At 70.2% G+C, this 55,087-nt stretch carries 67 protein-coding genes, 4 tRNA genes and 1 riboswitch (1 of these 72 cut by a window edge); of the genes, 69 read left to right on the top strand and 2 right to left on the bottom strand.

Going from position 1 to position 55,087, the window contains the following annotated elements:
• Nucleotides 1-32: 32 nt before the first annotated feature.
• The 58 genes from O7622_RS00880 (at nt 33) to truA (ending at nt 43,970) form a co-directional block, all read left to right on the top strand.
• A tRNA-Tyr gene (locus tag O7622_RS00880) sits at nt 33-116 on the top strand.
• Between the two features lie 685 nt (nt 117-801).
• A complete protein-coding gene (locus O7622_RS00875; protein WP_282311381.1) occupies nt 802-939 on the top strand; it encodes a hypothetical protein in 138 nt (45 codons plus the stop codon).
• A gap of 50 nt (nt 940-989) precedes the next feature.
• A complete protein-coding gene (locus tag O7622_RS00870) occupies nt 990-3,512 on the top strand; it encodes a bifunctional diguanylate cyclase/phosphodiesterase (protein WP_282311379.1) in 2,523 nt (840 codons plus the stop codon).
• A gap of 96 nt (nt 3,513-3,608) precedes the next feature.
• Nucleotides 3,609-3,681: transfer RNA gene (locus tag O7622_RS00865), tRNA-Thr, on the top strand.
• 25 nt (nt 3,682-3,706) lie between these two features.
• Nucleotides 3,707-3,779, top strand: a tRNA-Met gene (locus O7622_RS00860).
• Between the two features lie 132 nt (nt 3,780-3,911).
• Nucleotides 3,912-4,079 (top strand): 50S ribosomal protein L33, encoded by a 168-nt coding sequence (gene rpmG, locus O7622_RS00855; RefSeq protein ID WP_013288652.1) that lies wholly within the window; start codon nt 3,912-3,914, stop codon nt 4,077-4,079.
• Between the two features lie 119 nt (nt 4,080-4,198).
• Complete coding sequence (locus O7622_RS00850) at nt 4,199-4,645, top strand: MaoC family dehydratase N-terminal domain-containing protein (protein ID WP_282311378.1); 447 nt, start codon at nt 4,199-4,201, stop codon at nt 4,643-4,645.
• Nucleotides 4,646-4,649: 4 nt separating this feature from the next.
• Nucleotides 4,650-5,042, top strand: coding sequence for a MaoC family dehydratase (locus O7622_RS00845; protein WP_282311377.1), 393 nt, complete (start codon nt 4,650-4,652; stop codon nt 5,040-5,042).
• Nucleotides 5,043-5,169: 127 nt separating this feature from the next.
• Nucleotides 5,170-5,242 (top strand) — tRNA-Trp (locus tag O7622_RS00840).
• A gap of 213 nt (nt 5,243-5,455) precedes the next feature.
• Nucleotides 5,456-5,848, top strand: a complete 393-nt coding sequence (gene secE / locus O7622_RS00835; protein ID WP_282311376.1) for a preprotein translocase subunit SecE — start codon at nt 5,456-5,458, stop codon at nt 5,846-5,848.
• Between the two features lie 35 nt (nt 5,849-5,883).
• Nucleotides 5,884-6,606 (top strand): transcription termination/antitermination protein NusG, encoded by a 723-nt coding sequence (nusG, locus tag O7622_RS00830; RefSeq protein WP_073828961.1) that lies wholly within the window; start codon nt 5,884-5,886, stop codon nt 6,604-6,606.
• 188 nt (nt 6,607-6,794) lie between these two features.
• A complete protein-coding gene (gene rplK, locus O7622_RS00825) occupies nt 6,795-7,226 on the top strand; it encodes a 50S ribosomal protein L11 (protein WP_013288647.1) in 432 nt (143 codons plus the stop codon).
• A gap of 88 nt (nt 7,227-7,314) precedes the next feature.
• Entirely contained in the window at nt 7,315-8,031 is a 717-nt protein-coding gene (rplA, locus tag O7622_RS00820) for a 50S ribosomal protein L1 (protein WP_282311375.1), read from the top strand.
• An 82-nt stretch (nt 8,032-8,113) separates the two neighbouring features.
• On the top strand, nt 8,114-8,989 hold the full coding sequence (locus O7622_RS00815; RefSeq protein ID WP_282311374.1) for an ABC transporter ATP-binding protein: 876 nt from the start codon (nt 8,114-8,116) through the stop codon (nt 8,987-8,989).
• The gene (locus tag O7622_RS00810; protein ID WP_282311373.1) at nt 8,986-9,675 is read left to right on the top strand and encodes a hypothetical protein; all 690 of its coding nucleotides are present in this window, start codon (nt 8,986-8,988) and stop codon (nt 9,673-9,675) included. The genes O7622_RS00815 and O7622_RS00810 overlap by 4 nt, the downstream gene beginning before the upstream one ends.
• Nucleotides 9,676-9,991: 316 nt before the next feature.
• Complete coding sequence (rplJ, locus tag O7622_RS00805; RefSeq protein WP_216929841.1) at nt 9,992-10,537, top strand: 50S ribosomal protein L10; 546 nt, start codon at nt 9,992-9,994, stop codon at nt 10,535-10,537.
• Nucleotides 10,538-10,591: 54 nt separating this feature from the next.
• Nucleotides 10,592-10,978 (top strand): 50S ribosomal protein L7/L12, encoded by a 387-nt coding sequence (gene rplL, locus O7622_RS00800; RefSeq protein WP_282311372.1) that lies wholly within the window; start codon nt 10,592-10,594, stop codon nt 10,976-10,978.
• A gap of 577 nt (nt 10,979-11,555) precedes the next feature.
• The gene (locus O7622_RS00795) at nt 11,556-14,987 is read left to right on the top strand and encodes a DNA-directed RNA polymerase subunit beta (protein WP_013288641.1); all 3,432 of its coding nucleotides are present in this window, start codon (nt 11,556-11,558) and stop codon (nt 14,985-14,987) included.
• Nucleotides 14,988-15,067: 80 nt separating this feature from the next.
• Complete coding sequence (locus tag O7622_RS00790; protein WP_282311371.1) at nt 15,068-18,955, top strand: DNA-directed RNA polymerase subunit beta'; 3,888 nt, start codon at nt 15,068-15,070, stop codon at nt 18,953-18,955.
• A 114-nt stretch (nt 18,956-19,069) separates the two neighbouring features.
• A complete protein-coding gene (locus O7622_RS00785) occupies nt 19,070-19,438 on the top strand; it encodes a hypothetical protein (RefSeq protein ID WP_282311370.1) in 369 nt (122 codons plus the stop codon).
• A gap of 350 nt (nt 19,439-19,788) precedes the next feature.
• Nucleotides 19,789-20,160: a hypothetical protein gene (locus tag O7622_RS00780; protein ID WP_282313997.1), complete on the top strand. Its 372-nt coding sequence runs from the start codon at nt 19,789-19,791 to the stop codon at nt 20,158-20,160.
• Between the two features lie 498 nt (nt 20,161-20,658).
• On the top strand, nt 20,659-21,033 hold the full coding sequence (gene rpsL, locus O7622_RS00775; protein WP_007465318.1) for a 30S ribosomal protein S12: 375 nt from the start codon (nt 20,659-20,661) through the stop codon (nt 21,031-21,033).
• Between the two features lies 1 nt (nt 21,034).
• The gene (gene rpsG, locus O7622_RS00770) at nt 21,035-21,505 is read left to right on the top strand and encodes a 30S ribosomal protein S7 (protein ID WP_013288637.1); all 471 of its coding nucleotides are present in this window, start codon (nt 21,035-21,037) and stop codon (nt 21,503-21,505) included.
• Nucleotides 21,506-21,580: 75 nt separating this feature from the next.
• Nucleotides 21,581-23,677 (top strand): elongation factor G, encoded by a 2,097-nt coding sequence (gene fusA / locus O7622_RS00765; RefSeq protein WP_282311369.1) that lies wholly within the window; start codon nt 21,581-21,583, stop codon nt 23,675-23,677.
• A gap of 222 nt (nt 23,678-23,899) precedes the next feature.
• Nucleotides 23,900-25,093, top strand: a complete 1,194-nt coding sequence (tuf, locus tag O7622_RS00760; RefSeq protein WP_282311368.1) for an elongation factor Tu — start codon at nt 23,900-23,902, stop codon at nt 25,091-25,093.
• A gap of 355 nt (nt 25,094-25,448) precedes the next feature.
• Nucleotides 25,449-25,757: a 30S ribosomal protein S10 gene (gene rpsJ / locus O7622_RS00755; protein WP_007073037.1), complete on the top strand. Its 309-nt coding sequence runs from the start codon at nt 25,449-25,451 to the stop codon at nt 25,755-25,757.
• An 11-nt stretch (nt 25,758-25,768) separates the two neighbouring features.
• Nucleotides 25,769-26,434, top strand: coding sequence for a 50S ribosomal protein L3 (gene rplC, locus O7622_RS00750; protein ID WP_013288634.1), 666 nt, complete (start codon nt 25,769-25,771; stop codon nt 26,432-26,434).
• Entirely contained in the window at nt 26,431-27,123 is a 693-nt protein-coding gene (gene rplD / locus O7622_RS00745) for a 50S ribosomal protein L4 (RefSeq protein ID WP_282311367.1), read from the top strand. The genes rplC and rplD overlap by 4 nt, the downstream gene beginning before the upstream one ends.
• A complete protein-coding gene (gene rplW, locus O7622_RS00740) occupies nt 27,120-27,422 on the top strand; it encodes a 50S ribosomal protein L23 (protein ID WP_013288632.1) in 303 nt (100 codons plus the stop codon). Before rplD ends, rplW begins: the two co-directional genes overlap by 4 nt.
• Nucleotides 27,423-27,434: 12 nt before the next feature.
• Complete coding sequence (gene rplB, locus O7622_RS00735; protein WP_013288631.1) at nt 27,435-28,274, top strand: 50S ribosomal protein L2; 840 nt, start codon at nt 27,435-27,437, stop codon at nt 28,272-28,274.
• 12 nt (nt 28,275-28,286) lie between these two features.
• Nucleotides 28,287-28,568 (top strand): 30S ribosomal protein S19, encoded by a 282-nt coding sequence (rpsS, locus tag O7622_RS00730; protein WP_007073032.1) that lies wholly within the window; start codon nt 28,287-28,289, stop codon nt 28,566-28,568.
• Nucleotides 28,569-28,608: 40 nt separating this feature from the next.
• Nucleotides 28,609-29,058 (top strand): 50S ribosomal protein L22, encoded by a 450-nt coding sequence (gene rplV / locus O7622_RS00725; protein WP_282311366.1) that lies wholly within the window; start codon nt 28,609-28,611, stop codon nt 29,056-29,058.
• Complete coding sequence (gene rpsC, locus O7622_RS00720) at nt 29,058-29,945, top strand: 30S ribosomal protein S3 (protein WP_013473694.1); 888 nt, start codon at nt 29,058-29,060, stop codon at nt 29,943-29,945. Before rplV ends, rpsC begins: the two co-directional genes overlap by 1 nt.
• A gap of 3 nt (nt 29,946-29,948) precedes the next feature.
• Nucleotides 29,949-30,374, top strand: coding sequence for a 50S ribosomal protein L16 (rplP, locus tag O7622_RS00715; RefSeq protein WP_007465292.1), 426 nt, complete (start codon nt 29,949-29,951; stop codon nt 30,372-30,374).
• On the top strand, nt 30,374-30,607 hold the full coding sequence (gene rpmC / locus O7622_RS00710) for a 50S ribosomal protein L29 (protein WP_123240581.1): 234 nt from the start codon (nt 30,374-30,376) through the stop codon (nt 30,605-30,607). The genes rplP and rpmC overlap by 1 nt, the downstream gene beginning before the upstream one ends.
• Nucleotides 30,608-30,638: 31 nt before the next feature.
• Nucleotides 30,639-30,917 (top strand): 30S ribosomal protein S17, encoded by a 279-nt coding sequence (gene rpsQ, locus O7622_RS00705; RefSeq protein ID WP_018784555.1) that lies wholly within the window; start codon nt 30,639-30,641, stop codon nt 30,915-30,917.
• Between the two features lie 97 nt (nt 30,918-31,014).
• Nucleotides 31,015-31,383: a 50S ribosomal protein L14 gene (rplN, locus tag O7622_RS00700; RefSeq protein WP_007073026.1), complete on the top strand. Its 369-nt coding sequence runs from the start codon at nt 31,015-31,017 to the stop codon at nt 31,381-31,383.
• On the top strand, nt 31,380-31,700 hold the full coding sequence (gene rplX / locus O7622_RS00695) for a 50S ribosomal protein L24 (protein WP_013288626.1): 321 nt from the start codon (nt 31,380-31,382) through the stop codon (nt 31,698-31,700). Before rplN ends, rplX begins: the two co-directional genes overlap by 4 nt.
• Entirely contained in the window at nt 31,700-32,269 is a 570-nt protein-coding gene (rplE, locus tag O7622_RS00690) for a 50S ribosomal protein L5 (RefSeq protein ID WP_013288625.1), read from the top strand. Before rplX ends, rplE begins: the two co-directional genes overlap by 1 nt.
• Before the next feature lies 1 nt (nt 32,270).
• A complete protein-coding gene (locus O7622_RS00685; RefSeq protein ID WP_007073023.1) occupies nt 32,271-32,456 on the top strand; it encodes a type Z 30S ribosomal protein S14 in 186 nt (61 codons plus the stop codon).
• A 98-nt stretch (nt 32,457-32,554) separates the two neighbouring features.
• On the top strand, nt 32,555-32,962 hold the full coding sequence (rpsH, locus tag O7622_RS00680) for a 30S ribosomal protein S8 (protein ID WP_013288624.1): 408 nt from the start codon (nt 32,555-32,557) through the stop codon (nt 32,960-32,962).
• Nucleotides 32,963-32,978: 16 nt separating this feature from the next.
• Nucleotides 32,979-33,521 carry a 50S ribosomal protein L6 gene (rplF, locus tag O7622_RS00675; protein WP_018784558.1) on the top strand — a complete coding sequence of 181 codons (543 nt, stop codon included), beginning with the start codon at nt 32,979-32,981 and terminating at the stop codon, nt 33,519-33,521.
• Nucleotides 33,522-33,588: 67 nt separating this feature from the next.
• The gene (rplR, locus tag O7622_RS00670; RefSeq protein WP_013288622.1) at nt 33,589-33,978 is read left to right on the top strand and encodes a 50S ribosomal protein L18; all 390 of its coding nucleotides are present in this window, start codon (nt 33,589-33,591) and stop codon (nt 33,976-33,978) included.
• A gap of 33 nt (nt 33,979-34,011) precedes the next feature.
• Nucleotides 34,012-34,626 (top strand): 30S ribosomal protein S5, encoded by a 615-nt coding sequence (rpsE, locus tag O7622_RS00665; protein WP_088987583.1) that lies wholly within the window; start codon nt 34,012-34,014, stop codon nt 34,624-34,626.
• Nucleotides 34,626-34,808 (top strand): 50S ribosomal protein L30, encoded by a 183-nt coding sequence (gene rpmD, locus O7622_RS00660; protein WP_013473693.1) that lies wholly within the window; start codon nt 34,626-34,628, stop codon nt 34,806-34,808. The genes rpsE and rpmD overlap by 1 nt, the downstream gene beginning before the upstream one ends.
• Complete coding sequence (gene rplO / locus O7622_RS00655; RefSeq protein ID WP_013288620.1) at nt 34,808-35,251, top strand: 50S ribosomal protein L15; 444 nt, start codon at nt 34,808-34,810, stop codon at nt 35,249-35,251. The genes rpmD and rplO overlap by 1 nt, the downstream gene beginning before the upstream one ends.
• A 238-nt stretch (nt 35,252-35,489) precedes the next feature.
• Nucleotides 35,490-36,818 (top strand): preprotein translocase subunit SecY, encoded by a 1,329-nt coding sequence (gene secY, locus O7622_RS00650; RefSeq protein ID WP_282311365.1) that lies wholly within the window; start codon nt 35,490-35,492, stop codon nt 36,816-36,818.
• Nucleotides 36,819-37,472 (top strand): adenylate kinase, encoded by a 654-nt coding sequence (locus tag O7622_RS00645; RefSeq protein ID WP_128137052.1) that lies wholly within the window; start codon nt 36,819-36,821, stop codon nt 37,470-37,472. It abuts the gene before it with no gap.
• 97 nt (nt 37,473-37,569) lie between these two features.
• The gene (gene map, locus O7622_RS00640) at nt 37,570-38,421 is read left to right on the top strand and encodes a type I methionyl aminopeptidase (RefSeq protein WP_282311364.1); all 852 of its coding nucleotides are present in this window, start codon (nt 37,570-37,572) and stop codon (nt 38,419-38,421) included.
• Between the two features lie 91 nt (nt 38,422-38,512).
• Complete coding sequence (locus O7622_RS00635) at nt 38,513-39,034, top strand: DUF1707 domain-containing protein (RefSeq protein ID WP_282313996.1); 522 nt, start codon at nt 38,513-38,515, stop codon at nt 39,032-39,034.
• Nucleotides 39,035-39,266: 232 nt separating this feature from the next.
• On the top strand, nt 39,267-39,488 hold the full coding sequence (gene infA, locus O7622_RS00630; RefSeq protein WP_007073013.1) for a translation initiation factor IF-1: 222 nt from the start codon (nt 39,267-39,269) through the stop codon (nt 39,486-39,488).
• A 92-nt stretch (nt 39,489-39,580) separates the two neighbouring features.
• A complete protein-coding gene (rpmJ, locus tag O7622_RS00625; RefSeq protein WP_012184307.1) occupies nt 39,581-39,694 on the top strand; it encodes a 50S ribosomal protein L36 in 114 nt (37 codons plus the stop codon).
• Between the two features lie 211 nt (nt 39,695-39,905).
• Nucleotides 39,906-40,286: a 30S ribosomal protein S13 gene (gene rpsM, locus O7622_RS00620; RefSeq protein ID WP_013288614.1), complete on the top strand. Its 381-nt coding sequence runs from the start codon at nt 39,906-39,908 to the stop codon at nt 40,284-40,286.
• Between the two features lie 18 nt (nt 40,287-40,304).
• Nucleotides 40,305-40,712: a 30S ribosomal protein S11 gene (gene rpsK, locus O7622_RS00615; RefSeq protein ID WP_013288613.1), complete on the top strand. Its 408-nt coding sequence runs from the start codon at nt 40,305-40,307 to the stop codon at nt 40,710-40,712.
• 14 nt (nt 40,713-40,726) lie between these two features.
• The gene (gene rpsD, locus O7622_RS00610; protein WP_282311363.1) at nt 40,727-41,353 is read left to right on the top strand and encodes a 30S ribosomal protein S4; all 627 of its coding nucleotides are present in this window, start codon (nt 40,727-40,729) and stop codon (nt 41,351-41,353) included.
• A gap of 95 nt (nt 41,354-41,448) precedes the next feature.
• Nucleotides 41,449-42,471 carry a DNA-directed RNA polymerase subunit alpha gene (locus tag O7622_RS00605; protein ID WP_007073009.1) on the top strand — a complete coding sequence of 341 codons (1,023 nt, stop codon included), beginning with the start codon at nt 41,449-41,451 and terminating at the stop codon, nt 42,469-42,471.
• 34 nt (nt 42,472-42,505) lie between these two features.
• Nucleotides 42,506-43,066 carry a 50S ribosomal protein L17 gene (gene rplQ, locus O7622_RS00600; RefSeq protein ID WP_013288611.1) on the top strand — a complete coding sequence of 187 codons (561 nt, stop codon included), beginning with the start codon at nt 42,506-42,508 and terminating at the stop codon, nt 43,064-43,066.
• Between the two features lie 70 nt (nt 43,067-43,136).
• Nucleotides 43,137-43,970: a tRNA pseudouridine(38-40) synthase TruA gene (gene truA, locus O7622_RS00595; RefSeq protein WP_282311362.1), complete on the top strand. Its 834-nt coding sequence runs from the start codon at nt 43,137-43,139 to the stop codon at nt 43,968-43,970.
• A gap of 7 nt (nt 43,971-43,977) precedes the next feature.
• Here truA and O7622_RS00590 read toward each other — a convergent pair whose 3' ends face one another.
• Nucleotides 43,978-45,186, bottom strand: coding sequence for a hypothetical protein (locus O7622_RS00590; RefSeq protein ID WP_282311361.1), 1,209 nt, complete (start codon nt 45,184-45,186; stop codon nt 43,978-43,980).
• A 125-nt stretch (nt 45,187-45,311) separates the two neighbouring features.
• Between O7622_RS00590 and O7622_RS00585 the strand changes: the two genes are divergently transcribed.
• From O7622_RS00585 to thiC, 11 genes are all read left to right on the top strand, one after another.
• Nucleotides 45,312-45,917, top strand: coding sequence for a methyltransferase (locus tag O7622_RS00585; RefSeq protein WP_282311360.1), 606 nt, complete (start codon nt 45,312-45,314; stop codon nt 45,915-45,917).
• Between the two features lie 41 nt (nt 45,918-45,958).
• A complete protein-coding gene (locus O7622_RS00580) occupies nt 45,959-47,638 on the top strand; it encodes an ATP-binding cassette domain-containing protein (protein ID WP_282311359.1) in 1,680 nt (559 codons plus the stop codon).
• A complete protein-coding gene (locus O7622_RS00575) occupies nt 47,635-47,781 on the top strand; it encodes a hypothetical protein (RefSeq protein WP_282311358.1) in 147 nt (48 codons plus the stop codon). The genes O7622_RS00580 and O7622_RS00575 overlap by 4 nt, the downstream gene beginning before the upstream one ends.
• 21 nt (nt 47,782-47,802) lie before the next feature.
• Nucleotides 47,803-48,765, top strand: a complete 963-nt coding sequence (locus O7622_RS00570; RefSeq protein WP_282311357.1) for an aldo/keto reductase — start codon at nt 47,803-47,805, stop codon at nt 48,763-48,765.
• 80 nt (nt 48,766-48,845) lie between these two features.
• A riboswitch (TPP riboswitch) is annotated at nt 48,846-48,957 on the top strand.
• A complete protein-coding gene (thiE, locus tag O7622_RS00565) occupies nt 48,952-49,578 on the top strand; it encodes a thiamine phosphate synthase (protein WP_282311356.1) in 627 nt (208 codons plus the stop codon). Its footprint overlaps the riboswitch before it by 6 nt.
• Entirely contained in the window at nt 49,572-50,702 is a 1,131-nt protein-coding gene (gene thiO, locus O7622_RS00560; RefSeq protein ID WP_282311355.1) for a glycine oxidase ThiO, read from the top strand. The genes thiE and thiO overlap by 7 nt, the downstream gene beginning before the upstream one ends.
• Nucleotides 50,693-50,893, top strand: coding sequence for a sulfur carrier protein ThiS (thiS, locus tag O7622_RS00555; RefSeq protein WP_282311354.1), 201 nt, complete (start codon nt 50,693-50,695; stop codon nt 50,891-50,893). The genes thiO and thiS overlap by 10 nt, the downstream gene beginning before the upstream one ends.
• Nucleotides 50,890-51,672, top strand: a complete 783-nt coding sequence (locus O7622_RS00550) for a thiazole synthase (RefSeq protein ID WP_282311353.1) — start codon at nt 50,890-50,892, stop codon at nt 51,670-51,672. Before thiS ends, O7622_RS00550 begins: the two co-directional genes overlap by 4 nt.
• A gap of 38 nt (nt 51,673-51,710) precedes the next feature.
• A complete protein-coding gene (locus O7622_RS00545) occupies nt 51,711-52,361 on the top strand; it encodes a thiamine phosphate synthase (protein ID WP_282311352.1) in 651 nt (216 codons plus the stop codon).
• Nucleotides 52,358-53,146 (top strand): bifunctional hydroxymethylpyrimidine kinase/phosphomethylpyrimidine kinase, encoded by a 789-nt coding sequence (gene thiD, locus O7622_RS00540; RefSeq protein ID WP_282311351.1) that lies wholly within the window; start codon nt 52,358-52,360, stop codon nt 53,144-53,146. The genes O7622_RS00545 and thiD overlap by 4 nt, the downstream gene beginning before the upstream one ends.
• A 17-nt stretch (nt 53,147-53,163) precedes the next feature.
• Nucleotides 53,164-54,756 carry a phosphomethylpyrimidine synthase ThiC gene (gene thiC / locus O7622_RS00535; protein ID WP_282314270.1) on the top strand — a complete coding sequence of 531 codons (1,593 nt, stop codon included), beginning with the start codon at nt 53,164-53,166 and terminating at the stop codon, nt 54,754-54,756.
• Between the two features lie 44 nt (nt 54,757-54,800).
• Here thiC and O7622_RS00530 read toward each other — a convergent pair whose 3' ends face one another.
• A protein-coding gene (locus tag O7622_RS00530; RefSeq protein ID WP_282311350.1) for a hypothetical protein crosses the window boundary here: on the bottom strand, nt 54,801-55,087 show its end. It continues 2,296 nt past the right edge of the window; 287 of the gene's 2,583 nt are visible here — the last part of the coding sequence; the start codon falls outside the window, past its right edge; the stop codon is at nt 54,801-54,803.

Below are 55,087 nucleotides of genomic sequence, written 5' to 3'. Positions count from 1 at the left end.
CGCCGCCGCGTTGCGACGCGGTGGTGTGCCCTGGCGGGTTGCCCGAGCGGCCAATGGGAGCGGACTGTAAATCCGTCGCGAAAGCTACAGAGGTTCGAATCCTCTACCCGCCACCAGGTGCACCAACGGCCCCTGCCAGCAGGAATGCTGATCGGGGGCCGTTGTCGTTCGTCCGGCCAGCTCCAGCTGAGTCCGGCGTTGACGACTGGTTGTGGGCAGAGCCGAGCCGTCCGCGTCGTGCGATCACGAGAAGATCGAATACCGCTGGGCCGCCTGGTGCTTCGCCGGTCATCGACACATGGTCGGTGTGCGAGTCGCAGATGTCGCGGAGATTTCGGGCGTCGGACGGGCGGCGGGGGCGGATCCGTGGGGCGGGAGCGGTCGGCGGGCGCATCCGAAAGGCGGCCTCGTGCACCCTGAGCGGTTCCGGCATGAATGAGGGAATCATCCTCTGGCGTTCATGACAGGGGCAGGTATGGTGGTCAATGCCCGCGGGTCCGGTGGCGGTCCACCGGGCCGATCGGCCAGGTCGAGCCGGCCGGGCGACCCGGGGTTGGTGGTGTGTGGTTTCGCGTGACTTGATCCCCTTCGTGGGTGAAGGTGGGAATCCGCAGTGGACGAACCGGCTGACGTCCCTTCACGCCCGTGACCTGGCTGCGTGTCGCGGGTGGCCAAGCCGAACGGCGGAACCTGACAGCTACTCGGGCTGGGCGGGCCCTCTCCGCTTTTCTGCCTCTCAGGCTTGTGGCACGATCGGGAAACCTTCACCACCCCCGTGGCAATCTCCCGACAGGAGCAATCATGTCTGGTCGAACGCTGGGCCGGCTGCTTGGCCCGCTCCTCGTGCTCGCCGCCGTCGCAGGTGCCTTCGGCATCATCCCCGGCACCGGTAGCGCGCAACTCGCCGACATCGTCTGGACGATGGACGCCCCGCGCTGAATCATCGAGTCGTCCGCCAGCCGGCGGACGACGTTTCGGGTAGGAGGGGCATGGTAGGCCAGGGCCGACCTCGTAGGTCGACGGAACGTGCCTGGCTCGTCACCGCCCCTCTGGCGCTGCTGGCGGTGGTCTTCAGCACGTGCATCGCCCTGGTGGCGGACCACCCGTTCGGCAAGTGGCCGCTCGCCTTCGTGTTCTTCGTCGTCATGGCGGGGATCAGCTTCGCGGTGCTGAACGTGTACGTCCGGCGCCAGTCGGTGGGCGTGACGCTCACCGAGGTGCCACTGATCGTGGGGCTCTTCTTCCTGCCCCCGTTGAGTCTCGTCCTGATCTACACGCTCTCGGTGCTGATCTGGAGCGCCTCGCACCGTTTCGGTGCGGCGAAGCTCTGGTTCAACGTCGCCAAGGCCGCCGCCGCCACCTCACTGGCCAGCCTCGTGCTCCTGGCGCTGCCGCCGCTGCGCGGTGTCGGGCCGGGGACCTGGGGCTCCCTGCTCCTCGCCGTCTGCGTTGTCACGCTGGTCAGTCTCGTGAGCGTGGTCGGCGTGCACGTGCTGCTCCAGGGCTGGCAGGCCGGGCGGGACGCGCTGCGCAGCATGCCGAACGCGCTGCTCACCGCCGCCATCAACGTGGCGATCGGCCTGCTCGTCCTGATCGCCCTGAAGACGACGTGGTGGTCGGCCCTGCTGATCGCCGCTCTCTTCAGCGGGCTGGTCCTGGTCTACCGCTCCTATTCCCAGTTCTTCCGCCAGCACCGGACGCTGGCCGGGATGTACGAGCTCACCCGCCTTCTCGCCTCCGGTACCGAGCGGTCGCTCGCCGACATCCTGCTCGACCGGGTGCGGGCGCTGATGCAGGCCGAGTACGCGACGCTCTGGCTCCCCGCCCAGGGGCGGCATCCCGAGGTGCTGCTCACCGCCCGGGTGGACACGCCCGGCCTGCTGGACCTGGCGCCCACCCCGGCGAGCCTGCGTCAGCAGGTGCACAAGAAGGGTCGTACCCTCTCGATCGGCCGCTGGCTCGGCGGCGATCCGGCGTTGCGGCAGGCGGCTGGGGAGGAACGGGTCAAGGACGCCATCGTGGTGCCGCTGCGCTCCGGCCAGGCCGTGATCGGCACGCTGGAGGTGACCAACCGGCTCAGCGACATCGGCCACTTCGCTCCCGGCGACATCCCCGTCTTCGAGACGGTCGCCGCGCACGCCGCTGTGGCGCTGGAGAACTCCCGCCTGGTCGACCGGCTGCGGCACGACGCCGACCACGACGCGCTCACCGGCCTGCCCAACCGGCGGCGCCTTACCTCGTCGGTGGCGGAGGCGGTCAAGATCCGCGCCCCGGGTGAGGTGGTGGCGCTGCTGCTCTTCGACGTGGACCGGCTCCGCCAGGTGAACGAGTCGCTGGGTCACGCCGCCGGCGACAAGGTGCTCATGGAGGTGGCCCAGCGGCTGCGCTCCTGCGCGCCCTCCTCGGCGCTCGTCGGCCGGGCCGGTGGTGACGAGTTCCTGGTGACGCTCCGGCTGGAGAGCACCGAGGCGGCCCTGGAGCTGGCGGCCCAGCTGCGGGAGCAGATCCGCGACGAGATGGTCTTCGACGCGCTCACCCTGGACGTGGACACGGTCGTCGGGGTGGCCGTCCACCCGGACCACGGCAGCGACGCGGTGGCGCTGCTGCAACGCGTCGACTTGGCCGCCACCGCGGCCAAGTCGGTACCGGGCAGCGTGCAGCTCTACAGCCCGGCGCTGGAGTCGCGGTCGCTGCGCCGGCTCGGCCTCGCCGGCGACCTGCAACGGGCGCTGGACGAGGGCGAGCTGGAGGTCTACTTCCAGCCCAAGGTCACGCTGCGGGACCGCCGCCTGGTGGGCGTGGAGTGCCTGGCCCGGTGGGAGCACCCGGCGCACGGCAGTGTCGCCCCGGACGACTTCGTGGCGGTCGCCGAGCACACCGGCCAGCTCGGCCGGCTCACCGAGTTCGTGCTCCGGGAGAGCCTGCGGCGCAGCCGCGACTGGAGCCACGGCGAACAGCCGCTGTCCGTCGCGGTCAACCTCGCCGCGCGTACGCTCACCGACCAGCACTTCCCGGCGCTGGTACGCGACCTGCTGGCCGAGTACGGAGTGCCGCCGCAGCGGCTGACCCTGGAGGTCACCGAGGCGGGTGTCCTGGACGGCACCGAACGTCCCATACCCACCCTGCGCAGCCTGCGTGACCTCGGTGTCCGCCTCTCGGTGGACGACTTCGGCACCGGGAACTCGTCGCTGGCGCAACTGCGCCGGCTACCGGTGCACGAGGTGAAGGTGGACCGGTCGTTCGTGCAGGGCATGGCGACCGATCCGGGCGACCTGGCGATCGTCAACGCGGTGGTGACGCTGTCCCAGCAGTTCGGCCTGGCGGTGGTGGCCGAGGGCGTGGAGAGCGAGCTGACGCTGGAGCTGCTCCAGGACATCGGCTGTGAGATCGGCCAGGGCTTCCTGTTCAGCCGCCCTCTGCCGTACGAGCGGCTGGAGGCATGGTTCGGTGCCCAGGTCGACCCGGAGACGGTTGTCGCGGGGGAGCTGCCGCGCCTGCGAGTGGTGCCCTGACCAGTGCGGACACGCACCTGGGGGATCCGATTTCACCTGCGCGACGCGGTCGTGTACTGTTTCCCCTGCGCGACACCCCCCGGGGTGATCGAGCAGGCCCCCTTAGCTCAGTCGGCAGAGCGTCTCCATGGTAAGGAGAAGGTCTACGGTTCGATTCCGTAAGGGGGCTCAGAGGGTCCGGCTGGACCCGTCACGGCGGTGTAGCTCAGATGGCAGAGCAAGCGGCTCATAATCGCTGTGTCGCCGGTTCAAGTCCGGCCACCGCTACTCTCGTCCTCCGGGCCCAGCCCGGTGGCCGGTGGGATGGGCGCCGCAGGCGCCCACTTTGTATGTCCGCGTCGTCAGCGCGTACGCTGACACGCCGCAGTTGTTATCCGTGAGCGAGGAAGGCACTCCGCCGTGGCGAAGGCGACCGATGTCCGGCCGAAGATCACTTTGGCGTGTGTGGAGTGCAAGGAGCGCAACTACATCACGCGCAAGAACCGCCGTAACGACCCGGACCGCATCGAGCTGAAGAAGTTCTGCCCCCGGGACGGCAAGCACACCGTCCACCGCGAGACCCGCTGATCGCGGTCGGCGCAGCCGGCTCGCAGCAGCTTCACGAACGCCGATCCACCTGTCGGGTGGCCTCCGGGCCGCCCGACCGGGCGGATCGGCGTTCGTGTTTTCCGTGTAGGTTCGGCGGCATGTCCCTGGACCCGTCCTTCGTCGGCCGGACGTACCCGCCGACCGCCCCCTACCAGGTGGGCCGAGAAAAGATCCGCGAGTTCGCCACCGCCGTCGGCGCCACCGACCCGGCCCACCACGACCCGGAGGCGGCCCGGGCGCTCGGCCACCCGGACGTGGTGGCGCCGCCGACGTTCCCCGTGGTCGTCACCATGTCGGCCAGCCGGCAGATCGTCGAGGACCCGGCGCTCGGCGTCGACTACAGCCGTGTGGTGCACGGCGACCAGCGGTTCGCGTACACCCGTCCGGTGGTGGCCGGGGACGAGCTGGTGTGCGTGAACACCATCGAGGAGGTCACCACCCGGGGCGGGCACGGCTTCCTGACCACCCGCACGGACGTGAGCACCGTGGACGGTGAGCCGGTGGTCGCCGTGTGGTCCAAGATCGTCGTACGCGGGGAGGCCTGAGGACATGGAGCTGCCCACCCAGACGTACCGGGTTACCCGCGCGGACCTGGTCCGCTACGCAGGCGCCTCGGGCGACTTCAACCCGATCCACTGGAGCGACCGCACCGCCACCGGCGTCGGGCTGCCGGGCGTCATCGCCCACGGCATGTTCACCATGGCGCTGGTCGGCCGGGCGGTGGCCGGCTGGGCCGGCGCGCCGGACGCGGTGGTCGACTTCGGCGTCCGGTTCACCCGCCCGGTGGTCGTCCCGGACACCGACGAGGGCACCGAGGTCGAGGTGTCAGCTGTGGTCAAGGAGGTCACCGAAGAGGGCCTGACCAGGCTCGACGTCACCGCAACCTGCCAGGGTGAGAAGGTGCTGTCGCAGGCTCGGGCACTGATCCGCACGACGCGCTGAGGGTCCGCCCGACGCGCGAGGGGCAGACCGGTTGGGAAAGTCGCACGACTACCCGTACACTGGTCCGCCGTGGGGCAAGTGACCCCCGCTCGGCACAGCGTGTCCGGGCGGAGGTGAGTTGCCGCACAGGGGTGTAGCTCAATTGGCAGAGCAGCGGTCTCCAAAACCGCAGGCTGCAGGTTCAAGTCCTGTCACCCCTGCGCCTCAGGCCTGACCGTTCCGTGGGTCGCGCCGCCCTCACCGGTGGCGTCCGGCCCGTGGTGGTGGCATCGGTGGGGTGGTTCCGAGGCGTTCGGGCCCTCCCGGCCGGTCCGCCGGCCGCGGCCCGTCGCGGGACGGTTGGTCCGGCCGGCGTGACCAACACGCCGCGCACGCCGCCCGGCGTGCGACCCCATACCCGCACGGAGGGCGAAGTGGCCGAGAGCAAGCGCCGCGGCGAGGACGACGGCGACGAGCGTCTGAACGACGACGCGACCGTCGACGACGTGGCCGACGACGACGCCACCGACGCGGACGACCCGGTCTCCCGGGGTGGCACCGCGACCCGTAAGCGGGCGCAGGCCGAGCCGGCCGAGGGCCGGAAGACCCGCAAGGACACCGAGCGGATCGGGCTGTTCGCCCGCATCGCGCGGTTCTTCCGCGAGGTCGTGGCAGAGCTGCGTAAGGTCATCTGGCCGACCCGCAAGGAGCTGCTGACCTACACGGCCGTGGTGGTCACCTTCGTCGCGGTGATGCTGGCGATCGTGGCCGGCCTGGACTACGGCTTCGCCAAGGTGGTGCTGTGGGTCTTCGGCGAGTCCAGCTGACCTGCGGACAGCGATACTGACGGAAGTGAGCGAGCGTGCCTGAGTACGACGAGACCGCCGGAACCCCGGACGAGCAGTCCACGGTGGCGACGGCGGCCAACAACGAGTCGGTCGAGGCCGCCAGCGAGCCGGAGTTCCCGACCACCGAGCCGGCCCCGGACGAGGACTTCGACCCGGTCGCCGAGCTGCGCCAGAAGCTGCGCTACGCGCCCGGCGACTGGTACGTGGTGCACTCGTACGCCGGCTACGAGAACAAGGTCAAGACCAACCTCGAGACCCGGATCACGTCCCTCGACATGGAGGACTTCATCTACCAGGTCGAGGTGCCGACCCGGGAAGAGGTCGAGGTCAAGAACGGCAAGCGGTCGCAGGTCCAGGCGAAGGTCTTCCCGGGCTACATCCTGGTCCGGATGGAGCTGACCGCCGAGTCCTACTCCTGCGTCCGGAACACCCCGGGGGTCACCGGCTTCGTCGGCGCGACCGACCGGGCCGACCGGCCGGCGCCGCTGAGCCTCGACGAGGTGCTCAAGTGGCTGGCCCCGGCGGTCGAGACCGAGCAGAAGAAGGCCAAGCCCGAGGTCAAGGTCCTCGACTTCGAGGTCGGCGACTCGGTCACCGTCACCGACGGCGCGTTCGCGTCGCTGCCGGCGACGATCAGCGAGATCAACGCCGACCAGCAGAAGCTCAAGGTGCTGGTGTCGATCTTCGGCCGGGAGACGCCGGTCGAGCTGAACTTCAACCAGGTCGCCAAGATCTGACGTACGTCGGCACCGGCGGCCCGCCCCTTCCCGGGGTGGCCGCCGGTGCGCCGTTTCGCCATCCGCCGACCTCGGCGCGGAGGGTGGCCGACGGCTGCGCTACCCTAGAACGTCGGCTGTCCGCACCGCGCTGACCGTGCGCGCCCGCGGACCGGCGAGAATCCCAGTTCCAAGCCCCAGGAAGAGACATGCCTCCGAAGAAGAAGCTCGTCAAGACGTTCACGCTTCAGCTCCCGGCGGGCCAGGCCACCCCGGCGCCGCCGGTCGGCCCCGCGCTCGGCCAGCACGGCGTGAACATCATGGAGTTCTGCAAGTCCTACAACGCGCAGACCGAGTCCCAGCGGGGCGACATCGTCCCCGCCGAGATCAGCGTCTACGAGGACCGCACGTTCACCTTCGTGCTTAAGACCCCGCCCGCCGCCCGGCTGCTGATCAAGGCCGCCGGTGTGCAGAAGGGCTCGGGCGTCCCGCACAAGGAGAAGGTCGGCTCGGTCACCCGCGCCCAGCTGCGCGAGATCGCCGAGAAGAAGATGGCCGACCTCAACGCCAACGACATCGACCAGGCCGAGAAGATCATCGCCGGCACCGCCCGGTCGATGGGCCTGACCGTCGCCGACTGATCTCGCTCCACCGCTCCACCCGATCTTTCTGTTCGTGGGAGGGCCGCGTACGCCGCGCGCCCGCCAGAGACCACAGGAGTCACCAGAAATGCAGCGCAGCAAGAGCTACCGCAAGGCCGCCGATGTCATCGACCGGTCGAAGCTCTACACCCCCGTCGAGGCCGTCAAGCTGGCCAAGGACACCACCAACACCAAGTTCGACGCCACGGTCGAGGTCGCGATGCGCCTCGGCGTCGACCCCCGCAAGGCGGACCAGATGGTCCGCGGCACGGTCAACCTGCCGCACGGCACCGGTAAGACCGCCCGCGTGATCGTCTTCGCCGCCGGCGCGAAGGCCGAGGAGGCCGTCGCCGCGGGTGCGGACGAGGTGGGCACCGACGAGCTGGTCGCCCGTATCCAGGGCGGTTGGCTGGACTTCGACGCGGCGATCGCCACGCCCGACCAGATGGCCAAGATCGGCCGGATCGCGCGGATCCTGGGCCCGCGCGGTCTGATGCCGAACCCGAAGACCGGCACCGTGACCATGGACGTCACCAAGGCCGTCTCGGACATCAAGGGCGGCAAGATCACCTTCCGGGTGGACAAGCACTCCAACCTGCACCTGATCATCGGCAAGGCCTCCTTCTCGGAGAACCAGCTGGTGGACAACTACGCCGCGGTGCTGGACGAAGTGCTGCGGGCCAAGCCGTCCGCGGCCAAGGGCACGTACCTCAAGAAGGTCACCCTCACCACCACGATGGGCCCGGGCGTCCCGGTCGACCCGAAGGTCGTGAAGAACTTCCAGGAGGGCTCGGCCGAGGGCTGAGCACGCTTACTCCCGGACGGGGCCCCGCCACCATGCTGTGGCGGGGCCCCGTTCGTCTGTCCGGTGTGGCACGCTCGGGCGCATGCGGCTCGACGGCGTCTGGCTCCGCTACCACAGGCACGGCCCGTGGGTGCTGCGGCAGGTCGACGTCGCGATCGGTCCGGGTGAGGCGGCGGTGGTGCTCGGCCGCAACGGCGCCGGCAAGTCCACGTTGCTCCAGCTCGCCGCCGGGGTGCTGCGCCCGAGCCGGGGCCGGGTGGCCGACCGGCCGCCGGTCGTCGGCTGGGTGCCGGAGCGCTTCCCCGCCGACCAGCCGTTCACAGTCGGGGCCTACCTGTCCGCCATGGGCCGCGTCGCCGGCCTGCGCGGTCCCGCCGCCGACCGGGCGGTGCGCCACTGGGTGGAGCGGCTGGGCCTGACCCGCTTCCACGACGTGCGCCTGCCGCGGCTGTCCAAGGGCACCGCGCAGAAGGTCGGCCTGGCTCAGGCACTGCTGCGCCCGCCCGGCCTGCTGGTGCTCGACGAGCCCTGGGAGGGGCTGGACGCCATCGCCCGCGAGTCGGTCCCCGAGATCATCGGCGAGGTGCTGGCCGACGGCGGCACGGTGCTGGTCAGCGACCACCGCGGCGAGACGGTCCGGCTCCCCGGAGCCCGGCACCTGTCGGTCACCGACGGCACGGTGACCGAGGAGGCGTCGCCGGGCGGCGCGGCCGTCGCCGTGGTCGAGCTGGCGGTCCCGGCCGCCGGGCTGGCCGCCGCCGTCGCCCGCCTGCGCGCCGACGGCCACCAGATCCTTCGGGTACGCGAACACGCCGTCCCGCCCACCGCCACGCACCCGGTGCCGGCCTCCGCCGGCCCGTCGGGCACCGGCGGGCCGGTCGGCGCGCCCGCCGCTGGTTCCCCGGACCAGTCCGGGGACTCCGCCCGGCCCGGGCCGGCGCCGGAGGCGGCCCGGTGATCGCGCTGGTCCGGCTGCGGCTGGCCGGCTTCCTGCGTACCGGACGGGCGCTGGCGCCGGTGCTGGCCGGCCTGCTCGTCCTCGGCGTCCTCTACGGCGGTGGCCGGGCCCGGCCGGCGGAGGCCTACGGCGTCTCCGCCGTGGTGCTGTTCCCGGTGCTGGCCTGGCAGACCAAGATCCTGCTGGACGTGGAACCCGACGTGCAGCGCCGGATGGCCCGGGTGGTGGCCGGACCGGTCCGGGAACGGGCGGCCGGGCTGCTCGCGGCGCTGGTGGCGGGGCTCGCCGTGGTGCTCGTCGCGCTGGCGCTGCCGTGGCCGCTGGGTGGGGTCACAGCTGCCGTCGGGCCGGGGGAGCGGCCGGTGCTCGCCGGGGTGGCCCTGGGGCTCTGGGCGCACCTGCTCGCGCTGCCGGCGGCGGTGGCGCTCGGCGCGCTGGCGAGCCGGGCGGTGACGCGCAGCGCCGGCTACGGGGTGGCGGTGCTGGTCACCGGCGCGGTCGGGGTCGCGGTGCTCGGGCTCTCCGGTTCGGTCGCGCCCTGGGTGGTCCCGCCGGTGATGGCGACCGCGCGGGCGCTCACCGGGCCGGTCGCGGCCGGTGCGGGCCTGCTGCTGACCGGCTGGGCGGCGCTCTGGGCGGCGGTGGCGCTGACCGGCTACGCCTGGGTGCGGCGCACCCGGGCCTGAGCGGTGGGTGACCTGGCGCACTCGGCGCGATTTGGTGCTGCGGCGTACGTCGCGTAACCTGGTGCGGTAGTTCCACCCAAAGACCGCTGGTCACCGTGCTCCGGCACGGTCGAAGGTCCCGCGACGACGGGCGACCCGCGCAGGGCGGTAAGCGAAACTCGGTGTCACGCACGGTCCGCCGACTGTGCTCGTGTCCCGGCCCTCGCCCCGTGCGCCCTGCGCCGGGGCTTTTTCGTTGTCGTGATGCCTCCGCCGCCGTCGTCGAGCCTCGGCTCGCCGCCGGCGTACCAGCTCCGAGCAACGAGAGAGGAGGGACATGGCGGACAAGCCGATCCGGGCCGACAAGGCCACGGCCGTCGCCGAGCTGACCGAGAGCTTCCGCAACGCGGGAGCGACCGTGCTGACCGAGTACCGCGGGCTCACGGTTTCGCAGCTCACCCAGCTGCGGCGCTCGCTCGGCAAGGAGACCAGCTACACGGTTGCGAAGAACACGCTGGCCAAGCGTGCCGCGGTCGATGCGGGCATCTCCGGCCTCGACGAGCTGTTCTCCGGTCCTACCGCGCTGACTTTCGTTTCGGGCGACGTCGTCGAGGCGGCGAAGGGGCTTCGCGACTTCGCGAAGGCCAACCCGAAGCTCGTCATCAAGGGCGGTGTCTTCGAGGGCAAGGCCATTTCCGCGGCCGAGGTCACGAAGCTCGCCGACCTGGAGTCCCGCGAGGTGCTGCTGGCCAAGCTGGCCGGCGCCATGAAGGGCAACCTGAGCAAGGCCGCGGCCCTGTTCCAGGCTCCGCTCGCCAAGACCGCGCGTCTGGCGGCCGCCCTGCAGGACAAGCGCGAGAAGGAGGGCGCCGAGGCGGCCTGAGGCCACCCGGCGCACCCACGTTCTTAGTTTTCATTGCGAGAAAGGACGCCAGACATGGCGAAGCTCAGCACCGACGAGCTGCTCGACGCGTTCAAGGAGATGACGCTGATCGAGCTCTCCGAGTTCGTGAAGCAGTTCGAGGAGACCTTCGAGGTCACCGCCGCCGCTCCGGTCGCCGTCGCCGGCGTTGCCGGTCCGGGTGCCCCGGCCGCCGAGGCCGAGCCGGAGAAGGACGAGTTCGACGTCATCCTCGACGCCGACGGTGGCAAGAAGATCCAGGTCATCAAGGTCGTGCGCGAGCTGACCGGCCTGGGCCTCAAGGAGGCCAAGGACCTGGTCGAGGCCGCTCCGAAGGCCGTCCTGGAGAAGGCCAACAAGGAGACCGCCGAGAAGGCCAAGGCCAAGCTCGAGGGCGAGGGCGCCAAGGTCACCCTCAAGTGACCTCGCGCTTGACCTGACGCGCGTCCGGCTCACGTGAGCCGGGGCACATCGCGTCGCGGCGGGCGGTGATCCGGGAGACCGGGTCGCCGCCCGCCGTGTTGGTGCCACCCGCGGGCGAACGGTGTGAGCAGGGCGTACAGCGTCCTCTCATCGGCCGGTCAGCGAGGTCTGCCGGTAGCCCGTCGGTGGGAAAGACACCCCGAGCGGTAACCGGCCCTTGACGCGGCACGGGCCTGCCAGGCACGCTGAACATCAGCAAGACCTTCCGCGCTTGCAACGGCCGCCTCTCGGGTAAGGGCAACGGCAGCACCTCCGCCGCGGCTCCCGAGCGGACCGGCAGGAGCGTCGCGTTCCGAGCGGCCCGGTCGACCCGGTTCTCCGAGGTCCCAGGGCTTGTTCCGCGACGACCTGCGGGGCGGGCTGGACAGCGGTTAGCCTCTCGGCTACACTGCTAGTTTGCGCTGCCTTCCGACTTGACCCCTGCTCGGAAATGTCCGATTGTGGATATTTCTGGTGGGGTCATTGGAGTGCACGCGTACCAGCCGTTCTGCAGCACCGGTCCTCGGAAGGACGCATCTTGGCAGCTTCCCGCCCTGCGAAGACCAGTCGTACGTCGAGCGCATTCGCGCCCCGCCGAGTTTCTTTCGGTCGGATCACCGAACACCTCGAGGTCCCCAACCTCCTCGCCATCCAGAACGAGTCCTTCGACTGGCTCGTCGGCAACGAGGCTTGGCAGGGCCGGTCGGCGGACGACCCGCACGCACGCTCGGGTCTCGCGGAGATCCTCGACGAGATCAGTCCCATTGAGGACTTCTCCGGCACCATGTCGCTCTCCTTCTCGGCTCCGCGCTTCGACGAGGTCAAGGCCTCGATCGAGGAGTGCAAGGAGAAGGACCTGACCTACTGCGCGCCGCTGTTCGTGACCGCGGAGTTCACCAACAACACCACTGGCGAGATCAAGAGCCAGACGGTGTTCATGGGTGACTTCCCGATGATGACGCCGAAGGGCACCTTCATCATCAACGGCACCGAGCGCGTCGTGGTCAGCCAGCTCGTCCGCTCGCCGGGCGTGTACTTCGACAAGCAGCCGGACAAGACCTCCGACCGCGACCTCTCCAGTGTCAAGGTCATCCCGAGCCGGGGTGCCTGGCTGGAGTTCGACATCGACAAGCGCGACACGGTCGGCGTTCGCATCGACCGCAAGCGCCGCCAGGCCGTCACCGTCCTGCTCAAGGCCATCGGGTGGTCCGCCGAGCGCATCCGTGAGAAGTTCGGCTGGTCCGAGCTCATGATGACCACGCTCGAGAAGGACCACATCGCCGGCCAGGACGAGGCCCTGCTCGACATCTACCGGAAGCTCCGCCCTGGCGAGCCGCCGACCCGTGAGAACGCCCAGACCCTGCTCGACAACCTCTTCTTCAACCCGAAGCGGTACGACGTCGCCAAGGTCGGGCGCTACAAGTTCAACAAGAAGCTCGAGCTGGACGTGCCGATCACCACCGGCACGCTCACCGAGGACGACATCGTCGCCACAGTGGAATACCTCTGCCGGCTGCACGCCGGTGAGGAGGGCTACGAGGCCGACGACATCGACCACTTCGGCAACCGTCGCCTGCGTACCGTGGGCGAGCTGATCCAGAACCAGGTCCGGGTGGGTCTCTCCCGGATGGAGCGGGTCGTCCGCGAGCGGATGACCACCCAGGACGTCGAGGCGATCACGCCGCAGACCCTGATCAACATCCGCCCGGTGGTGGCGGCGATCAAGGAGTTCTTCGGTACGTCGCAGCTGTCCCAGTTCATGGACCAGACCAACCCGCTGGCGGGTCTGACCCACCGGCGCCGGCTGAGCGCGCTCGGCCCGGGTGGTCTGTCCCGCGAGCGGGCCGGCTTCGAGGTCCGGGACGTGCACCCGTCCCACTACGGCCGGATGTGCCCGATCGAGACGCCGGAAGGCCCGAACATCGGCCTGATCGGCGCGCTGTCCACGTTCGCCCGGGTCAACCCGTTCGGCTTCATCGAGACGCCGTACCGGAAGGTCATCGACGGCCGGGTCACCGACCAGATCGACTACCTGACCGCGGACGAGGAGGACCGGTTCGTCAAGGCGCAGGCAAACGCCCCGCTGAAGTCGGACGGCACCTTCGCCGAGGACCGCGTCCTGGTCCGCCGTAAGGGCGGCGAGACCGAGGACGTCGCGCCGGGCGCCGTCGACTACATGGACGTGTCGCCGCGGCAGATGACCTCGGTCGCCACCGCGATGATCCCGTTCCTGGAGCACGACGACGCCAACCGCGCGCTCATGGGCGCGAACATGCAGCGTCAGGCGGTGCCGCTGGTCAAGGCCGAGGCCCCGCTGGTCGGTACGGGCATGGAGTACCGCGCCGCGGTCGACGCCGGTGACGTCGTCGTCGCCGAGGTCGGCGGTGTGGTCGAGGACCTGTGCGCGGACTACATCACCGTCCACCAGGACGACGGCCACCGCCGGACGTACCTGCTGCACAAGTTCCGCCGCTCCAACGCCGGCTCCTGCGTCAACCAGAAGCCGGTCGTCTTCGAGGGCGACCGCGTCGAGGCCGGTCAGGTCATCGCCGACGGTCCGTGCACCGACGAGGGCGAGATGGCGCTCGGACGCAACCTGCTGGTGGCGTTCATGTGCTGGGAGGGCCACAACTACGAGGACGCGATCATCCTGTCGCAGCGCCTCGTGCAGCAGGACGTGCTCACCTCGATCCACATCGAGGAGCACGAGGTCGACGCCCGGGACACCAAGCTCGGCCCGGAGGAGATCACCCGCGACATCCCGAACGTCAGCGAGGAGATGCTCGCCGACCTCGACGAGCGCGGCATCATCCGGATCGGCGCCGAGGTCGTCCCCGGCGACATCCTGGTCGGCAAGGTCACCCCGAAGGGTGAGACCGAGCTGACTCCCGAGGAGCGGCTGCTCCGCGCGATCTTCGGCGAGAAGGCGCGCGAGGTCCGGGACACCTCGCTGAAGGTGCCGCACGGCGAGACCGGCACGGTCATCGGTGTGCGTACCTTCTCCCGCGAGGACGGCGACGAGCTGCCCCCGGGCGTGAACGAGCTGGTCCGGGTCTACGTGGCCCAGAAGCGCAAGATCCAGGACGGTGACAAGCTCGCGGGCCGCCACGGCAACAAGGGCGTCATCTCCAAGATCCTGCCGATCGAGGACATGCCGTTCCTGGAGGACGGCACCCCGGTCGACATCGTGCTGAACCCGCTCGGTGTGCCGTCCCGGATGAACATCGGCCAGGTCCTGGAGACCCACCTCGGGTGGGTGGCCAAGACCGGCTGGAGCGTGGACGGCGACGACGCCGAGTGGAAGCGCCAGCTCCGCTCGATCAACGCGCACGAGTCCGAGCCGGACACCAACGTGGCCACGCCGGTCTTCGACGGTGCCCGCGAGGAGGAGATCTCCGGTCTGCTGGCGTCGACCCTGCCCAACCGGGACGGCAACCAGCTCATCGGGGGCAGCGGCAAGGCGCAGCTGTTCGACGGTCGTTCCGGCGAGCCGCTGCCCGACCCGATCGCGGTCGGCTACGTCTACATCCTGAAGCTCAACCACCTGGTCGACGACAAGATCCACGCCCGGTCGACCGGCCCGTACTCGATGATCACGCAGCAGCCGCTGGGTGGTAAGGCGCAGTTCGGTGGCCAGCGCTTCGGTGAGATGGAGTGCTGGGCCATGCAGGCGTACGGCGCCGCCTACGCCCTGCAGGAGCTGCTGACCATCAAGTCCGACGACGTCCTGGGCCGGGTCAAGGTCTACGAGGCGATCGTCAAGGGCGAGAACATCCCCGAGCCGGGCATCCCGGAGTCGTTCAAGGTGCTGCTCAAGGAGCTGCAGTCGCTGTGCCTCAACGTCGAGGTGCTCTCCAGCGACGGTGTGGCCCTAGAGATGCGCGAGACCGACGACGAGGTGTTCCGGGCGGCGGAGGAGCTGGGCATCGACCTGTCCCGGCGCGAGCCGAGCTCGGTCGAAGAGGTCTGAGGTGGTGATCCGGGGCAGGGTCACCCTGCCCCGGATCCCACTCGTTAGCTAGCAGTACAGACGACGACATAGGGGACATAGTGCTCGACGTCAACTTCTTCGACGAGCTGCGCATCGGCCTCGCCACCGCTGACGACATCCGTCAGTGGTCCCACGGCGAGGTCAAGAAGCCCGAGACCATCAACTACCGCACCCTCAAGCCGGAGAAGGACGGGCTCTTCTGCGAGAAGATCTTCGGTCCGCAGCGGGACTGGGAGTGCTACTGCGGTAAGTACAAGCGGGTCCGCTTCAAGGGCATCATCTGCGAGCGCTGCGGCGTCGAGGTGACCCGCTCCAAGGTTCGCCGGGAGCGGATGGGTCACATCGAGCTGGCCGCTCCGGTGACCCACATCTGGTACTTCAAGGGCGTGCCGAGCCGGCTGGGCTACCTGCTGGACCTCGCCCCGAAGGACCTCGAAAAAATCATCTACTTCGCCTCGTACGTCGTGACGAGCGTGGACGCCGAAGCGCGTCACCGCGACCTCTCGACCATCGAGAACGAGATCCTGGCCGAGAAGCGGCAGGCCGAGAACAGCCGCGACTCGGAGATCGAGAAGCGGGCCGCCAAGCTGGAGGCCGACCTGGCCGAGCTGGAGGCCGAGGGCGCGAAGGCGGACGTCCGGCGCAAGGTCAAGGAGGGCGGAGAGCGCGAGATGCGCCAGATCCGCGACCGGGCCCAGCGCGAGATCGACCGCCTCGACGAGGTCCTCGACACCTTCCGCAAGCTGGAGCCGAAGCAGCTGGTCACCGACGAGCTGCTCTACCGCGAGCTGCGCGACCGCTTCGGTGAGTACTTCACCGGCAGCATGGGCGCCGAGGCGATCAAGGCCCTGGTCCAGAACATGGACCTGGAGGCCGAGGCGGAGAACCTGCGCGAGACCATCCGCTCCGGCAAGGGCCAGCGGAAGATCCGGGCGCTCAAGCGGCTCAAGGTCGTCGCGGCGTTCCAGAACACCCGCAACTCGCCGCTCGGCATGGTGCTGGACTGCGTCCCGGTCATCCCGCCGGACCTGCGCCCGATGGTGCAGCTCGACGGTGGCCGCTTCGCGACCTCCGACCTGAACGACCTGTACCGGCGTGTGATCAACCGGAACAACCGCCTCAAGCGGCTGATCGACCTCGGCGCGCCCGAGATCATCGTCAACAACGAGAAGCGGATGCTCCAGGAGGCCGTCGACGCGCTGTTCGACAACGGCCGTCGTGGTCGTCCGGTCACCGGCCCGGGTAACCGGCCGCTGAAGTCGCTGTCCGACATGCTCAAGGGCAAGCAGGGCCGGTTCCGCCAGAACCTGCTGGGCAAGCGCGTCGACTACTCCGGCCGTTCGGTCATCGTGGTCGGCCCGAAGCTCAAGCTGCACCAGTGCGGCCTGCCCAAGCAGATGGCGCTGGAGCTGTTCAAGCCGTTCGTGATGAAGCGGCTGGTCGACCTCAACCACGCGCAGAACATCAAGTCCGCCAAGCGGATGGTCGAGCGGCAGCGGCCGGTCGTGTGGGACGTGCTGGAGGAAGTCATCGGCGAGCACCCGGTTCTGCTGAACCGCGCGCCGACCCTGCACCGTCTGGGCATCCAGGCCTTCGAGCCGCAGCTGGTCGAGGGCAAGGCCATCCAGATCCACCCGCTGGTCTGCACCGCGTTCAACGCCGACTTCGACGGTGACCAGATGGCGGTCCACGTGCCGCTGTCCGCCGAGGCCCAGGCCGAGGCGCGGATCCTGATGCTGTCGTCGAACAACATCCTCAAGCCGGCCGACGGCAAGCCGGTCACCATGCCGACCCAGGACATGGTCATCGGTCTCTACCACCTCACCCACCTCACTCCGGGTGGCAAGGGCGAGGGCCGGGCGTTCAGCTCGGACGCCGAGGCGCGGATGGCGTACGACAACGGCGAGCTGCACCTGCAGGCTCCGGTCCGGATCCGGCTGCGCGACGTGGTCGGTGTGGACAACGGCGCCGGCGCCGAGCCGTGGACCGCCCCCGAGGGGTGGACCGAGGGCGAGCCGGTGACCGTGGAGACCACGCTGGGCCGGGTCCTGTTCAACGAGACGCTGCCCCCGGGCTACCGCTTCGTGAACTACGAGATCCGCAAGGGCCAGCTCTCCGCGATCGTCAACGACCTCGCCGAGCGCTTCCCGAAGGTGGCCCTGGCGGCCACCCTGGACGGGCTCAAGGAGGCCGGTTTCCACTGGGCCACCTGGTCCGGCGTCACCATCGGCATGGAGGACGTCATCGCTCCGCCGCGCAAGCGGGAGATCCTGGAGCGGTACGAGAAGGAAGCCGACCGGATCGACAAGCAGTACCAGCGTGGTCTGATGACCGCCGAGGAGCGCCGCGGCGAGCTCATCGAGATCTGGACCAAGGCGACCAACGAGGTCGCCAAGGAGATGGACACCGCGCTGCCGCAGGAGAACCCGCTGTGGAAGATGATCAACTCGGGTGCCCGCGGTAACCTGCTCCAGCTCCGGCAGATCGCGGCGATCCGTGGTCTGGTGGCCAACCCGAAGGGTGAGATCATCCCGCGGCCGATCAAGGCCAGCTACCGGGAGGGTCTGTCCGTGCTGGAGTACTTCATCTCCACGCACGGTGCCCGCAAGGGTCTCGCGGACACCGCCCTGCGTACCGCCGACTCGGGTTACCTGACCCGGCGTCTGGTGGACGTCTCGCAGGACGTCATCATCCGCGAGGAGGACTGCGGCACCGACCGCGCCATCCCGATGCAGGTCGGTGAGCGCATCGACGGCACTCTGGTCGTGCACGAGCACGCCGAGACCAGCGTGCACGCCCGGACGCTCGCCGACGACATCAAGGGACCGGACGGCACCGTGGTGGCCCACCGCGGCCAGGACATCAACTCGATCCTGGTGGACGCGATCGTCGCCGCCGGGACCGAGACGGTACGGGTGCGCAGCGTGCTCACCTGCGAGTCGAAGCTGGGCGTCTGCGGTGCGTGCTACGGCCGCTCGCTGCCGACCGGCAAGACCGTGGACGTCGGCGAGGCGGTCGGCATCATCGCCGCCCAGTCGATCGGTGAGCCGGGTACGCAGCTGACGATGCGTACCTTCCACACCGGTGGTGTCGCGGGTGAGGACATCACCCAGGGTCTGCCCCGTGTCCAGGAGATCTTCGAGGCCCGGGTGCCGAAGGGTAAGGCGCCCATCGCCGACACCCCGGGTCGCATCCGGATCGAGGACGGCGAGCGGTCCCGCAAGATCGTGGTCATCCCGGACGACGGCAGCGACGAGATCGTCTACGACAAGATCTCGAAGCGGGTCCGGCTCCGGGCGCACGACGGCGACCACGTCGAGGTCGGCGAGAAGCTCACCGAGGGCACCATCGACCCGCACGAGCTGCTGCGCATCCTCGGCCCGCGCGCGGTCCAGGTCCACCTGACCCAGGAGGTCCAGGAGGTCTACCGCTCGCAGGGTGTGCTCATCCACGACAAGCACATCGAGATCATCATCCGCCAGATGCTCAAGCGGGTGACTGTGATCGACTCCGGCTCGACCGAGTTCCTGCCGGGCGTGCTGGTCGACCGGGCGCTGTTCGAGTCGGAGAACCGCCGGCTCGTCGGCGAGGGTGGCGAGCCCGCCGCCGGTCGCCCGGTGCTGATGGGTATCACCAAGGCCTCGCTGGCCACTGACTCCTGGCTGTCGGCGGCCTCCTTCCAGGAGACCACCCGGGTGCTGACGGACGCGGCGATCCACGCCCGCAGCGACTCGCTGATCGGCCTCAAGGAGAACGTGATCATCGGTAAGCTCATCCCGGCCGGTACGGGCATCAGCAAGTACCGCAACGTCCGGGTCGAGCCGACCGAGGAGGCGAAGGCCAAGGTCTACTCGATGACCGGCTACCCGGAGACCGACTACGGCTTCGGGCCGGCCAGCGGCCAGGCGGTTCCGCTGGACGACTTCGACTTCGGGTCGTACCGCTAAGCAGTAGGGAACGACGAGGCCCCCGGCATCCGCCGGGGGCCTCGTCGCGTCCGGAGTGCCGGGACCGGCTGCCTTCCGCTGGGACGGGCGGCCGGGCCGGGGCATGATGGGGGCATGACGACAGTGCCCGGGCAGGCGCCCGTCGTGCCGCAGGCGTACCGCCATCCGTACGACCCGGAGCCGGTCCGCTCCACCAAGGCCCGTGCCGTCTTCGCGCTCGGGCTGATCGGCGCGCTCACCGGTCTGTTCCTCGGCGGCGCGGTACCGGCCACGATCGCGCTCGTGCTCGCCCGGCAGGCGCGCCGGGAGGCGTACGCCTCGGGTGGCTATCTCACCGGCTCCGACTGGCTGCGGCGCGGCGAGCAGATGGCGCGGACCGGGCTGGTGCTGACCGCCGCCGCGGTGGTCGCGGCGGTGGTGATCGGTGTGGTCCGGGCCGCGGACGCCTCGTTCGGCCACGACTTCGCGCCGAACTTCGACTGACCCGGTGGGGGAGCGGGCCGGCGCCCGCCCACCCGACGGTGATCGGCGGCGGTAGCCTGGCCGGTGTCCGTCACGCGGCGGGCGCGTGTGGACAGGAGGACCCCGTGACGGAACCGGCTCCGCCGGGAGGCGACCAGCCCCGCCCCGGGCCGTACCCGCCGGGTTCCGCGTCCGCGCCGGCGCACCAGCCGGGGCCGTACGGGGCGTACCCGGGGAATCCGCCGGCGCATGGCGGCGGGTGGCCGGCGCCGGCGAGCGCGCCCGGCCACGGCGTCTGGGGTCCGCACGGCACTCCGGCGTTCCCGCCGCCGCCGGCCGAGGCGCCGCGGCCGCCGAAGCGGGTCGACGCGGTGCCCGGTACGCCGTTCGGGGTGGTCCACCTGGACGTGCCGCCGGTCACCTCGGGCCTGGCCATCGGGTCGCTCGTCGCCGGTATCGCCGCGATCGGGGTGTCGCTGCTGGTGCTGTGTGTCGGTCTCGCCGGCCGGAACTTCGGCGGCGCCTGGGCGGCCGGCGCGTTCACAGTGCTCGGCGGGCTGATCGGCGTCGGCGCGGTGGTGGCCGGGCTGCTCGCCCGGCGGCAGATCCGGCGGCCGGCGCCGCCGCCCTCGGTCCGTTTCACCGGCGCCCGCCTGGCCGTCGCGGGGATCTCCTGCGGGGCGGTGGGGGTGCTGTTCGGCCTGATCGGGCTCGCCTTGGCCCTGGTGGTGCAGATCACGTGAGGCCCTCGTTGCGACGCCTGCGGCCGGTGACCCGGGTTGAGTGGTATGTCCGGGTGTCCGGAGGCCGGGCGGTGTCGGGGCCGCCGGGTCGCGCGGCGGACGAGCCGGTACACTTGTCACTGTAGGTGCCCATCACCGGTGCATCGGCGACCCGGAGACCGGGAGGCGGACCGCGGAGCGGTCCTTCCCGGCCCATCCGTTTTGACCGGCGCGGCTGTGGTAGGTACTCTTTCCCCTTGTGCCCGGGCTCGCCCGGGCAATGCGTGCGTGCGCTGGAACCGGTCAGCCGGTGATCGCGCGGTCGCACCACCAAGACCAGAAGATCCGGTACGACGCGTCAGCGGCCGGCACCGGGACCGTGACTTGGGCGACACGCCCGACCGCGGGTGCTGGGGCCGTCAGGCGGCCCTGGTTGGAATGTAGGAGAGCCGCCCATCCGGACGGCTGGAGCAGACGGCGCGGTCGCCTCGCAGCGGCCGAAGGGAGCGGAGAAACCCGGTGCCCACCATTCAGCAGTTGGTCCGAAAGGGCCGTCAGGCCAAGACGACCAAGACCAAGACCCCGGCGCTCAAGGGGTCTCCCCAGCGGCGCGGCGTGTGCACCCGCGTGTACACCACCACCCCGAAGAAGCCGAACTCGGCGCTGCGCAAGGTCGCTCGTGTCAAGCTCAGCAGCCAGATCGAGGTGACCGCCTACATCCCGGGCGTCGGCCACAACCTCCAGGAGCACTCGATCGTGCTCGTGCGCGGCGGCCGTGTGAAGGACCTCCCCGGCGTGCGGTACAAGATCGTGCGCGGTTCGCTGGACACCCAGGGTGTCCGCAACCGCAAGCAGGCTCGCAGCCGCTACGGCGCGAAGAAGGAGAAGAGCTGACATGCCGCGTAAGGGACCCGCTCCGCGGAAGCCGCTGGTCGCTGACCCGGTGTACAACTCGCCCCTGGTCACCCAGCTGGTGAACAAGATCCTGCTGCGCGGCAAGCGTCAGCTCGCCGAGCGCATCGTGTACGCCGCCCTGGAGGGCTGCCGCGAGAAGTCCGGCACCGACCCCGTCGTCACGCTCAAGCGCGCGATGGACAACGTCAAGCCGACCCTCGAGGTGCGCAGCCGCCGTGTCGGTGGCGCCACCTACCAGGTTCCGGTCGAGGTCCGGCCGTCCCGCGCGACCACGCTCGGTCTGCGCTGGCTGGTGACCTACTCCCGGGCCCGGCGCGAGAAGACCATGGTCGAGCGGCTGATGAACGAGCTGCTGGACGCGAGCAACGGCCTCGGCGCCGCCGTCAAGCGGCGTGAGGACACGCACAAGATGGCCGAGTCGAACAAGGCCTTCGCGCACTACCGCTGGTAACACCTGAGGTTCCGGCGCCCACCGGCGCCGGAACCGCCACCAGTTGTGTCGAGACGACGATAAGTAGGGATTGAAGTGGCCGCCGCAGACGCGCTCGCCAACGTACGCAACATCGGCATCATGGCCCACATCGATGCCGGTAAGACCACCACCACCGAGCGAATCCTGTTCTACACCGGCATCACGTACAAGATCGGTGAGGTCCACGAGGGCGCCGCCGTCATGGACTGGATGGAGCAGGAGCAGGAGCGCGGTATCACCATCACTTCCGCCGCCACCAAGTGCGAGTGGAAGGGCCACACGATCCAGATCATCGACACGCCCGGCCACGTCGACTTCACGGTCGAGGTCGAGCGGTCGCTGCGTGTTCTGGACGGTGCGGTCGCGGTCTACGACGGCGTGGCCGGCGTGGAGCCCCAGACGGAGAACGTCTGGCGGCAGGCGGACAAGTACAACGTCCCCCGGATGTGCTTCGTCAACAAGCTCGACCGGACCGGTGCCGACTTCTTCCGCTGCGTGCAGATGATGATCGACCGGCTCAACGCCACCCCGCTGGTCCTCCAGATCCCGATCGGTGCCGAGTCCGACTTCATCGGCGTGGTCGACCTGGTCGAGATGCGCGCGCTCACCTGGCGCGGCGAGACCCAGAAGGGTGAGGACTACGCGGTCGAGGACATCCCGGCCGACCTCGCCGACTCCGCCGCGGAGTGGCGCGAGAAGCTGATGGAGACCCTCGCCGACGTCGACGACTCGGTGATGGAGAAGTACCTCGAGGGCGAGGAGATCTCGACCGACGAGATCAAGGCCGCCATCCGCCGGGCCACCATCGCCGGCAAGGCCAACCCGGTCCTCACCGGTACCGCCTTCAAGAACAAGGGCATCCAGCCGATGCTGGACGCGGTCGTCGCGTACCTGCCCTCGCCGCTGGACATCCCGGCGATCGAGGGTACGGCCACCGACGGCGAGACCCCGCTGCAGCGGAAGCCCTCGGTCTCCGAGCCGTTCTCCGGCCTGGCCTTCAAGATCCAGACCGACAAGCACCTCGGCAAGCTGACGTACGTCCGGATCTACTCCGGCACGCTCGAGTCCGGTTCTCAGGTGATCAACTCCACCAAGGACCGCAAGGAGCGGATCGGCAAGATCTACCAGATGCACGCCAACAAGCGGGAGGAGCGCGGCTCCGCCCAGGCGGGCGACATCATCGCGGTGCAGGGTCTGAAGCAGACCACCACCGGTGACACCCTGTGCGACCCGGCGAACCCGGTCATCCTGGAGTCGATGACCTTCCCGGAGCCGGTCATCGAGGTGGCCATCGAGCCGAAGACCAAGGCCGACCAGGAGAAGCTCAGCACCGCCATCCAGCGGCTGGCCGAGGAGGACCCGACCTTCCGCGTCAAGCTGGACGACCAGACCGGTCAGACGGTCATCTCCGGCATGGGCGAGCTGCACCTGGACATCCTGGTCGACCGGATGCGCCGCGAGTTCAACGTCGAGGCGAACATCGGTAAGCCGCAGGTGGCGTACCGCGAGACGATCCGCCGCAAGGTGGAGAAGGTCGAGTACACCCACAAGAAGCAGACCGGTGGTTCCGGCCAGTACGCCCGCGTGATCATCAGCGTGGAGCCGCTGCCGCTGGGCAACGACGCCCCGACGTACGAGTTCGCCAACGCGGTGACCGGTGGCCGCATCCCCCGGGAGTTCATCCCCTCGGTGGACGCGGGCGCGCAGGACGCCATGCAGTACGGCATCCTCGCCGGCTTCCCCCTGGTGGGCGTCAAGCTCACCCTGGTGGACGGCCAGTACCACGAGGTCGACTCGTCGGAGATGGCGTTCAAGATCGCCGGCTCGATGGCGATGAAGGAGGCGGCCCGCAAGGCCGACCCCGCTCTCCTCGAGCCGATGATGGCCGTTGAGGTCACCACTCCTGAGGAGAACATGGGTGACGTCATCGGCGACCTCAACTCCCGGCGTGGCATCATCCAGGCGATGGAGGAGCGCAGCGGCGCTCGCGTCGTCCGGGCTCTGGTGCCGCTGTCGGAGATGTTCGGCTACGTCGGCGACCTGCGGTCGAAGACCCAGGGCCGGGCTAGCTACAGCATGCAGTTCGACTCCTACGCCGAGGTTCCGGCCTCGGTGGCCAAGGAGATCATCGCCAAGTCGACGGGTGAGTGACACTCATCCTCGGCTGATCCGATGACGCGAGGGCGGTCGCGGGAGGGTTCTCCCGCCCGCGGCCACCTCGATCGGGTTGCGTGAGACCGGGCCTGTAGGCTTCATCGCCGCAGAACCCACAAAAGCTCTCCGGCCTTCCGGCCGGAAAGGCTGTCGACAGAGTCCTAAGCGCCGAACGGCGCGCCGGGCGAACGAACCAAGAAAGTCCACAGGAGGACACCAGTGGCGAAGGCGAAGTTCGAGCGGACTAAGCCGCACGTCAACATCGGCACCATTGGTCACATCGACCACGGTAAGACGACGCTGACGGCGGCCATCACCAAGGTCCTGCACGACCAGTACCCGGACCTGAACCCGTACACGCCGTTCGACGAGATCGACAAGGCGCCGGAGGAGAAGGCCCGCGGCATCACGATCTCCATCGCGCACGTCGAGTACCAGACCGAGGCGCGTCACTACGCGCACGTCGACTGCCCCGGTCACGCCGACTACATCAAGAACATGATCACCGGTGCCGCGCAGATGGACGGCGCGATCCTGGTGGTGGCGGCGACCGACGGCCCGATGCCGCAGACCCGCGAGCACGTGCTGCTGGCCCGTCAGGTCGGTGTGCCGTACATCGTCGTGGCGCTCAACAAGAGCGACATGGTCGACGACGAGGAGCTCCTGGAGCTCGTCGAGCTCGAGGTCCGTGAGCTGCTCTCCTCGCAGGAGTACCCGGGTGACGACCTGCCGGTCGTCCGGGTCTCGGCGCTGAAGGCCCTGGAGGGCGACCCGGAGTGGACCGGGAAGCTCCTGGACCTGATGAACGCCGTGGACACCGCGATCCCGCAGCCGGAGCGCGAGACCGAGAAGCCGTTCCTCATGCCCATCGAGGACGTCTTCACGATCACCGGTCGTGGCACCGTGGTCACCGGTCGCGCCGAGCGCGGCATCCTCAAGCCGAACGAGGAGGTGGAGATCGTCGGCATCCGTGAGAAGTCGATGAAGACCACCTGCACCGGCATCGAGATGTTCCGCAAGCTGCTCGACGAGGCCCGCGCGGGCGAGAACGTCGGTCTGCTGCTGCGCGGCATCAAGCGCGAGGACGTCGAGCGCGGCATGGTCGTCGTCAAGCCGGGCACCACGACCCCGCACACGGAGTTCGAGGCGACTGTCTACATCCTCTCCAAGGAGGAGGGCGGCCGGCACACCCCGTTCTTCCAGAACTACCGCCCGCAGTTCTACTTCCGGACCACGGACGTCACCGGCGTCGTCACGCTGCCCGAGGGCACCGAGATGGTCATGCCGGGCGACAACACCTCGATGACGGTGAAGCTGATCCAGCCCATCGCCATGGAGGAGAACCTGAAGTTCGCGATCCGCGAGGGTGGTCGTACGGTCGGCGCGGGTCGCGTCACCAAGATCATCAAGTGAGCTGGGTAACCCCGATTAGCGTTGCCGCCGGTCGTGCGGCATACTAGTCAGGTTGCGTAACGACAGTCGGTCACCCGCGTCCGGTTGACGCTGGACCTCCGGGAGTCAGACTGTCTCGCGTAGGGTGGTTGGTCGCCATCGGCGGTCAACCACCCTCGCGCGGCGTCCAGGTCGCGGTCACCGCGATCGGCGCCATGACCCACCGCGTGGTCAGAGAATCGCTCCGGAGTCCCGGGGCGGAGCCTGGCCCACGGGCGCGACACGCCCGACCGCGGGGGTCGGCGGAAGTGGGCCTGTGCCAGCCGGTACAGGCGCCCGCAACACAGCGGCATCGAGAGAAGGAACAGAAGCCACCATGGCGGGACAGAAGATCCGCATCCGGCTCAAGGCCTATGACCACGAGGTCGTCGACTCCTCGGCTCGGAAGATCGTCGAGACGGTGACGCGTACCGGGGCGCAGGTCGCTGGCCCGGTGCCGCTGCCCACGGAGATCAACCGTTTCTGCGTCATCCGCTCGCCGCACAAGTACAAGGACTCGCGCGAGCACTTCGAGATGCGTACGCACAAGCGTCTGATCGACATCATCGACCCGACCCCGAAGACGGTCGACTCGCTCATGCGCCTCGACCTGCCGGCTGGCGTCGACATCGAGATCAAGCTGTAGGGACCGGACAAATGGACAGGCAAGTCAAGGGGATCCTGGGCGCCAAGCTCGGCATGACCCAGGTCTGGGACAACAACAAGGTTGTGCCCGTGACCGTGGTTCAGGCCGGCCCGTGCGTCGTGAGCCAGGTTCGTAGCGCCGACAAGGACGGCTACTCCGCGGTCCAGCTGGCGTACGGGGTCATCGACCCGCGCAAGGTCAAGAAGCCGATCGCCGGGCACTACGCCAAGGCGGACGTCGCGCCGCGCCGGCACATCGTCGAGCTGCGCACCTCCGACGCCGCGGACTACGCGCCGGGCCAGGAGGTCACGGTCGAGGAGTTCCCGGCCGGCGTCGTGATCGACGTGACCGGCAAGACCAAGGGCAAGGGCTACGCCGGCCCGATGAAGCGGCACGGCTTCCACGGTCTGCGTGCCAGCCACGGTGTCGAGCGCAAGCACCGCTCGCCCGGCTCGATCGGCGCCTGCGCGACCCCGGGTCGCGTCTTCAAGGGCACCCGGATGGCGGGCCGGATGGGTGGCGTGCGCTACACCGTCCAGAACCTGACCGTCCAGGCGGTCGACACCGAGAACAACCTCCTGCTCGTCCGCGGTGCCATTCCCGGCCCGAAGGGCGCGCTGGTCCTGGTCCGCACCGCGGCCAAGGCGAAGGTGAAGAAGGGCGGTGCGGCCAAGTGACCACCGTTGACGTCATCAACGTCGAAGGCGCCAAGAGCGGCTCCGTCGAGCTGCCGGCCGACATCTTCGACGCGCAGGCCAACATCGCCCTGATGCACCAGGTCGTGGTGGCCCAGCTTGCGGCGGCCCGCCAGGGTACGCACAAGACGAAGACCCGTGGCGAGGTCTCCGGTGGAGGCAGGAAGCCGTACAAGCAGAAGGGCACCGGTCGTGCCCGCCAGGGCTCGACCCGCGCGCCGCAGTTCGCCGGTGGTGGCGTGGTCCACGGCCCGGTGCCGCGCGACTACAGCCAGCGCACCCCGAAGAAGATGAAGGCCGCCGCCCTGCGTGGCGCCCTCTCCGACCGGGCCCGCGCCGGCCAGGTGCACGTCGTCGAGGCGTTCGTCTCCGGCGAGAAGCCGTCCACCAAGGCGGCCCTGGCCACGCTGACCAAGCTGACCCAGGCCCGTCGGGTCCTGGTCGTGCTGAGCAGCACCGACGAGCTGAACTGGGTGTCGCTGCGGAACCTGCGCAACGCGCGGGACAGCCGGGTGCACCTGATCGAGGCCGGCCAGCTCAACACCTACGACGTGCTGGTGGCCGACGACGTGGTCTTCACCAAGGAGGCCCTGGACGAGTTCCTGGGTCTGCCGACGGAGGTCGGCCCTGCGGCCGAGCCCGCCGAGACCACCGAGGAGGATGGCAAGTGAGCACGATCGCCGATCCGCGTGACGTCATCGTCGCGCCGGTCGTCTCGGAGAAGAGCTACAGCGAGCTGAACCGCAACTGGTACACCTTCCTGGTGCACCCGGACGCCAACAAGACCGAGATCAAGATCGCTATCCAGCAGATCTTCAACGTCCGCGTCCTGACGGTCAACACGCTCAACCGCGAGGGCAAGCGCAAGCGGACCCGTACCGGGTTCGGCAAGCGCAAGGACACCAAGCGCGCGATGGTGAAGCTGGCTGACGGTGACCGTATCGAGGCCTTCGGCGGCCCGGTCAGCTGAGGGGTGTAGACAATGGCTATCCGTAAGTACAAGCCGACGACGCCGGGCCGGCGTGGCTCGAGCGTTGCCGACTTCGCCGAGATCACCCGGTCGACGCCCGAGAAGTCGCTGCTGGCTCCGCTGCCGAAGAAGGGCGGACGCAACGCCCACGGCCGGATCACCACGCGGCACCACGGTGGCGGCCACAAGCGCCAGTACCGTCTGATCGACTTCAAGCGGGTCGACAAGGACGGCGTGCCGGCGAAGGTCGCCCACATCGAGTACGACCCGAACCGCACCGCGCGCATCGCGCTGCTGCACTACGCCGACGGCGAGAAGCGCTACATCATCGCGCCGAAGGACCTGAAGCAGGGCGACCGCGTCGAGTCCGGTCCGGGCGCCGACATCAAGCCGGGCAACAACCTGCCGCTGCGCAACATCCCGGTCGGTACCACCATCCACAACGTGGAGCTGCGTCCGGGCGGCGGCGCCAAGCTGGCCCGCTCGGCCGGCGTCGGCATCCAACTGCTCGGCCGTGAGGGCGCGTACGCGACCCTGCGTATGCCGTCCGGTGAGATCCGGCGCGTGGACGTGCGCTGCCGCGCCAGCATCGGCGAGATCGGCAACGCCGACCAGTCGAACATCAACTGGGGTAAGGCCGGCCGTATGCGGTGGAAGGGCAAGCGCCCGACCGTCCGTGGTGTCGCGATGAACCCGGTCGACCACCCGCACGGTGGTGGTGAGGGTAAGACCTCCGGTGGTCGCCACCCGGTCAACCCGCAGGGTAAGCCCGAGGGCCGCACCCGTCGTAAGGGCCAGCCGAGCGACCGGCTGATCGTCCGCCGCCGCTACGCCACGCGTAAGCGCGGCTGAGGGAGATAAGACATGCCTCGCAGCCTGAAGAAGGGCCCGTTCGTCGACGACCACCTGCTCAAGAAGGTGGAGACGCAGAACGACAAGGGCTCGAAGAACGTGATCAAGACCTGGTCGCGGCGCTCGACGATCATCCCGGAGATGCTGGGTCACACGATCGCCGTGCACGACGGACGCAAGCACGTCCCGGTCTTCGTGACCGAGGCCATGGTCGGGCACAAGCTCGGCGAGTTCGCGCTGACCCGCACGTTCAAGGGTCACGAGAAGGACGACCGGAAGAGCCGCCGGCGCTGACGCCGCGGGCATACGGATAGAGGAACAAGGGGTTACAGCGATGCCAGGAAAGGGCGACGCTCCGGTGCTTCCGGGCGCGCGGGCGGTTGCGCGGCACGTGCGCATCTCGCCGATGAAGGCGCGCCGGGTGGTCAACCTCGTCCGCGGCCTGCCCGCGAAGGAGGCGCTCACGGTGCTGCAGTTCGCGCCGCAGGCTGCGAGCGAGCAGGTGTACAAGGTGCTCGCGAGCGCGATCGCCAACGCGGAGAACAACGAGCGGCTGGACCCCGACGCGCTGCTCGTCAGCGAGGCGTTCGTCGACGAGGGCCCGACCATGAAGCGGTTCCGGCCGCGCGCGCAGGGCCGGGCCTACCGGATCCGCAAGCGCACGTGCCACATCACCGTGGCGGTCGAGGCGGTTGCGCCGGCCACGCCGAAGAAGTCGGCGAAGAAGGCCGCTCCGGCCAAGCCGGCCGCTGAGGAGCAGAGCACGACGGAGGGTGCCGAGTAATGGGTCAGAAGGTTCACCCGACCGGGTTCCGGCTCGGCATCTCGACCGACTGGAAGTCCCGCTGGTTCGCGGACAAGCTCTACAAGGACTACATCGGCGAGGACGTCAAGATCCGCCGGATGATGTCCAAGGGCCTCGAGCGCGCCGGCATCTCCAAGGTCGACATCGAGCGCACCCGCGACCGGGTCCGTGTCGACATCCACACCGCCCGGCCGGGCATCGTCATCGGCCGTAAGGGTGCGGAGGCCGACCGGATCCGCGGCGAGCTGGAGAAGCTCACCGGCAAGCAGGTCCAGCTGAACATCATCGAGGTCAAGAACCCCGAGTCGGACGCGCAGCTGGTCGCCCAGGGCGTCGCCGAGCAGCTCTCCAGCCGGGTCAGCTTCCGTCGGGCCATGCGCAAGGCGATGCAGTCCGCGATGAAGAACCCCGCCTGCAAGGGCATCCGGGTTCAGGTCTCGGGCCGTCTCGGCGGCGCCGAGATGAGCCGGACCGAGTTCTACCGCGAGGGCCGGGTTCCGCTGCACACGCTGCGGGCCAACATCGAGTACGGCTTCTTCGAGGCCCGTACCACCTTCGGCCGGATCGGCGTGAAGGTCTGGATCTACAAGGGCGACGCCGTCCCGGGCCGCGAGGCCCCGGCCGAGGCCGCCCCGTCGCGCGGCCCGCGCCGTGACCGTGGCGACCGGCCGGACCGGCCGCGCCGTGGCCGCTCGGGCTCGTCCGGTACGACCGCCGGTGGCACCGAGGCCGGCCGGGCTGCCGCGACCACCATCGCGCAGCAGGCGGAGACGCCGGCCGGTGAGCCGGTCGACAGCAGCGCTGTCGCCGCAGCCGCCTCGGCTCCGGTCGGTAACCAGCCGGCAGAAACGCAGCAGGAGGGCTGACAGATGCTGATGCCGCGCAAGCCCCCGAAGGGCTTCCGCAAGCCGCACCACCCGGACCGCAGTGGCGCGTCCAAGGGTGGTAACCGGGTGGTGTTCGGCGAGTTCGGGATCCAGGCTCTCGAGCCGGCGTACGTGACCAACCGCCAGATCGAGTCGGCGCGTATCGCGATGACCCGTCACATCAAGCGTGGCGGCAAGGTCTGGATCACGATCTTCCCGGACCAGGCTCTCACCAAGAAGCCGGCCGAGACCCGGATGGGTTCCGGTAAGGGTTCGCCCGAGTGGTGGGTCGCCAACGTCAAGCCGGGGCGGGTCCTCTTCGAGATGTCCTTCCCCAACGAGCAGATCGCGCGAGAGGCGATGCGTCGCGCGATCCACAAGCTCCCGATGAAGTGCCGCATTGTTACGCGCGAAGTGGGTGAATCCTGATGGCAGCGGGCGTCAAGGCCTCCGAGCTGCGTGAGCTCTCCGAGGAGGAGCTGGTCACGAAGCTGCGCGAGGCGAAGGCGGAGCTGTTCAACCTCCGCGTGCAGGCCGCAACCGGGCAGCTGGACAACAACCGGCGGCTGCAGGTCATCCGTCGGGAGATCGCGCGGATCTACACGATCATGCGTGAGCGTGAGCTGGGTCTCTCGGCCGCGCCGACTGAGGTGACTTCGTGAGCGAGCGAAGCGAGCGTATGGGAGCTCGAGCATGAGTGAGAACACCACTGCGAGCGTGCAGCGCTCGCGCCGCAAGGTTCGTGAGGGCCTCGTGGTCAGCGACAAGATGGACAAGACCGTCGTGGTCGAGGTCGAGGATCGCGTCAAGCACGCGCTGTACGGCAAGATCATGCGCCGTACGAGCAAGCTGAAGGTGCACGACGAGCAGAACTCGGCCGGCATCGGCGACCGGGTCCTGATCATGGAGACCCGGCCGCTGTCCGCCACCAAGCGCTGGCGGCTCGTGGAGATCCTCGAGAAGGCCAAGTAGCGAAGGCTCGAGCTCGGCCGGTCTCGGTCGGGCGCAGGTTCCGCCAGGCTCCGGCCGCCCCGAGCGGCCGGAGAACCGGCAGACATAGGAGATAGACGTGATTCAGCAGGAGTCGCGACTGCGCGTCGCCGACAACACGGGTGCCCGGGAGATCCTGTGCATCCGGGTGCTCGGCGGCTCCGGTCGGCGCTACGCGAGCATCGGCGACGTCATCGTGGCGACCGTCAAGGACGCGATCCCCGGTGCCGGTGTGAAGAAGGGCGACGTCGTCAAGGCCGTCGTCGTTCGGACCGCCAAGGAGAAGCGGCGGCCGGACGGGTCGTACATCCGCTTCGACGAGAACGCCGCCGTCATCATCAAGGACGGTGGGGACCCGCGCGGTACCCGCATCTTCGGCCCGGTGGGCCGGGAGCTGCGGGACAAGCGGTTCATGAAGATCATCTCTCTCGCGCCGGAGGTGTTGTGACCGTGAAGGTCAAGAAGGGCGACACGGTCGTCGTCATCGCCGGCAAGGACAAGGGTGCCAAGGGCAAGGTCATCGCGGCCTACCCGCGGCAGGACAAGGTCCTGGTCGAGGGCGTGAACCGGGTCAAGAAGCACACCCGCATCAGCACCACCCAGCGTGGCGCCAAGACCGGTGGCATCGTCACCCAGGAGGCCCCGATCCACGTCTCGAACGTGATGGTCCTGGACTCCGACGGCAAGCCGACCCGCGTCGGCTACCGGATCGACGACAACGGCCAGAAGGTCCGCATCGCGCGTAGCACCGGTAAGGACCTCTGATGACCACGGCTACCGAAACCAAGACCCTGCCGCGCCTCAAGGAGCGGTACCGCAACGAGATCGTGGGCGAGCTGCAGAAGCAGTTCGAGTTCGCCAACCCGATGCAGGTTCCGCGGCTGGTCAAGATCGTCGTCAACATGGGTGTCGGCGAGGCCGCTCGCGACGCCAAGCTGATCGACGGGGCCGTCCGCGACCTGGCCACCATCACCGGCCAGAAGCCGCAGGTCCGGCGGGCCACCAAGTCCATCGCGCAGTTCAAGCTCCGCGAGGGCATGCCGATCGGCGCGAAGGTCACCCTGCGCGGCGACCGGATGTGGGAGTTCCTGGACCGGCTGCTCTCGATCGCGCTGCCGCGTATCCGTGACTTCCGCGGCCTGGACGGGCGCAAGCTCGACGGGCACGGCAACTACACGTTCGGTCTGACCGAGCAGTCGGTGTTCCACGAGATCGACCAGGACAAGATCGATCGCCAGCGGGGCATGGACATCACGGTGGTCACGACCGCCACGACCGACGACGAGGGCCGGGCGCTGCTCAAGCTCCTGGGCTTCCCGTTCAAGGAGAACTGAGATGGCCAAGAAGGCGCTGATCCTCAAGGCGGCCGCGAAGCCGAAGTTCTCGGTTCGCGCGTACACCCGCTGCCAGCGGTGCGGGCGTCCGAAGGCGGTCTACCGCAAGTTCGGTCTCTGCCGGGTGTGCATCCGGGAGATGGCCCACCGCGGTGAGCTGCCCGGCGTGTCCAAGGCTTCCTGGTAATAGCCCGGCGCGCTCCGGCGCGTCAGCTGAACTGTCTCTTCGCCGTAGGCCCCGGGCCCGGCCCGGGGAACCCCGGCGAGAAAGGTTGACGAGTTTTCATGACGATGACCGACCCGATCGCAGACATGCTCACGCGTCTGCGTAACGCCAACCAGGCGTACCACGACCGGGTGACGATGCCGTACTCGAAGATCAAGGCGAACATCGCCGAGGTCCTCAAGGCCGAAGGTTACATCGCCACCTGGTCGGTCGAGGAGCCCGAGGAGGGCGCCGTCGGCAAGCGACTGGTCGTCGAGCTGAAGTACGGCCAGAACCGCGAGCGGAGCCTGGCCGGCATCAAGCGCGTGTCCAAGCCCGGTCTCCGGGTGTACGCCAAGTCGGACGGGCTCCCGCGGGTGCTCGGCGGGCTGGGCGTGGCGATCATTTCGACGTCCCAGGGGCTGCTCACCGACCGGCAGGCCCGCAAGCGGAGCGTTGGCGGGGAAGTCCTCGCCTTCGTCTGGTAACGGGAGACTGGTAGAAATGTCGCGTATTGGACGTAAGTCGATCCCGGTGCCTGCCGGCGTCGACATCACGATCGACGGCCGGACCGTCAAGGTCAAGGGCCCCAAGGGCGAGCTGAGCCACGTGCTGGCCGAGCCGATCACGGCGGAGCGGGGCGAGGACGGCGAGCTGCACGTCAACCGGCCCAACGACGAGCGCAAGGCCAAGGAGCTGCACGGCCTGAGCCGGACGCTGGTGGCCAACATGATCGTCGGTGTCACCGAGGGCTACCGCAAGAGCCTGGAGATCGCCGGCACCGGTTACCGCGTGACCGCCAAGGGCAAGGACCTGGAGTTCGCGCTCGGGTTCTCGCACCCGGTCCTGGTGCCGGCTCCGGACGGCATCACCTTCACGGTCGAGAAGCCGACGCTGTTCCACGTGGCCGGCATCGACAAGCAGCAGGTCGGCGAGGTCGCCGCCAACATCCGGAAGATCCGTCCGCCGGAGCCCTACAAGGGCAAGGGCGTGAAGTACCAGGGCGAGGTCATCCGCCGCAAGGCCGGTAAGGCGGGCAAGAAGTGACCGCGGCCGTCAACACCCGGGCGAGGTCGTCCGCCGGCCGCGAGGCCGTGAGAAAGGCAGGTAAGAAGTGAGCGCCACGCTGCTCAAGCGCCGCCGCGGCGTCGCCGCCAAGCGTGCCGTCGGGCGTGCGCGTCGGCACTTCCGGGTCCGCAAGAACGTCAGCGGCACCGCCGAGCGTCCCCGCCTGGTCGTCACCCGCTCCCTGCGCCACGTGGTGGCCCAGGTCGTGGACGACACCAAGGGTCACACCCTGGCGTCGGCCTCGACCATGGACGCCTCGCTGCGCGGCGCCGAGGGCGACAAGAGCGCCCTGGCCGGCAAGGTCGGCGCCCTGCTCGCCGAGCGTGCCAAGGCCGCCGGCGTCTCGAAGGTCGTCTTCGACCGCGGCGGCAACCGGTACGCGGGGCGTGTCGCCGCGCTTGCCGACGCCGCCCGCGAAGCCGGGCTCGAGTTCTAGAAACCCCGTCACGAGAGAGAAGGAAGGCTGCTGATGCCAGGTCAACAGCGCCGTGGCGGCGGGTCCGGTGGCAACGAGGGTGGTCGCCGCGACAACCGCCGTGAGGGCGGCCGCGGAAACGCGCCCGTCGAGAAGACCCCGCACCTCGAGCGGGTCGTCGCGATCAACCGCGTCGCCAAGGTCGTGAAGGGTGGTCGTCGCTTCAGCTTCACCGCCCTGGTGATCGTGGGCGACGGCGACGGCACCGTCGGCGTGGGCTACGGAAAGGCCAAGGAGGTGCCCGCGGCGATCGCCAAGGGTGTCGAGGAGGCCAAGAAGCACTTCTTCAAGGTGCCGCGCATCGGTGCCTCGATCCCGCACCCGGTGCAGGGCGAGGACGCGGCCGGTGTGGTGCTGCTCAAGCCGGCCTCCGCCGGTACGGGTGTCATCGCCGGTGGCCCGGTGCGTGCCGTGCTGGAGTGCGCGGGCATCCACGACGTGCTCTCCAAGAGCCTCGGCTCGTCCAACCCGATCAACATCGTGCACGCCACGGTGGCGGCCCTGAAGGGGCTCGAGTCCCCGGAGCAGGTCGCGGCCCGTCGTGGTCTGCCGGTCGAGGACGTCGCGCCGGCCGCCATGCTGGCGTCGCGGGCGGGGGTGGCGTCCTGATGGCGCGCCTGAAGGTCACCCAGGTCCGGTCCGAGATCGGGACCAAGAAGAACCAGCGTGACTCGCTGCGCTCTCTCGGTCTCAAGCGGATCAACGACGTGGTGGTCAAGGAGGACCGGCCGGAGATCCGCGGCATGATCTTCACGGTCAACCACCTCGTGAAGGTCGAGGAGGTCGAGTAATGACGATCAAGGTGCACCACCTGCGTCCGGCTCCCGGCGCCAAGACCGACAAGACCCGTGTGGGTCGCGGTGAGGGCTCGAAGGGCAAGACGGCCGGTCGCGGTACCAAGGGTTCCAAGGCCCGCAAGAACATCTCGGCGGCGTTCGAGGGTGGGCAGATGCCCATCCACATGCGCCTGCCGAAGATGAAGGGCTTCAAGAACAAGTTCAAGGTCGTGTTCCAGGTGGTCAACCTGGACCGGCTGGCCGAGCTGTTCCCGAACGGCGGCCAGGTCGGCCCGGTCGAGCTGGTCGAGGCCGGCGCGGTCCGCAAGGGTCACCCGGTCAAGGTGCTCGGCACCGGCGACCTCGGCGGCGTGTCCCTCCAGGTGTCGGCGCACGCGTTCAGCGCGTCGGCCAAGGAGAAGATCACCGCCGCCGGTGGCTCGGTCACCGAGCTGTAAGAGGATGTTCATGGCGCCCGCTCAGTTGTTCGCGACTGGGCGGGCGCCATGGTCTACCGGCCACGTGTGCGCCGGGTAACATCGGATTCGGTTTATGTAGCCGGGCGCATCTGCCCGGACCGGGACCGGGCTGTTAGAGTCCGTTCCCAGCCATGGATTCCGGACACTCCGTCCGGCACCACACCCCGCCCCGCCAGGGACTCGTCACCGGCGGCCCGCGTCGCGCAGGAGGAAGAAGTTGCTGTCCGCCTTTCTCAGTGCGTTCCGTACGCCTGACCTGCGCAAGAAGCTGCTGTTCACAGTAGGCATCATCGCGGTCTACCGGCTGGGCGCCACGCTGCCCAGCCCGGGCGTCTCGTACGGCAACGTGCAGAAGTGCCTCGACACGATCCAGGGTGGTAGCACGGGTGTGCTCAACCTGCTGGATCTCTTCTCCGGTGGCGCGCTGCTCCAGCTCTCGGTCTTCGCGCTGGGCATCATGCCCTACATCACCGCGTCGATCATCCTTCAGCTGCTGACGGTGGTGATCCCGCGCCTGGAGCAGCTCCGCAAGGAGGGCCAGGCCGGGCAGGCCAAGATCACGCAGTACACCCGCTACCTGACGCTGGGCCTGGGCGTCCTCCAGGCCTCGGCGTTCGTGGCGCTGGCCCGCTCCGGGCAGTTGTTCAACAACCAGTGCGACCAGTTCCCGATCGTGCCCGAGGGCACCGGCATCCCGAACTGGCTGACCCTGACCATCCTGGTCATGACCATGACCGCCGGCACCGGCGTGGTGATGTGGCTCGGTGAGCTGATCACCGACCGGGGCGTCGGCAACGGCATGTCCGTGCTGATCTTCACCTCGATCGCGGCCCGCCTCCCCAGCGAGGGCTGGAAGATCAAGACCACAAAGGGCTGGGGGATGTTCCTCCTCGTCATCGCCCTGGTGCTGGTGGTCATCACCGCTGTCACGTTCATCGAGCAGGCGCAGCGCCGCATCCCGGTGCAGTACGCCAAGCGCATGATCGGCCGGCGGATGTACGGCGGCACGTCGACCTACATCCCGTTGAAGGTGAACCAGGCGGGCGTCATCCCGGTCATCTTCGCCTCGTCGCTGCTCTACCTGCCGCAGCTCGCGCTCCAGTTCTTCGATCAGACCGACCCGGGCAAGGCCCAGGCGTGGATCCAGAACCACATCGTGAAGGCGAGCGCGCCGGAGCACATCGCGATCTACTTCCTACTGATCATCTTCTTCACGTACTTCTACGTGTCGATCACGTTCAACCCGACCGAGGTCGCGGACAACATGAAGAAGTACGGCGGCTTCGTGCCGGGCATCCGCCCCGGCAAGCCGACCGCCGAGTACCTCGACTTCATCCTCAGCCGGATCACCCTGCCGGGTGCGCTCTACCTGGGCATCGTCGCGATCCTGCCGAACTTCTTCTTCATCTGGCTCGACAACCAGCAGTTCCAGAACTTTCCGTTCGGCGGCACCGCTGTGCTCATCATGGTCGGCGTCGGTCTGGAGACCGTGAAGCAGATCGAGAGCCAACTCATGCAGCGGAACTACGAAGGGTTCCTGCGGTAGATGCGACTCGTTCTGGTTGGCCCGCCGGGCGCGGGCAAGGGCACACAGGCGGAGTTCGTCGCCGCGCACCTCTCGGTGCCGAAGATCTCGACCGGTGACATCTTCCGGGCGAACGTCTCCCAGGGCACGCCGCTGGGCGTCGAGGCCAAGCGGTACATGGACGCCGGCAAGCTGGTCCCGGACGAGGTCACCATCAACATGGTGCGGGACCGGCTCGCCGAGCCGGACGCGAGCGAGGGCTTCCTGCTCGACGGCTTCCCGCGGACCACTCCGCAGGCCGCCGCGCTGGACAAGCTCCTCGCCGACCTCGGCACCGCGCTGGACCTGGTGCTGGAGCTGGTAGTCGACGACGACGAGGTGATCCGGCGGCTGTCCGGCCGGCGCACCTGCCGCGGCTGCGGCAAGATCTGGCACGTCGAGTTCGACGCGCCGAGCCGGGAGGGCGTCTGCGACCGCTGCGGCGCCGAGTTGTTCCAGCGCGACGACGACAAGCCGGAGACCATCGCCGCCCGGCTGCGGGAGTACGCCGAGAAGACCGCGCCGCTCGTGGACTACTACGGTGCCCAGGGCAAGCTGGTGGGCATCGACGCGACCGGCCCGGTGGAGGACGTCACCGTCCGCGCCATCGACGCGCTGCGCTCGTACGGCGGCTGAGGTCCCACCCGCCACCCGGCGGATAGAGTGCGAACAGCGGGGTACGTGCGACGTGCCCCGCTGCTCCGCGTACGCGCGACGAAAGGTAACCACCACCATGCGCCGTCCCCAGCTGGACATCCAGCTGAAGACCCCCGAGCAGATCGAGCTGATGCGGGCCGCCGGTCTGGTCGTCGCCCGTGCCCTGCGCCGGATGCGGGAGGCGGTGGCGCCGGGCGTGTCGACGGCCGACCTGGACGCGATCGCCGAGTCGACCATCCGCGAGGCGGGCGCCGTGCCGTCGTTCAAGGGCTACCACGGCTTCCCGGCGTCGATCTGCTCCTCGGTCAACCAGCAGGTGGTGCATGCCATCCCGTCGCCCGAGCAGGTGCTGCGCGAGGGCGACCTGATCTCGATCGACTGCGGCGCGGTGCTGGACGGCTGGCACGGCGACGCGGCGGTCACGGTGCCGGTCGGCGAGGTCGACCCGGCCCTGCTGAAGATGACGGCGGTGGCCGAGGACGCCATGTGGGCCGGGATCGCGGCCGCGGCGCGCGGGGCTGCCTCCGGCAGGGGCCGGCTCACCGACATCTCGCACGCGGTCGAGACAGCGGTCCGCAAGGGCGGCCGGTACGGCATCGTCGACGGCTACGGCGGCCACGGCATCGGCACCGAGATGCACCAGGACCCGCACGTGCTCAACCACGGGCGTCCCGGCAAGGGGCCGCGCCTGGTGCCGGGCCTGGCGCTCGCCATCGAGCCGATGATCACGATGGGCTCACCGCGTACGGTCGAGCTGTCCGACGGCTGGACCGTGGTGACCCGGGACGGGTCGATGGCGGTGCACGTCGAGCACTCGATGGCGCTGCTGGACGACGGCGTGTGGGTGCTGACCGCCGAGGATGGCGGACGGGCCCGTCTGGGCGACCTGGTGACCGCGCGGCAGACGTCGGTGGACTCCCCGGCCTGACCGGAGCGCCGGCCGCGCCGGATGACCGGCCACGCCGTGCCGGGGCTGGTGATCGGGTGACATGCTTGCCCCCATGGAGGAGCGCAACCGCATGCGGGCGGCCGACGCGGACCGGGAGGCCACCGCGGAGCGACTCCGGGCGGCGTTGAACGAGGGCCGGCTCGACCTGCACGAGTACGACGACCGGCTGCGCCGGGCGTACGGGTCGAAGACCTACGGCGAGCTGGACGAGCTGCTGACCGACCTGCCCGGCGCCGGACCGGCCGGGCGTCCCCTGCCGGCGCCTCGTGCGGCGGGGGAGGGCGGGGTGGCGGTCCCGGGCCCGGAGGCCGTGAGCGGGGTGCGCAGCGCCTGGCTGCTGGGGGTCTGGGGGCCGTGGCTCAAGGTGGCCCTGATCCTCACCGCGATCTGGTTCGTCTCCCGGCTGGGTGAGGGCGAGTTCGACGACTACTGGCCGATCTGGGTGCTCGGCCCGTGGGGCGCCGTGGTGCTCTACCGGACCGCGCAGGGGCTGGCCACCGGCGCGCCGGAGAAGGACGCCGAGCGCCGGCGGCGCAAGCGGGCCGAGCGGGAGGCCCGCCGGCGGGCGAAGCGCGAGCTTCCGGAGACGTGACCTGCGTCATATCCGAGTCGTCCGGGTGACTGCCGCGCCGGTCGGTTTGGCGAGCAGGTGCGGGTCGGCGTACACTTTCTGATCGGCGCACAGCGTCCACTCCGCCATGCCCACCCTGCGCTTCGGTGGGAGTCGGAGCCGCGGCTGGCGCGGGTTTCCTGATCTTGGTCAGTTCACCCGTGTAAGACGTTGTGGGCCGTCCGGAGTAACCGACGTCAGGACAGCGGAGGACATGCCGAAAAAAGACGGAGCCATCGAGATCGAGGGTCGGGTCATCGAGCCCCTGCCGAACGCCATGTTCCGGGTGGAGCTCGCGAACGGTCACAAGGTGCTGGCTCACATCAGCGGCAAGATGCGGCAGCACTACATCCGCATCCTGCCGGAGGACCGGGTCGTCGTCGAACTCTCGCCGTACGACCTGACCCGCGGGCGCATCGTCTACCGCTACAAGTAAGCCTGACGGCGGCCGGGACGTTTCCGTGTCCGTCTTCGACGTCCGGGTCGCGCTGTGTCGCGGGTCCGGGCCAGATGGGAAGTAAGGCAACCGTGAAGGTCAAGCCGAGCGTCAAGAGGATCTGCAACAAGTGCCGGGTGATCCGCCGGCACGGCCGGGTCATGGTCATCTGCACCGACCCGCGCCACAAGCAGCGCCAGGGCTGACGCCCCACACATCACCAGCTCGTCCCAGCCGCGGTCGGGTGCGCAGCGCGTACCCCCTCGTGGTTGACCCCCGGTCGGAGGCCGGGGCCCGCTCGGGCAGCGACCGATCCCGGTCGCCGGCGTTCCTGACGCCGGAGGGACAGGGACGGCCGGTAGCGGGGTGGGACGGGTCCACACCTCCGCCACAACATCACGAGGAGTACGCCCGCACATGGCACGTCTAGTCGGCGTGGATCTCCCCCGCGAGAAGCGGATGGAGATCGCGCTCACCTACATCTTCGGGGTCGGTCGCACCCGCGCCCTGGAGACGCTCGCCGCGACCGGCATCTCGCCGGACAAGCGCGTTCGGGACCTCACGGACGAGGAGCTCGTCGAGCTCCGGAACCACATCGAGGGCAACTACAAGGTTGAAGGCGACCTGCGCCGCGAGGTCGCCGCTGACATCCGCCGCAAGGTCGAGATCGGCTGCTACGCCGGTATCCGGCACCGCCGCGGTCTGCCCGTGCGTGGCCAGCGCACCAAGACCAACGCGCGGACCCGGAAGGGCCCGAAGCGGACCGTGGCCGGCAAGAAGAAGCCCGGCAAGAAGTAACTAGGAGCGCACAGACTTATGCCACCGAAGGCTCGTGCCGGAGCCGCCGTCAAGAAGGTCCGGCGCAAGGAACGCAAGAACGTCGCCCACGGGCAGGCGCACATCAAGAGCACCTTCAACAACACCATCGTGTCCATCACGGACCCGACCGGTGCGGTCATCTCCTGGGCCTCCTCCGGCCAGGTGGGCTTCAAGGGCTCCCGCAAGTCGACTCCGTTCGCCGCGCAGCTCGCCGCCGAGGCCGCCGCGCGCCGCGCGATGGAGCACGGCATGCGCAAGGTCGACGTGTTCGTCAAGGGCCCCGGCTCCGGCCGGGAGACCGCCATCCGTTCGCTGCAGGCAGTGGGCCTCGAGGTCGGGCAGATCTCCGACGTCACGCCGCAGCCGCACAACGGGTGCCGTCCGCCGAAGCGTCGCCGGGTCTGAGAGGTTAGAGAGAGATGGCTCGTTACACCGGTGCTGACTGCCGCCGTTGCCGGCGGGAGAAGATGAAGCTGTTCCTCAAGGGCAGCAAGTGCGATGGTCCGAAGTGCCCGTTCGAGTCCCGGCCGTTCCCGCCCGGGCAGCACGGCCGCGGCCGCACGAAGGAGACGGAGTACCTGCTCCAGCTCCGTGAGAAGCAGAAGGCCCGTCGTGTCTACGGCGTGCTGGAGAAGCAGTTCCGCGGCTACTACGAAGAGGCCGTGAGCAAGGAGGCCAAGACCGGCGAGGTCCTGCTGCAGATCCTCGAGTCGCGGCTGGACAACGTGGTCTACCGGGCCGGCTACGCCAAGTCCCGGGACATGGCCCGTCAGCTGGTCAAGCACGGCCACTTCACGGTGAACGGCAAGAAGGTCGACATCCCGTCGTACCGCGTCAAGGAGCACGACATCGTCGAGGTGCGTGCCAAGAGCAAGGACCTCACCCCGTTCCTCGTGGCACAGGGTGAGGCCGGCTCGCGGAGCGTTCCGGCGTGGCTGGAGGCGATCCCGAGCCAGCTGAAGATCCTCGTGCACTCGCTCCCGGCCCGCCAGGTGATCGACACCCAGGTCCAGGAGCAGCTGATCGTCGAGCTCTACTCCAAGTAAGGGCTCATTGCGGTGGCCCGTCCTTGGGGGCGGGCCACCGGAACAGTTGTGTCGTGGGCGTCAAATAGCGGGCGCCCCGGAAGAGAAGAGAAAAGATGCTCATCAGCCAGCGACCGTCTCTCTCCGAAGAGTCGATCAACGAGACCCGCTCCCGGTTCACCATCGAGCCGCTGGAGCCCGGCTTCGGCTACACGCTGGGCAACTCGCTGCGGCGTACGCTGCTGTCCTCGATCCCGGGTGCGGCTGTCACCTCGATCAAGATCGATGGTGTGCTGCACGAGTTCACCACGATCCCCGGTGTCAAGGAGGACGTGGTCGAGCTCGTCATGAACATCAAGGAGCTGTGCGTCAGCTCCGAGCACGACGAGCCGGTCAGCATGTACCTGCGCAAGCAGGGCCCGGGTGACGTGACCGCCGGTGACATCCAGCCCCCGGCCGGTGTCTCGGTGCACAACCCGGACCTGAAGCTCGCCACCCTCAACGGCAAGGGCCGGCTCGACATGGAGCTGACCGTCGAGCGGGGTCGCGGCTACGTCACCGCGGCGCAGAACAAGCAGGCGGGCGCGGAGATCGGCCGGATCCCGGTCGACTCGATCTACTCGCCGGTGCTCAAGGTGACGTACCGGGTCGAGGCGACCCGTGTCGAGCAGCGGACCGACTTCGACCGGCTCATCATCGACGTCGAGACCAAGCCGTCGATGGGCCCGCGTACCGCGCTGGCCTCGGCCGGCTCGACGCTGGTGGAGCTGTTCGGGCTCGCCCGGGAGCTGGACGAGACCGCCGAGGGCATCGACATCGGGCCGTCCCCGCAGGACGCCCAGCTGGCGGCGGACCTGGCCCTGCCGATCGAGGAGCTGGACCTCACCGTCCGCTCCTACAACTGCCTCAAGCGCGAGGGCATCAACTCCGTTGGTGAGCTCATCGGGCGTACCGAGGCCGACCTCCTCGACATCCGCAACTTCGGTCAGAAGTCGATCGACGAGGTCAAGATGAAGCTCGCCGGGATGGGCCTGGGGCTGAAGGACTCGGCTCCGAACTTCGACCCGGCGCACGTCGTGGACGCCTTCGGCGAGGCGGACTACGACACCGACGACTACCGCGAGACCGAGCAGCTCTAGTCCGCGCTGCCGCCACACCTGAGGAGCACCAAGCATGCCCACGCCCACCAAGGGCCCCCGCCTCGGCGGCAGCCCCGCGCACGAGCGGCTGATGCTGGCCAACCTGGCCACCGCGCTGTTCCAGCACGGCAAGATCCAGACCACCGAGACGAAGGCCCGGCGGCTGCGTCCGCTGGCCGAGCAGCTCATCACCAAGGCCAAGCGCGGCGACCTCGCCTCGCGCCGCCGCGTGTTGGGCGTCGTCAAGGACAAGGACGTGGTCTACGCCCTGTTCGACCAGATCGCGCCCCGGTACGCCAACCGCAACGGTGGCTACACCCGGATCGTGAAGACGGGCCCGCGCAAGGGTGACGCCGCTCCGATGGCGATCATCGAGCTGGTGGAGGAGCTTCAGGTCGCCGAGCCCAAGGCGAACAAGAAGACCGCCGCCCGCAAGGCCGCCCAGCAGGACAAGGTCGAGGCCCTGGCCCCGGCCGAGGAGACCCCGCGCTCCAGCGCCGGTGACCAGGACGCCGAGGCGCCGGTCTCCGCGTCGGGTGACACCGCCGCCGCCCGTGAGGACAGCGACGAGGCCACCGAGAACGACAAGGCCTGAGATCAGGCTCGACCGGGCCCGGCATCCCCTCGGGGGTGCCGGGCCCGTCGCCGTCGACAGGAGGTACGAGGTGGACGAGCGGACCCGGCTGCGGCTGGACGTCTCGTACGACGGCACCGACTTCTCCGGCTGGGCGCCCCAGCCGACCCGGCGCACGGTGGCCGGCGTACTCGTGCAGACGCTGGACCTGGTGCTCGGCGCGGGCACGGTGGCCGGCCTGACGGTGGCCGGGCGTACCGACGCCGGTGTGCACGCCACCGGGCAGGTCTGCCACCTCGACCTGCCGGCCGCGGTGTGGCGGGAGCACGAGGGCCGGTTGCTGCGCCGGCTCGCCCGGCTCCTGCCGCCTGACGTCCGGGTACGCGCGATGACCGAGGTGCCCGCCGACTTCGACGCCCGGTTCTCGGCCACGTTCCGGCGCTACGAGTACCGGGTCACCGACGCCCCGTGGGGTGCCGAGCCACTGCGCCGCGGGGACACCCTGGCCTGGCCGAAGCCGCTGGACCTGGCCGCGCTCAACGCCTCCGCCGCAGGGCTGGTGGGCGAGCACGACTTCGCCGCGTACTGCCGGCGCAAGGAGAACGCCACCACGCTGCGCGAGGTGACCCGGCTGGACTGGCGGCGCGACCCGGACGGGATCCTGGTCGCCACCGTGCAGGCCGACGCGTTCTGCCAGAACATGGTGCGCAGCCTGGTCGGTGCGATGCTGGTGGCCGGTGACGGGCGGCGGCCGGTGCAGTGGCCGGCCGGTCTGCTGACCCGGCGTGAGCGCTCCAGCGAGGTGACAGTGGCGCCCGCGCACGGCCTCGCCCTGGTCGCTGTGGGCTACCCGGCCGAGCCGGCCGAGTACGCCCGCCGCGCCGAGGAGACCCGCCGGTTGCGGGTGCCGGTGGCCGAGGGCTGAGCCCGGCTCAGTCGGTGCCCCGCTGACCGGCGCTGTCCTCGGCCGAGTCGGCGTCGGGCTGCCCGGCCGTGCCGGCCGCCGCGCGACGGTCCAGCACACCCCGGTTGAGGTGCAGCTCGACCAGGTCGTACATGATCTCGCGGGCGGTCGCGTCGTCGCTCGGGATGCGTTCCCCGTCGGCGCGGGTGACCAGGCAGAAGGCGACGTAGTGTCCGCGTACCTGCCAGGCGACCCGGGCCGCGGCCTTCTCCACCGCGTCGGTGTCGTCGCCCGCCGCCATGCCACGGAACCGTCCCTGGCGCGCGTCGAGCAGCGGCCGGATGCGGTCGCGCACCCGCTCGGCGGTGGCCACGTCGGTGAGGTTGAACAGACCGGCGGTGATCAGGTGGTCGCCGTCGGGGGAGCGGAGCGTGCCCCGCACCACCTGGTTGCAGCCGAGCCGGACCAGCAGGTCGGCGATCTCGCCGGTGGCCGCGACCTGGCACTTCGTGCCGGCCTGGGTCTTCAGCACCCGGTAGGCCGGTTTCCCGTCGGTGACCACCAGATCCTTGGCCGGGAAGACCTCCTTGGCGGTGAGCGACGCCTGGTCGGTGTCCCGGGAGTCCAGGTCGGTGCCGCCGGACGGCGCGCTTGACTCGGTCGGCTGCGGAGTCGGCCGGCTCGCCGGGGGCGTGGCGGTGCGCTCGTCGAGCAGGGCCGCGACTGCCAGCCCGGTGAGCGAGAGCAGCAGCAGGACGGCGGCGCCGCCGACGAGCGTCTGCCAGAACCGGCCGCCGCCGCGGCGTTCGGCGCGCCGGGTCCGGGGCAGTTCGGAGACGTCGGCGGCGCGGGCGGTGGGGCTGGCCGGGATCGGCACCGTCGGCCGGTTCGCCGCCGCCGGTACGGGTGCCGGCATGGGCGGCGCGGGCTGCGGCACCGGGGAGGGCTCCCGTGGCGGCGCGGGCCGTCCGGGTGTCGGCGCCGGGGCCGGTGGCGCCGGAACGGGGGCGCGGGCGTCGTCTGCCACCGCCTGCCCGTCGGGGTCGGCCTGCTCCGCCGCGCCGGCCGGCGGCAGCGCCGGTTGCGGGCGCGGCGGCGGGGGCAGCGACGGCGTGGGGAAGCGGGAGCGTGACGGACCCGCGGGCGGGGGCGTCGTGGCTGCGGGCCCGTTCGGGGCCGACCCGGGCTTCGGGTACTCCAGGAAGGCGTCCTCATCGGACTCGTACCGGTACACCATGTGACATAGAGTAGGACTGATTGTCCCTTTCAGGGGTAATATCGGGAAATTCTGGCGGAGTGGCGTGCGACCCCGCCCGTGACACCGTCGCCGGAACCGCTCCGGCCCGGTGCGAGAATGCGGACGTGACCGGCGACCACTACTTCACAGCTGAGCCCTCGACCCCGGCCCGCCCCCGCGAGGTCGAGTTCACAGTCGCCGGGCGCGACTACACGCTCGCCTCGGCCGGTGGCGTCTTCTCCGCCGACCGGCTCGACCCGGGCACCGCCGTGCTGCTGCGCAAGGCCGGCCTGCCGGCCGCCGACGTCACCGGCGCGCTGCTCGACATCGGCTGCGGCTTCGGCCCGATCACCTGCGTCCTGGCCACAGTCGCACCGGAGGCCACCGTCTGGGCCGTGGACGTCAACGAGCGCGCCCGCGCCCTCACCACGGCCAACGCGGCAAGGGTCGGCGCCGCCGACCGGGTAAGCGCCGTCGCGCCCGACGACCTGCCGGACGACGTCACCTTCGCCCAGATCTGGTCCAACCCGCCGATCCACATCGGCAAGGCGGAACTGCACGGCCTGCTGCTGCGCTGGCTGCCCCGGCTCGCCCCGGACGGCGTGGCCTGGCTGGTCGTCGCCCGGCACCTCGGCGGCGACTCGCTGCACCGCTGGCTGGTCGAGCAGGGCTGGTCGGTCGAGCGGCACGCCAGCCAGAAGGGCTACCGGGTGCTGCGGGTCACCCGGTAATCCGGTGTCGTCCACCGACCCGGCTCGGGCAGGATGCCCGCGTGGGATACGTGGACGTGGCAGGAGTCGGGCACATCCTCCCGGACGGGCGTGAGCTGTTCGGCGACGTGTCGTTCCGGGTCGGTGAGGGTGCCAAGGTGGCGCTGGTCGGCCCGAACGGCGCCGGCAAGACCACGCTGCTGCGGATGGTCGCCGGTGACCTGCCGGTGAAGACCGGCGCTATCGCCCGCTCCGGCGGGCTGGGCGTGATGCGGCAGTTCATCGGCATGATCGGCGACGAGTCCACGCTCGCCGACCTGGCGCTGTCGCTGGCGCCACCGGCGCTGCGCGACGCCGGGCGGCGGCTCGCCGAGACCGAGGCGGCCATGCGGGCGGCCGAGATCCGCGGCAAGTACAGCTCCGCCGCCGCCAAGACCCAGCTCGCGTACGCCGAGGCGCTCGCCGCCTGGGGCGAGACCGGCGGGTACGACGCCGAGGTCCTCTTCGACACCGTCGCCACCATCGTGCTGGACCTGCAGTGGGACAGCGCCCGGGAACGGCCGGTCCGCACGCTGTCCGGCGGCCAGCAGAAGCGCTTCGCGCTGGAGCTGCTGCTGCGCGGCCCCGACGAGGTGCTGCTGCTCGACGAGCCGGACAACTTCCTCGACGTACCCGGCAAACGCTGGCTGGAGGCGCGCCTGCGCGAGTCGGGCAAGTCCGTGCTCTACGTCTCGCACGACCGGGAACTGCTGGCGCAGACCGCCGACCGGGTCGTCGCGGTGGAGGGCGGCAGCGCCTGGGTGCACCCGGGCGGCTTCGCGAGCTGGCACTCCGCGCGGGTGGCCCGGCACGCCCGCCTCGACGAGCTGCGCAAACGCTGGGACGAGGAACACCAGAAGCTGCGCGAGTTGATGCTGATGTACAAGCAGAAGGCCGCGTACAACGACGGGATGGCCTCCCGCTACCAGGCCGCGCAGACCCGGTTGCGCAAGTTCGAGGAGGCCGGGCCGCCGCCCGTACCCCCGAAGGACCAGGACATCCGGATGCGCCTGACCGGCGGGCGGACCGGCAAGCGCGCGGTGATCGCCGAGCAGCTGGAGCTGGACGGCCTGACGTACCCGTTCGACCTGGAACTCTGGTACGGCGACCGGGTCGCGGTGCTGGGCGCGAACGGCACCGGCAAGTCGCACTTCCTGCGCCTGCTGGCGCGGGGCGGCACCGACCCGGAGCCGGCCAACACGCCTGTCGACGGCGCGGCCGCGCTCGCGCCTGTCGCGCACGGCGGTGTGGCCCGGCTCGGCGCGCGGGTCCGGCCCGGGCACTTCTCGCAGACCCACGACCGGCCGGAGCTGATGACCAAGACGCTCGTCGAGGTGCTGTGGCGCGGCGACGACCACCGGGCCGGCATGGACCGGCACGCCGCGATGGCGGCGCTGTCCCGGTACGAGCTGGCAGGTCAGGGCGACCAGCGGTTCGGCACGCTCTCCGGCGGGCAGCAGGCGCGGTTCCTGGTGCTGCTGCTGGAGCTGTCCGGCGCGACGCTGCTGCTGCTCGACGAGCCCACCGACAACCTCGACCTGGCCTCGGCCGAGGCGCTGGAGGCCGGGCTGACCGCGTTCGAGGGGACTGTGGTCGCGGTGACGCACGACAGGTGGTTCACCCGTACCTTCGACCGGTTCGTGCTGTTCCGCGGCGACGGCGACGTGGTGGAGACGCCGGAGCCGGTCTGGGACGTGGGGTGATCGACCGGGACCTGGGCCTCTACTACCGGGGCGCGCCGGACCTGGCCGGGCTGGGCGCGGTGGGGCGTACCCCTGAGGAACTGGCGGCGACGATCGGTGACGCCCGGATGCTGGCCGCCGAGGTGCTGCCGCTCCCCGGATGACACCCGGGCAGCGGGCATAGGGTGGATCTCGTGAGTGAGATGACCTATCGCCGGCTGGGCGACTCCGGGCTCGTGGTGTCAGTTGTCGGCGTCGGCTGCAACAACTTCGGCCGCAAACTCGACAGCGACGGCACGCGGGCGGTGGTGGACGCCGCGCTCGACGCCGGGATCAACTTCTTCGACACCGCCGACATCTACGGCGAGCCGCAGGGCGCCTCCGAGGAACTGCTCGGCCAGGCGCTCAAGGGCCGCCGCGACGACGTGGTGGTGGCCACCAAGTTCGGCATGGACATGAACGGCGCGAACGGGCCGGACCACGGCGCCCGGGGTGCCCGCCGCTACATCGCCCGCGCGGTCGAGGCGTCGCTGCGCCGGCTCGGCACCGACCACATCGACCTGTACCAGATGCACGAGCCGGACCCGGGCACCCCGATCGACGAGACGCTCGCCGCGCTGGACGACCTGGTGACCGCCGGGAAGGTGCGCTACCTGGGCAACTCCAACTTCGCCGGCTGGCAGATCGCCGACGCCGACTGGACCGCGTCGTCGCAGGGGCGTACCCGGTTCATCTCCGCGCAGAACCACTACTCGCTGGTGGAGCGCGGGGTGGAGGACGAGGTGATCCCCGCCTGTGAGCGGTTCGGCCTCGGCATGCTGCCGTTCTTCCCGCTCGCCAACGGGCTGCTCACCGGCAAGTACAGGCGCGGCGAGGCGCCCCCGGCGGACAGCCGCCTGGCCGGTGGCGGCCGGTACGCCGAGCGGCTGGCCGCCGCGCGCTGGGACGTCATCGAGGCGATCGAGGCGTACGCGGCCGAGCGCGGCATCAGCATGCTCCAGGTGGCCATCGGCGGCCTGGCGGCCCGTCCCGCCGTGACGTCCGTGATCGCCGGTGCCACGACTCCCGCCCAGGTGAGCTCAAACGCCGAAGCCGGCACCTGGCACCCCACAGAAGAGGACCTCGACGCCCTGGACGCCGTCCTCTAACCCTCACCCTTTGTGCGTTTGGGTGGGACGAAGGTTACGAGGGGGTTCCGTACGGGCGGTAGGCGTCGTACGGTAGGCCGCAAGTGACCCACGGGAGCCCGGTGCGGACCGGGCTGAGAGGGGGGCTGGGAGCCCCCGACCGTCGAACCTGATCCGGGTAATGCCGGCGCAGGGAGGAGCGTTGCCGTGCTGTCCCTGGGACGACTGCATCTCATCACCGACACCCGGCCGGGGCGTGACCCGCTCGCCGTGCTGCGTGCCGCCCTGCCAGTGGCAGGCGCCGAACTCGTCGTGCAGGTGCGTGTGGAGGACGACGCCACCGACCGGGAGGCATACGAGCTGGCGTGCCGGGTGACCGAGGCGTGCCGGCCGTACGGGGCGCTGTGCCTGGTCAACGACCGGCTGCACGTGGCGCTCGCGGTGGACGCCGCCGGTGGCCACGTCGGCGCGGACGACCTGCCGGTCGCAGCCGCGCGCCGCGTGCTCGGCCCGGACGCGGTGCTCGGCGCGACCGCCCGCGAGCCGGTGGGTGCCCGCGCGGCCGTGGATGCTGGCGCGAGCTACCTGGGCGTGGGCCCGTGCCACGTCACCACCACCAAGTCCGGCCTGCCGGACCCGATCGGCCCCGGAGGGGTACGCGCGGTCGCCGAGGCGGTGACCGTGCCGGTGATCGCGATCGGCGGGGTGACCGCCGCGAGCGTGCCGGAGTTGCGGGCGGCCGGGGCGTACGGGGTGGCGGTGGTCGGCGCGCTCAGCCTGGCCGCCGATCCGGCGCACGCCACGGCCGAGCTGATGCGGGCCCTGACGTGTTAAAAGGGGGCCCTTCCTCTACCGGAGGCGTTAACAAGGGGCCCTTCCTTACCGACGTGGCGGTGGTGGGGGGCGGGCCGATCGGGTGGGCGATCGCGTGGCGGTGCGCGCAGCGCGGGCTGCGCGTGGTGGTGCACGACGACCGGCCCGGGTCGGGCGCGTCGTCGGTGGCCGCCGGGATGCTCTCGCCGGTCGCCGAGGCGTACTTCGGTGAGCACGAGCTGACCGCGCTTCTCGTCGAGTCCGCCGCCCGCTGGCCCGGTTTCGCGGCCGAGCTGACCGGGGCGAGCGGCGTTGACCTCGGCTATCGCAGCGAGGGCACGCTCGTCGTCGGGCTCACCGCCGACGACCTGGCCGAGGCGGGGCGGCTGTGGTCGTACCAACGGGGTCTGGGACTGCCGATCACGCCGCTGCGCCCCTCGGAGCTGCGCGACCGCGAACCGGCGCTGGCGCCGCGCGTGCGCGGCGGCGCTGTCGCGCCCGGCGACCACCAGGTCGACCCGCGGCGGCTGGTCGCCGCGTTGCGCACTGCCGCGGAACGCGCCGGCGTGGAGCTGCGCCCGGCCCGCGTCGGCGCGCTGTCCGAGGTGGACGCGCGGGTCACAGTGGTCGCGGCCGGCTGCGGCGCGGCGGCGCTGAGCGGCCTGCCGGTCCGGCCGGTCAAGGGCCAGGTGCTGCGGCTGCGCGCGCCGGGCGGCGGCCCGCCGGGCTTCCGGCACGTGATCCGGGGGTACGCGGACAGCGAGCCGGTCTACCTGGTGCCCCGGGACAGCGGTGAGGTCGTCGTCGGGGCGACGGTCGAGGAGCGCGCGGACACCGAGGTCACCGCCGGTGGCGTGCTGACACTGCTGCGCGCCGCCGCGGAGCTGGTGCCGGAACTCGTCGAGTACGAGCTGGTGGAGGCCGTCGCGGGGCTGCGCCCCGGTACGCCCGACAACGCGCCGGTCATCGGGCCGCTGCCCGGGTGGCCGGGCGTGCTCGTCGCGACCGGGCACCACAGGCACGGCATCGTGCTCACCCCGGTCACCGCCGACCTGGTCACTGAGCTGATCGTCACCGGCGAGCCGGATCCCGCGTTCGCCCCCTTCACCCCGGACCGCTTCGGGAAGGAGCGCACGTGGAACTGATCGTCAACGGCACCGGCCGGACGCTGCCCGAGGGCGTCACAGTCGCCGAGGTGGTCCGCACCGTCACCGACCGGGAGCGCGGGCTCGCGGTGGCGGTGAACGGCGAGGTGGTGCCGCGCGCCGGCTGGTCGGCGAGCGTGCTGCGCGACGGCGACCGGGTCGAGGTACTCAGCGCCACCCAGGGCGGGTGAACGGTATGTCCACGCTGGAGATCGGTGGCGTGACGTTCGGCGCCCGGCTCATCCTCGGCACCGGTGGCGCGGCCAACCTGCACGTGCTGGAGCAGGCGATCCGCGCCTCCGGCACCGAGCTGTTGACGTTGGCGCTGCGCCGGGTGGACACCACGCCCGGCGGGTCGGGCGGCCTGCTCGACCTGGTGGAGCGGTGCGGCGTACGGCTGCTGCCGAACACGGCCGGCTGCCGCACCGCGGTGGAGGCGGTGAAGACGGCGCACCTGGCCCGGGAGGCGTTCGACACCGACTGGGTGAAGCTGGAGGTGATCGGCGACGAGCGCACGCTCCTGCCCGACGGGGTGGAGCTGCTGCGCGCCGCCGAGGAACTGGTGGCCGACGGGTTCACAGTGCTGCCGTACACCTCGGACGATCCGGTGCTGGCCCGGCGGCTGGCCGACGTGGGGTGCGCGGCGGTGATGCCGGCCGGGTCACCGATCGGCTCCGGGCTGGGCATCGGCAACCCGCACCACATCCGGCTGGTCCGGGCGGCGGTCGACGTGCCGGTGGTGCTCGACGCGGGCATCGGCACCGCCTCCGACGCGGCGCTCGCGATGGAGCTGGGCTGCGACGCGGTGCTGCTGGCGAGCGCCGTGACCCGGGCCGCCGACCCGGTGGCGATGGCCACGGCGATGCGGTACGCGGTCGAGGCCGGGCGGCTGGCGTACGGAGCGGGCCGTATCACCCGCCGTTTCCACGCCCTGCCGTCCACTCCCGACGACGGACGACCCGCCCTGTGACCGCCGTACGCGCTGCGGATCTTGGTACGGAGGCGCCCGTGGAGGGGCGGCCGCGTACCAAGATCCAGGGCGGCCCGAGCGGGGTCGTGCTGTTGAGCGATCGGCGCGTCGCCCGGGGGCCGCTCGTCGACGTGGTGGCGGGTGCCGTCGGCGGGGGAGTGCGCTGGGTGGTGCTGCGGGAGAAGGACATGCCCCGCGCCGAACGCCTCGCGCTCGCCGTCGAGCTGCGCGCGATCCTCGCCGAGGCAGGTGGCACGCTGATCGTCGCCGGACCCGATCCGCTCGACGGGGACGCGGTGCACCTGCCCGCCGCCGGGCCGTACCCGCCGCCCGCAGTCGGACTGGTCGGCCGGTCCTGCCACGACAACGCCGAGCTGGCCCGGCTCACCACCGAGCACTACGTCACCCTGTCACCGGTCTACGGGACAAGAACGAAACCCGGCTACGGCCCACCGCTGCGGCCCGACCGGCTACGCGAGCTGATCGCGGCCGGCCCGGTCCCGGTGCTAGCACTCGGCGGCATCGAAACGGCAGCCCAGGTAGCGGCCTGCGTAGAGGCAGGCGCAACAGGAGTAGCAGTCCTGGGCGCCATCATGCGTGCCCAGGACCCCGCCGAGACCGCCACCACGCTGGGCAGAGCCTTCCAGGAGGCGGCAGCCCTCAACCGCGACACCGGAGAAGACAAGTGACGCCGAAAACAGTTCTCAGCATCGCCGGCTCCGACTCCGGAGCAGGAGCGGGCATCCAGGCCGACCTCAAGACGTTCGCCGCGCTCGGGGCGTACGGCACCACAGTGCTCACCGCCGTCACCGCGCAGAGCACCCGGGGCGTGGACGCCGTCCTGCCCCTGCCGCCGCAGACAGTGCGCGACCAGATGGACAGCGTGCTCGGCGACTTCGACGTGCACGCCGTGAAGGCCGGGATGCTCGGCACCCCGGCGGTCGCGGACGCGGTGGCCGAGGCGGCCCGGGCCGGGCGGCTGCCGCACCTGGTCGTCGACCCGGTACTGGTCGCCACGAGCGGGCACCGGCTCGGCGTGGTGGAGGCGGTCGAGCGGCTGCTGCCGTACGCGGAGGTGGCGACACCCAACTGCGCGGAGGCCGCGGCCCTCACCGGAGGCCCGGTGGGCACCGTCGAGGAGATGGTCGCGGCGGCGGAGGCGCTGGCTGCGCGCGGCCCGGCGTTCGTGGTGGTGACCGGCGGCGACGTGGACGCCGACGGCGAGTCGGTGGACGTGCTCGCCGGCGGCGGAACCACACGGTTGCTGCGCGCGCCCCGGGTGGACACCCGGCACAACCACGGCACCGGCTGTTCGTTCTCGGCCGCCGTCGCGGTCCGGCTCGCCGCGGGCGACGCGGTGCCGGTGGCGGTGGCGGCCGCCAAGGAGTACGTCACCCGCGCGCTGACCGGCGCGCGGACCTGGGAGCTGGGCGCGGGACGCGGCCCGCTGGACCACTTCGGCTGGTCCGCATGAGCGACAGGGAGGCTGTCATGCAGGCACGTCGCAAGGTGTACGTGGAGGGGTCACGCCCGGACGTCCGGGTGCCGTTCGCCGAGGTGACGCTGACCGGGGACAACCCGCCGGTGCGGCTCTACGACACCTCCGGTCCCGGCTCCGACCCGGAGGTGGGGTTGCCCGCGCTGCGCGGTCGGTGGATCGCCGAGCGCGGGGACGTCGCGCCGGTACGCGGCGCCGGCACGCCGCTGGCGGGCGTGGACGGGAGGCGGCCGACGCAGCTCGCGTACGCCCGGGCCGGGATCGTCACGCCGGAGATGGAGTTCGTGGCGGTCCGGGAGTCGGTGGCGCCGGAGTTCGTCCGGGACGAGATCGCGGCCGGGCGGGCCGTCCTGCCGCTCAACGTCAACCACCCCGAGTGCGAGCCGGCCGTCATCGGCAAGGCGTTCCTGGTGAAGGTCAACGCCAACATCGGCACCTCGGCCGTCACCTCGTCGGTGGCCGAGGAGGTGGAGAAGCTGACCTGGGCCACCCGGTGGGGCGCGGACACCGTGATGGACCTGTCCACCGGCAAGCGCATCCACGAGACCCGCGAGGCGATCGTGCGGAACGCGCCGGTGCCGATCGGCACGGTGCCGATCTACCAGGCGCTGGAGAAGGTCGGCGGCGACCCGGTGAAGCTGAGCTGGGAGGTGTTCCGCGAGACGGTCATCGAGCAGGCGGAGCAGGGCGTCGACTACATGACCGTGCACGCCGGGGTGCTGCTGCCGTACGTGCCGCTCGCCGTGGACCGGGTCACCGGCATCGTGTCCCGGGGCGGCTCGATCATGGCGGCCTGGTGCCTGGCGCACCACGAGGAGAACTTCCTCTACACGAACTTCCGGGAGCTGTGTTCGCTGCTCGCGAAGTACGACGTCACGTTCTCCCTCGGCGACGGCCTGCGCCCTGGTTCCGTCGCGGACGCCAACGACGAGGCGCAGTTCGCCGAGCTGCGCACGCTCGGTGAGCTGACGAAGATCGCCTGGGAGTACGACGTCCAGGTGATGATCGAGGGCCCCGGGCACGTGCCGATGCACAAGATCAAGGAGAACGTGGACCTCCAGCAGGAGTGGTGCCACGAGGCGCCGTTCTACACGCTCGGCCCGCTGACCACCGACGTCGCGCCCGCGTACGACCACATCACCTCCGCGATCGGCGCGGCGATGATCGGCATGTTCGGCACCGCGATGCTCTGTTACGTCACCCCGAAGGAGCACCTCGGGCTGCCCGACCGCGACGACGTGAAGGCGGGCGTGATCGCGTACAAGATCGCGGCCCATGCGGCCGACCTGGCCAAGGGGCACCCGGGCGCGCAGGCGTGGGACGACGCGCTGTCGAAGGCCCGGTTCGAGTTCCGCTGGGAGGACCAGTTCAACCTGGCGCTCGACCCGGAGACCGCTCGGGCGTACCACGACGCGACGCTGCCCGCCGAGCCCGCGAAGACCGCGCACTTCTGTTCGATGTGCGGGCCGAAGTTCTGCTCCATGAAGATCACGCAGGAGTTGAAGGACTACGCGGCGCGGGGCATGCGCGGCAAGTCGGAGGAGTTCGTCGCCTCCGGGTCGCGGGTCTACCTGCCGCTGGCGTGAGCGAGGCCCGGGGCGGGTCGCTTCCGGCCCGCCCCGGCCGCCGTTCACTCGCGGTGGTGCCGCCCGGTACGCAGCGAGCGGGCGTCGTCGGCGTTGTCGTCCGAGGCGAGACCGGCGACCCAGTCCACGTACTCGTCGTCGGCCTCGGCACCCGGCTCGGCCGTACGGTCGGCCGGCTCCGGGTCGCCCTTGGCCCGGTTGCGCCGGAACAGGCCGCGCCGGGTCTTCGACTTCCCGCCGGACGCGTCGGCGTCGTCCGGTCCGGCGTGCCGCCCGCGCCGGGAGTCCGCCTCCGTCTCTGCGGCGGCGACCTCGGGCAGCGTGGCACCCG

Source organism: Micromonospora sp. WMMD1076, assembly GCF_029581475.1.
GTDB classification, from domain to species: Bacteria; Actinomycetota; Actinomycetes; order Mycobacteriales; family Micromonosporaceae; genus Micromonospora; species Micromonospora aurantiaca.
This window is presented reverse-complemented; position numbering and strand designations above follow the sequence as displayed.

What these genes read in the sequence shown, in the direction of transcription:
- O7622_RS00645 (WP_128137052.1), top strand. Translation starts at nt 36,819, where the DNA reads ATGCGACTCGTTCTGGTTGGCCCGCCGGGCGCGGGCAAGGGCACACAG.
- infA (WP_007073013.1), top strand. Translation starts at nt 39,267, where the DNA reads ATGCCGAAAAAAGACGGAGCCATCGAGATCGAGGGTCGGGTCATCGAG.
- O7622_RS00590 (WP_282311361.1), bottom strand. Translation starts at nt 45,186, where the DNA reads ATGGTGTACCGGTACGAGTCCGATGAGGACGCCTTCCTGGAGTACCCG.
- rpmC (WP_123240581.1), top strand. Translation starts at nt 30,374, where the DNA reads ATGGCAGCGGGCGTCAAGGCCTCCGAGCTGCGTGAGCTCTCCGAGGAG.
- rplL (WP_282311372.1), top strand. Translation starts at nt 10,592, where the DNA reads ATGGCGAAGCTCAGCACCGACGAGCTGCTCGACGCGTTCAAGGAGATG.
- O7622_RS00850 (WP_282311378.1), top strand. Translation starts at nt 4,199, where the DNA reads ATGTCCCTGGACCCGTCCTTCGTCGGCCGGACGTACCCGCCGACCGCC.
- O7622_RS00870 (WP_282311379.1), top strand. Translation starts at nt 990, where the DNA reads ATGGTAGGCCAGGGCCGACCTCGTAGGTCGACGGAACGTGCCTGGCTC.
- O7622_RS00875 (WP_282311381.1), top strand. Translation starts at nt 802, where the DNA reads ATGTCTGGTCGAACGCTGGGCCGGCTGCTTGGCCCGCTCCTCGTGCTC.
- thiC (WP_282314270.1), top strand. Translation starts at nt 53,164, where the DNA reads ATGCAGGCACGTCGCAAGGTGTACGTGGAGGGGTCACGCCCGGACGTC.
- rplO (WP_013288620.1), top strand. Translation starts at nt 34,808, where the DNA reads ATGACGATCAAGGTGCACCACCTGCGTCCGGCTCCCGGCGCCAAGACC.
- O7622_RS00635 (WP_282313996.1), top strand. Translation starts at nt 38,513, where the DNA reads ATGCGGGCGGCCGACGCGGACCGGGAGGCCACCGCGGAGCGACTCCGG.
- rplC (WP_013288634.1), top strand. Translation starts at nt 25,769, where the DNA reads ATGGACAGGCAAGTCAAGGGGATCCTGGGCGCCAAGCTCGGCATGACC.
- rpsD (WP_282311363.1), top strand. Translation starts at nt 40,727, where the DNA reads ATGGCTCGTTACACCGGTGCTGACTGCCGCCGTTGCCGGCGGGAGAAG.
- rplQ (WP_013288611.1), top strand. Translation starts at nt 42,506, where the DNA reads ATGCCCACGCCCACCAAGGGCCCCCGCCTCGGCGGCAGCCCCGCGCAC.
- rpsE (WP_088987583.1), top strand. Translation starts at nt 34,012, where the DNA reads ATGCCAGGTCAACAGCGCCGTGGCGGCGGGTCCGGTGGCAACGAGGGT.
- O7622_RS00815 (WP_282311374.1), top strand. Translation starts at nt 8,114, where the DNA reads ATGCGGCTCGACGGCGTCTGGCTCCGCTACCACAGGCACGGCCCGTGG.
- rplK (WP_013288647.1), top strand. Translation starts at nt 6,795, where the DNA reads ATGCCTCCGAAGAAGAAGCTCGTCAAGACGTTCACGCTTCAGCTCCCG.
- map (WP_282311364.1), top strand. Translation starts at nt 37,570, where the DNA reads ATGCGCCGTCCCCAGCTGGACATCCAGCTGAAGACCCCCGAGCAGATC.
- rplF (WP_018784558.1), top strand. Translation starts at nt 32,979, where the DNA reads ATGTCGCGTATTGGACGTAAGTCGATCCCGGTGCCTGCCGGCGTCGAC.
- rplV (WP_282311366.1), top strand. Translation starts at nt 28,609, where the DNA reads ATGCCAGGAAAGGGCGACGCTCCGGTGCTTCCGGGCGCGCGGGCGGTT.
- O7622_RS00845 (WP_282311377.1), top strand. Translation starts at nt 4,650, where the DNA reads ATGGAGCTGCCCACCCAGACGTACCGGGTTACCCGCGCGGACCTGGTC.
- rpsM (WP_013288614.1), top strand. Translation starts at nt 39,906, where the DNA reads ATGGCACGTCTAGTCGGCGTGGATCTCCCCCGCGAGAAGCGGATGGAG.
- rpsC (WP_013473694.1), top strand. Translation starts at nt 29,058, where the DNA reads ATGGGTCAGAAGGTTCACCCGACCGGGTTCCGGCTCGGCATCTCGACC.
- rpsH (WP_013288624.1), top strand. Translation starts at nt 32,555, where the DNA reads ATGACGATGACCGACCCGATCGCAGACATGCTCACGCGTCTGCGTAAC.
- O7622_RS00685 (WP_007073023.1), top strand. Translation starts at nt 32,271, where the DNA reads ATGGCCAAGAAGGCGCTGATCCTCAAGGCGGCCGCGAAGCCGAAGTTC.
- rpsS (WP_007073032.1), top strand. Translation starts at nt 28,287, where the DNA reads ATGCCTCGCAGCCTGAAGAAGGGCCCGTTCGTCGACGACCACCTGCTC.
- rplP (WP_007465292.1), top strand. Translation starts at nt 29,949, where the DNA reads ATGCTGATGCCGCGCAAGCCCCCGAAGGGCTTCCGCAAGCCGCACCAC.
- rpmD (WP_013473693.1), top strand. Translation starts at nt 34,626, where the DNA reads ATGGCGCGCCTGAAGGTCACCCAGGTCCGGTCCGAGATCGGGACCAAG.
- rplJ (WP_216929841.1), top strand. Translation starts at nt 9,992, where the DNA reads ATGGCGGACAAGCCGATCCGGGCCGACAAGGCCACGGCCGTCGCCGAG.
- rplE (WP_013288625.1), top strand. Translation starts at nt 31,700, where the DNA reads ATGACCACGGCTACCGAAACCAAGACCCTGCCGCGCCTCAAGGAGCGG.
- rpsJ (WP_007073037.1), top strand. Translation starts at nt 25,449, where the DNA reads ATGGCGGGACAGAAGATCCGCATCCGGCTCAAGGCCTATGACCACGAG.
- rpsK (WP_013288613.1), top strand. Translation starts at nt 40,305, where the DNA reads ATGCCACCGAAGGCTCGTGCCGGAGCCGCCGTCAAGAAGGTCCGGCGC.
- O7622_RS00785 (WP_282311370.1), top strand. Translation starts at nt 19,070, where the DNA reads ATGACGACAGTGCCCGGGCAGGCGCCCGTCGTGCCGCAGGCGTACCGC.
- O7622_RS00605 (WP_007073009.1), top strand. Translation starts at nt 41,449, where the DNA reads ATGCTCATCAGCCAGCGACCGTCTCTCTCCGAAGAGTCGATCAACGAG.
- rpsG (WP_013288637.1), top strand. Translation starts at nt 21,035, where the DNA reads ATGCCGCGTAAGGGACCCGCTCCGCGGAAGCCGCTGGTCGCTGACCCG.
- rplA (WP_282311375.1), top strand. Translation starts at nt 7,315, where the DNA reads ATGCAGCGCAGCAAGAGCTACCGCAAGGCCGCCGATGTCATCGACCGG.
- rpsQ (WP_018784555.1), top strand. Translation starts at nt 30,639, where the DNA reads ATGAGTGAGAACACCACTGCGAGCGTGCAGCGCTCGCGCCGCAAGGTT.
- rplB (WP_013288631.1), top strand. Translation starts at nt 27,435, where the DNA reads ATGGCTATCCGTAAGTACAAGCCGACGACGCCGGGCCGGCGTGGCTCG.